Below are 51,438 nucleotides of genomic sequence, written 5' to 3'. Positions count from 1 at the left end.
CTCTGTTCGGCGGGTAGCGTGTGTGGGAGGTGGGGGGGGTCCCCCCCCCCACCCCCCCCCCCCCCCTCCCCCCCCCCCCCCCCCCCCCCCCCCCCCCCCCCCCCCCACCACTCGTCGTACCGCCGTGGATCAGGCGGACCGCAGGGCGCGGTCGATCGCCAGACACTCGGCGTAGTCGGGCAGCAGCCCGTCCGAGGCCGCCTTCTCCAGGGTGGGTGCCGCGAGATCGCGCTCGGACAGGATCGGCTCGATGTCACCGGGAATGGGCAGGGCCAGTTCCGGGTCGAGAATCGACAGCGCCAGCTCGTTCTCCGGAACGTACTCCCCGGAGAGCAGATAGGAGACGACGGTGTCGTCCTCCAGCGCTACGAATCCATGGGCGACGCCGACCGGGAAGTACACGGCGCGGAATGTCACGGTGTCCAGCAGCACGGCATCCCAGCGGCCGAAGGTCGGTGACCCGACCCGGATGTCCACCGCGATGTCGAGCGTCTTTCCCCGCGCGCAGTACACGTACTTCCCGCATCCCGGCGGCGTCGTGGTGTAGTGCAGTCCGCGCACCACTCCCCGGCGCGACCTGCTGTGGTTCGTCTGTGCCACGCGGAACAGCGAATTCCCGGTGGCGGCCGAGAACGCCGACTCCTGATAAGGCGACAGAAAGATGCCGCGCTCGTCGTCGAACACCCGTGGCGTGAATTCGATTGCGCCCTCGACGGAGAGTTCCCGCGACTGCATGGTGGAAACCATAACCGACTCCGATTCAAAGCCTTGTTGCTCGGTCTGCGTTCCATGTGCGCCTGGGTCCCGTGTCCGGCGTGCCAGGATGGGGGGGTCCGCCACTGGGCCCGCGAGCTGCTGCCGATGATGGCCCCGGCATCTCGCACGTGCCTCAACGACGGCTGGACGCCGGACACCCCAAGGGGGCGTCCGGTGGATCAGGGGCGGACAGCCCGGGTCGTCCGGTGCCGTGGATTGCAGGGCGGAGCATCGGCGACCGACGACAACGCCGCAAGCCGCGGTGCCAGACGGGCCGGGCCCGGCCATGATCCACCGGACACCCCCTACGGGGCGTCGGGCGTGGCGACGTACTCGCGCAGGTGCCGGGCGGTGAGGGTGTCGCCGTGGCCGACGAGATCTACCGGGGTGCCCGTGAACACGACCCGGCCGCCTTCGTGGCCTGCGCCGGGTCCGAGGTCGATGATCCAGTCGGCATGGGCCATCACGGCCTGGTGGTGCTCGATGGCGATGACGGTGTTGCCGGCGCCCACGAGCCGGTCGAGAAGGTTCAGCAGCTGGTCCACATCGGCGAGGTGCAGTCCGCTCGTCGGCTCGTCCAGGACGTAGACGGCGGCCTTCTCCGCCATGTGGATGGCCAGCTTCAGGCGCTGGCGCTCGCCGCCGGACAGCGTGGTGAGAGGCTGGCCCAGGCCGACGTATCCGAGGCCGACGTCGGCGAGACGGTCCAGGACGGCCCGCGCCTGGCCGGTGGTGAAGAAGTCCCGGGCCTCGTTCACCGTCAGGGCGAGCACCTCGCTGATGTCCTTGCCCCGCAGCGTGTAGGTGAGCACCTTCGGGATGAACCGCTTGCCCTCGCACTCCTCGCAGAGCGTCGCCACGCCCGCCATCATCGCGAGGTCGGTGTAGACCAGCCCGATGCCCCGGCAGTTCGGGCAGGCGCCTTCGGAGTTCGGGCTGAACAGGGCGGGCTTGACACCGTTGGCCTTGGCGAAGGCGGTGCGGATCGGGTCGAGGAGACCGGTGTACGTGGCCGTGTTGCTGCGCCGGGAACCGCGGATCGCGGACTGGTCGACGATGACGACTCCGTCCCGGCCGGACAGTGATCCGTGGATCAGCGAGCTCTTGCCCGAGCCGGCGACGCCGGTGACGACGGTCAGCACGCCGAGGGGCACGTCGACGCTGACTGCCTTCAGGTTGTGCAGCGTCGCGCCGGTGATCGGCAGGTGTCCCGTGGGCCGCCGCACCTGTTCCTTCAGCCGTACGCGGTGGTCCAGATATCGTCCGGTCAGTGTCTCCGAGCGGCGCAGTCCGGCGACGTCGCCGGTGAAGCAGATCCGGCCACCGGACGGCCCGGCGCCCGGGCCCAGGTCGACGACGTGGTCGGCGATCCGGATCGTCTCCGGCTTGTGCTCCACGACGAGGACGGTGTTCCCCTTGTCGCGCAGCCGGAGCAGGACGGAGTTCATGCGCTGGATGTCGTGCGGGTGCAGTCCGACGGTGGGTTCGTCGAAGACGTAGGTGACGTCGGTGAGGCTCGACCCCAGGTGCCGCACCATCTTGACCCGCTGGGCCTCGCCGCCGGACAGCGTGCCCGACTCGCGGTCCAGGGTCAGGTAGCCGAGGCCGATCTCGACCAGGGAGTCGAGCAGTTCGCCCAGACTGGCCAGCAGCGGCGCCACCGGGGGTCCGTCGATGCCGCGGACGAACCGGGCCAGTTCGCTGATCTGCAGGGCGCAGCACTCGGCGATGTTGAGCCCGTTGATCCGGCAGGACAGCGCGGCGGGGTTGAGCTTGCTGCCGCCGCACGCTCCGCAGCGGGCGAAGGTCACCGCACGGTCGACGAAGGCCCGGATGTGCGGCTGCATCGCCTCCCGGTCCTTGGCCAGGTAGAGGCGGCGCACCTTGACCATGAGGCCTTCGTAGGTGGTGCCGGTGCCGCCGTGGAGCAGCTTGATCTTGGTGGCGGTCCGGTGCATCAGGTCGTCCCACTCGGTGGGGCTGAAGTCCTTCACCTTGACGTCGGGGTCGAAGTAGCCGGAGTGCGCGATCGACTTCCAGTACCAGGAGCCGACGGTGAAGTTGGGCACGGTGATCGCACCCTCGCTGAGGGAGCGTTCGACGTCCACCAGTTCGTCCACGGCGAGCGTGGAGACCCGGCCGACGCCCTGGCACTCGGGGCACATGCCCTCGGGCACGTTGAAGCTGAACGCTCCCGAGGTGCCGATGTGCGGGGTCCCTAACCGGCTGAAAATGATCCGCAGCATGGTGTGCGCGTCGGTGGCGGTACCGACGGTGGAACGGGAGTTGACGCCCATCCGTTCCTGGTCGAGGACGATCGCCGCGCTCAGGTTGCGCAGAGCGTCGACATCGGGACGGCCGAAACTCGGCATGAAGGACTGGATGAATGCGGTGTAGGTCTCGTTGATGAGGCGCCGGGATTCGGCGGCGACGGTGCCGAAGACCAGCGACGTCTTCCCCGAGCCGGAAACTCCGGTGAAGACGGTGAGGCGGCGCTTGGGAATGTCGAGGGATATATCGGCCAGGTTGTTCTCCCTGGCACCCCGGACCTCGATCACATCATGGCTGTCGGCCTCATGTGGCTGAATACCGACCTGCTCTGCGGAAGTCATCGGATCACCTTATTTTACCCCTCAGGACGTGTAAACACGGTTGTTCCCTGCGCGCACACTCCTGCGCCGGGCGGGGTTTTCATCCAGTCGCACTCCACCTGGCTTCGAGCGCTTTCGAAGGGGGCGGCCGGACGATGGTGGGCCGGACAGCTTGTTCCGTTCGCCTGTGGCGTCGGGCACCCGACCGTCTCGTCATCCTTTCGCAGTCCGTGGGAAATTCCTGGGAGCGCACGTGGACAAGAAAACGTACAAGGCCCGTGTAACGGCGGCCTTCGACCGGGCCGCGGGGTCCTACGACCGCCTGGGGGTCACCTTCTTCACCCCCATGGGGCGACGCCTCGTCGAACGAGCGGAGCCGAAACCGGGGGAACGAGTGCTCGACGTGGGCTGCGGCCGGGGGGCGTGCCTGTTCCACGCCGCGTCCCTCGTCGGCGACTCGGGCCACGCCCTCGGCATCGACATCGCTCCCGCCATGATCGAGGAAGCGCGCAAGGAAGCGGCGCAGACCGGCGCCGGCAATGTCGAACTCCGGGTGATGGACGGTGAGTCCCCCGATCTGCCGGCGCGCTCCTTCGACGTCGTCACCGGCAGCTACAGCCTCATCTTCTTCCCGGACGCCCGGGCCGCCCTGCCACGCTACGCCGAACTGCTCGCCGACGGCGGGCGCATCGCCTTCACCAGCCCGGTGTTCACCGACGACACCTTCCCCTTCCTCCCGCCGGTCTTCACCGAACTCATCCCGAGGTCACTGCTGGAGAACCTGCCGCCGCAGTGGCAGCCGGACGAGCTCCGGCGGCGCTTCAACAGCTGGCTGGCGAAGGAGGCGGACCTGCGCCGGGCCCTGGAGTCCGCAGGGTTCCACGAGGTCGAGATCGCCGACGAACCGGTCGACCTCGTGGCCCCGTCGGGCGAGGCATGGGTCACGTGGTCCCATACCCAGGGCATGCGGCTGCTCTGGGAGAACCTGCCCGACGACGACCGGCTACGGCTGCAGGTACGGCTCACCGAGGCGCTGGACGCCATGCGTACGGACGGCGGTCCCCTGTCGATCGAGACGCCGGTGCGCTACGTCACGGCGCACGTGGCCCGTTGACCCCCCGTACGACGCCCGCGTACGCCGCGGGCCCGAAACCGTCCGCAGCGGGATGCCGCGCAGCCGGCCTCCCCTGCCCGCATCCGAAGGGCCGTCCGTCATGAGGTTGCTGGTCACCGGTGGCGCCGGTTTCATCGGCTCCCACTACGTGCGGAGCCTGCTCGCCGGCCGCTATCGCGGATACGAGGACGCGCGGGTGACCGTCCTGGACAAACTCACCTACGCGGGCACGCTCAGCAACCTGCCGCGCGACCATTCCCGGCTGACGTTCGTCCACGGCGACATCTGCGATCGCGAGCTGCTGACGGACCTGCTGCCGGGGCACGACGCCGTCGTCCACTTCGCTGCGGAGTCCCATGTGGACCGCTCCATCGCCGGCTCGGCCCCGTTCGTCACCACCAACGTCACGGGGACCCACACCCTGCTGGACTGCTGCGCCCGCACCGGGGTGAGCCGGTTCGTACACATCTCGACGGACGAGGTGTACGGGTCGGTGGACGCGGGACGGTCCTCGGAGGAGTCCCCGCTGGCGCCCAACTCCCCGTACGCGGCCTCCAAGGCCGCGAGCGATCTGATCGTCCGGGCCTTCCACCGCACCCATGGGCTGTGGACCTCCATCACCCGCTGCGCCAACAACTACGGACCCCACCAGTTCCCCGAGAAGCTCATCCCGCGCTTCGTCACGAACCTGCTGGAGGGCAGGAACGTCCCGTTGTACGGCGACGGACTGCACGTCCGGGAGTGGCTGCACGTCGACGACCACTGCCGGGCGGTCCAGCTCGTGCTGGAGTCCGGCCGGGCGGGGGCCACGTACAACATCGCCGGCGGGACGGAGCTGACCAACCGGGACCTGACCCGGCTGGTGCTGCGGGAGCTCGGCGCCGACTGGGACCGGGTGGACCACGTCGCCGACCGCAAGGGCCACGACCGCCGGTACGCCCTGGACGCAGAGAAGATCAGGAAGGAACTCGGCTTCGAGCCGGGAATCCCGTTCGAGCACGGATTCACCGAGACGGTCCGGTGGTACCGCGACAACCGTGCCTGGTGGCAGCCGCTCACCGGGCGTACGGCCGAAACGGCGACGGCGCTGCCCGCGTCGCGGCGCGGCTGAGCCGATACGGAGAGCCCGCCCGTCCTCGGAACGGAGCCTCGGGACGGGCGGGGCTCGGTCCGGAGGACGGGCGGCGGGCCGGCATCACGGCCGTACGGGGGTCTCCGGCGTACTGCGCAGCTCCTCGTGCCGGTCGCCGGACCGTCTCCCGCCACCACGGGTCGCCCTGTGCAGCAGGGCCTCGGCGGGCCCGCTCCTGCCTCTTCGGCGCAGCAGTTCGGCGAGCAGCACACCGGCGCACCAGGTGCCGACGGCGACGGCGGCCGAGCCGAGGACACCGACACGGTCACCGAGCCCGAAGGCGTACGGGGCGAACAGCACCAGCCAGACGACCGACTGCCACACGTAGCAGCTCATCGACCGCCGGCCGCACGCGGCGACCGCGGTCACGGCCGCACTCCGCCGGTTCTCCAGGCGCAGTGCGAGCAGCGCGACCGCGGCGGCCAGTGCGCCGCCGCCCGCGTACCCGGTGAGGACGTGCAGCACGCTGAGACCCAGGGTCACGTCCGAGGGGGTGGTGGTCCACGTCCCGGAGGTGATCATCGCCAGGGGGAGACCGCCGGCGACGCTGAGGGCGGTGCCCGTCACCGCCAACCGCCGCAGCAGGGACCGGTGACGGCCCGGATCCTCCAGGATGCGCAGCCGGGCCGCGTACGCGCCGATCAGGAACGGGCCGAGCGACACGAGGGCGAACAGCGGTGTGGTGAACACCCAGGTGCCCACGCGGTACGCGGCGTCGGACACCGGATCGGCGGCCAGGAACAGCGCCGCCGACGGGTCGGCGGGGTCGCCGGAGGCGTTCGCGGACAGCACGCTCCCGTACAGCACCGAACCCGCGACGACACCGGCGCCCGCGACCGCGCAGAGAGTGCGGCCACGGGCAGCGGTCAGGCCGACGGCCACCAGCCCGAGCAGCCCGTAGGCGCCCAGCACGTCCCCGGCGAACAGCAGCAGCGCATGGACGGCACCGAACAGCAGCAGCCATCGGGCGCGCCGTCGCAGCACCTTGCGGGCCCCGGGGCCGTCCCGCCCCCGCTCCCTCTCACGGGCGAGGATCCGGCCCGTCCCGTACCCGAACAGCAGGGCGAACATGGGGAAGCTGCGGCTGTCGGCGAACACGGTGAGCAGCCCCGCTGTCAGAGCGTCCGCCGGTGAGCCCGCGACCGGCGGATACCCCCGGATCACCGCGGCGCTCCCGCTCACGAACATGTGGGCGTGAACCAGGGCGACGATCAGCAGCATGAGGCCCCGGGCGAGATCCGGGGCGAGCGCACGGTGCCCCGGAGACCCGGAGCCGGACGTACGCGACGCGCCGTCGCTCATCGTCCTTCCTCCTCGGCGAGTCAGTCCCGCTCCGCGAGCACCAGGTGGACGCTGCCCCCGACGTAGACCCCCCACTGGGAGACCGTGGCCTGGAAGCCGAGGCCGGCCAGTCTCGACACGACCTGGCCGAGCCTGCCGTCGATGTCGTGGACTTCGAGGAGGACCCGGCGGATGCGGGGCCAGCAGGCGGGATCGATACCGTCGAGGACGTCGAGTTCACCGCGCTCGACATCGATCTTGAGCAGGCCCACCCGGTCCACGTCGTGCTCCGCCAGGACGTCGGTCAGCGTGGTGACCTCGACGTGTACCCGCTGGGTCACGTTGAAGGTCCGCCGTACGACCTCTCTGGTCCGTTCGTCCGCGTCGATGTTGTCGAGGTGCGCCTCGAGGTTGCGGGCGTCGTCCTCGGCGTCGTCGTACAGCGTCGAGGCCGAGGACACATAGGGACGGTAGATCAGCTCGGACTTCCCGGGCTCGGCACCGAGCGCCTGCCGGGACGCCGTCGCACCCGGAAGGTGGCGGGCGAGGTTCTCGGCGAGGCAGGAGTACGCCTTGGGGGCGGGTTCGAAGGCGAGGATGCGGCTGTCGGGCGCCAACTGCGCGAAGAGCAGGGACGCCAGCCCGATGTGGGCGCCGACGTCGATGACGGTCTCGTCGGGGCGGAGGCCCTCGGCCGCCCTGCGGTAGGGGGTGGCGCTGCTGATCTCCTCCCAGAGGGTGTGTGCTTCCGCTTCCTGCACCGCCGACACCACGCGGCCGTCGGCCAGTTCGCAGTGCGTGACAGGAAGGTCGGTGGGCAGTTCGTCGGGGAGATCCCACGGATTCGGCATGCCGACGACGCTGCCGGACCCGTCTCGAGGAGCGCACGAGGAGCACTGGTCCACCGTGACCGGGCCGGCGGGCCCGGTCACGCACCGTGCCGGTGCTCCCTGGTCATCCTCTCGAGGACCGGCACGGCCTCGTTCGGGGTCGGCATGGCACGGATCTCCTTGGCGAGGTCCCGGGCCCGCTCGGCGTACGAGGGGTCGTCGAGCAGCCGGAGGATCCTCTCCCGCAGCACCTCGGCGGTCAGGTCACGTGCGGAGACGGCCAGGGTGGCACCCGATTTCTCGTACTCCTCCCCCATGTCCTCGCTCACCCATTCGTAGCCGACGATGACGACCTGGGGCACGCCGTGCAGGTCCGCCGTCGCCTTCGTCTGGTAGCCGGCGTGGTGCACGATCACCGAGCACGACGGGGCCAGTTCGTTGAGCGGCACGAAGTCCGTGGTCCGGATGTTCTCCGGCAGCTCGGGCAGGGCGTCGCGCTGTGCCGGGTCGAGGGCGGCGATGATCTCGACGTCCAGTCCGGCGAGGCTCCGGAACAGGGCGGCGAGGGTGTCGTCGAGCCGGAACCGCTCGGACTCCTCGCTGGTGATGGACGTGCCGAGGGTGACGCACACCCGTCGGCGCTCCGCCGGTTCGTAGAGCCACCTCGGCACCACGCAGCGCCCGTTGTACGGGACGTAACGCATCGGCACGGTGGGCAGCCCGAGTCCCTGGCGCAGACTGCCGGGCCGGGTGTCGACGACCCACTGGCCCGTCAGCATCGTCTCGTCGAACCGCCGGTCGCTGCCGAGGCGTTCGAGCGTCCAGTCGATCCACTCCGCCGTGGGGTCCTCGCGCAGCGGCTCGGGCTGCAGGTCGCGGTGACGTACGAAGTGTCCACGGGTGACCATCTGGAGGGCCAGCTCGGGGCCGGACACCAGACGCGCGTGGGCCGCCCCGCTCGCGACGGCCACGATCGCCCCGGCGATGGAGAAGCTCTCCCAGATCACCAGATCCGGCTGCCAGCTGCGGGCCACCTCCATCAGCTGGTCGATCTGCGCGTCGTTGTTGAGCGGCTGGTAGAGCGCGGGAACGACCATGTTCTCGTAGGAGAGATGGTCCTCCCAGGTCACCTTCGACGGGTCCTGCTTGCTGGTGCCGATCTCGTTGAAGAGGGAGATCGCCTCCTTCTGGAAGCCGTCGAGCTGCTCCCACAGGGTCGGCGATTCGATGGGCACGGCGGTCAGGCCCGTCTGGGTGACGGTGTCGACGAGCCGTTCGTTGCAGGCCGCCTGCACCTCGTGGCCCGCGGTGCGCAGAGCCCAGGCCAGCGGCACCATCTGGTGGAAGTGATTGCCCTCGATCGAGGTGAACAGGACTCGCATCGCCGGATTCCTCTCGTCGTCCTCTCCGTCGGCTCCGTCAGCCGGTGGCCAGCGGGCAGCTGAGCAGCCGCCTGGTCACCGGCGAGCGGCGGCTGCGCAGCTGCGGGCCCGACCGGCGGGGCCGGAGGCCCGCGGCCACCAGTGCGCGCACGGCGGCTTCGGCCTGGGCGCGGGCGAACGGCAGCGTCACCCGGTGGTACACGGCGGGGACGAGCGCTTCCGCCGGGCGGCCGGTGACGAACCGGCCGGGCTCGGCGAAGACCGCGGGATCCCGGTTCGCGGCCCCGACGAGCACCACCACCCGCTCGCCCGCCGGCACGCGCTGCCCGGCGAACCCGGTGTCGGCGCCGACGGTCGTCGCATGGCACTGCACCGGGGAGTCGTACCGCAGTGCCTCGGCCACGACCCGGTGTGCGTGCTCGGGGTCCTCGGCCACGCGCGACCACTCCTGCGGATGGTCCGCCAGCGCCAGCACGGCGCTCGCGACGAGGTCCGCCGCGGTGCGCACCCCCGCGGTGGCCAGCAGCACCGCCGCCGGCGCGGCGGCGGTGCGATCGCGGTCCGGTGCCGTGAGGAGCGCCCGCAGCCGGCCGACGGCGGTCACCGCGCGCCGGGTGGCGTCCAGCCGCTGCGGGCACAGCAGGCCGTCGAGGACGACCCCGGCGGCGGCGCAGGCTTCGGAGAGTTCCCGGTGGTGTGCCGGGGGCACCGCGAAGGTCTCGGCGAGCAGGGCCACCGGGACCCGCTCCGCGAGGTCGGTGACGAGGTCGAAGTCCCCCGCCAGGCCGTCGACCACCCGCTCGCACACGGCTGTGACGGCGGAAGGCGTGACGGCGGCCGCCACGAGCTCGTGCAGCCGCTCGTAGTGCGCGTCGTCGCCGCCCAGCCCCGCGCCGTCCACCGGTACGAGGGTGTCCTCGCCCGTCGCCGGGCGGTGCGGCACCGCCTCGTCCAGCAGTGTGCGGGCGAGGCCGTGGTCCGCCGTCACCCAGGCACCCGTGGCACTGCGCCACAGCGGGCCGAGCGCGCGGATCCGCTCATAGTTCGGATGGGGGTCCTCGGCGTGGCCGCGGAGCACGTCGGCGTACGGGTCGCCCTTGACCCGGTGCAGCCACACCTCCCCGTTCGCCCGCTGCAGCCGCCGGCCCAGCTCGCCGATCTCCATGCGATTCCGTGTCCCTTGAACGACGCTCACCTGAATGACGCACACCCCTTGGCGGTCCCCTCTAGACGAGGGGGAACTTCTCGTTGTCCAGCGGATCACCGGGCGTCATGTGGGCGATGTGGGCGTCCTCGGTCCCGGGCCGGTAGGTGGTGTCGGCGTCCATGTAGACGATGCCGTGGCCCATCCGGGGGTTGTCGGTCAGGTTCGGCCCGGCCATGTGCACGGTGCGGCAGTGGTGGAAGGCGACGTCACCGGCCTTCAGCGGGACGGTCGTCCGGGGCTGCCAGGCATAGTCCGGCCAGATGTCGGCAATGGCCCGGTGCTCCGCGAAGCTGGTCATATGGGTCTGCCGGTAGGCGGCGTCACGCAGATGGGAACCGGGCACGTAGCTGAGGCAGCCGCTCTCGACCGGCACGTCGACCAGCGCGACCCATGCGGTGAGCGTCCGTTCGAGGCCGTCGAGCGGCAGGCCCGTCTCGTCGTCGTGCACGAGGGTGGGCAGGGTGCTCAGGGTCTTGCGGCCCGTCTTGAGGAGGATGTCGGTGCTGTACAGGCGCAGCGGGGCGCCGGCGAGACGCTTGGCGATACCGGTGATCGACGGGTGCAGCGCGAGATCGCGCAGCGCCTCGTGCTTCAGCCATGCCTGGGCGATGAAGTGCACCTGCACCGCGTCCTCGCCCGCACCCCAGATCTCCGGGCCGTACTGGGCCATCAGTTGCTCGGAGGCCGTCCGGAACCGCTGCACCTCGGCGGCGGAGAGGACCTGCGGGACACGGACGAAGCCGTTCTCCTGGTAGTACCGGTGGGCCTCGTCGGTGAGGACGCCGGCGGTGCCCGGGTCGGTTCGGACCGTCATCGCGGATCCACTCCTTCGTCTTCGTCTTCGTCGCGTGATACGGACGTCTGCGGTTCGGGCCGGGACCGGACGGGGCCCGGCGGGGGCGCGTTCAGCGGGACAGCACCTGGGCCAGTACGTCGCGCAGGGTCGCGGCGGGGTCGTCGGGCCGGACGGCGGTGCGCCAGGCGACGACGCCGTCGGGCCGGATCAGGCTGGCGCCTCCGGTGCCGGTGCCGAACCGTTCGGCGAGTTCGCCGTCGGGGTCGCTCAGATCGGTGGCCGGGCCGTGGACCTCGACGGGAACGCCGAGTTCCTTGCTCACGTGCCGGGCCCAGTCCGTCCAGCCGGCGCCGTCCTCGCCGGTCATCAGGAGCCAGCCTGGGCCGAAGAGGTCCACGGTGGAGATCCGCTCACCCGCCCGGACCACCCACACGTGCGGCATCCGGAATCCGGGCCGTCCGGTGGGCCGGGCCGGGGACTCGACCCGGCAGGTGTCGTCGTCGTCGATGACGACGGCGTCCGAGCGGTACCGGAAGCCGAGGATCACCTCGGCGTAGCCGACGGGGCCGGGCATCCGGTCCCGGAGGTGCGGGGCGAGCCTGGAGGCGTAGAGGTGCATGGCCTCGTCCGTCACCAGCTGGGCCACCCGCCTGCGCTCGGGCTCGTAGCTGTCCAGCAGCCCGGGCCCGGCCTGGCCGGTCAGTACGGCGGACAGCTTCCAGGCCAGGTCGTATCCGTCGCCGATGGCCGTGTTGCCGCCGAGCCCGCCGGTGGGCGGTACGACCTTGGCCGCGTCCCCGACCAGGAACACCCGCCCGTCGCGCCACCGTTCGGCGATACGGGCCGCCATCTCCCAGCGCTGGACGTCCAGCACCTCTGGTTCCAGCTCGGGTGCGTCCAGGCCGATACGGATCAGCTCGACGCAGCGCTCCGTGGTGAAGTCGTCGGCGGATTCGCCGCGTCCGGGGTCGTACTCGACCAGGAAGGTGTGCCGCTCGGGCCGGACGCTGCCGATGAAGACGCCGCTGAAGTGAGGATTGCGCAGGTAGTACAGCCCGGAGGCGTCCGGCGGGAGCACGTCCGACAGATCGGCTTCGAAGATCGTGCCGACCACGTGGGAGAGCGACCCGTGGCCGTGGCGGGCGATACCGAGCCCTTCCCTGATGGAGCTGCGGTCGCCGTCGGCGGCCACGAGATAGCGTGCCCGTACGGTGGTCTCCTCGCCGCTCCCACGGTCGCGCAGCGTCGCGGTCACCCCGTGCTCGTCCTGCTCGTAGGAGACCAGCGCGGTGCCGAACCTGAGCAGCGCTCCGTCCCGGAGCGCCCGTTCCCGCATCAAGGGCTCCAGCTGGTCCTGCCAGGCCAGCGCCCAGGGCATCGGTGAACAGGGCGCCGTGGTGGCGACCAGGTGGTCGAAGCCCTCCTCGAAGGTGTCGAGCACCTCCCCGCGTACGGTCTCGGCGACCCGGGTCGTGAAGTCCCCCTTCGCGCCTCGGTGGCCGGTGACCTGCTGCACCTGCCCGGCGATCCCGCCGAGCCGCAGCAGTTCCATGGTGCGCGGGTTCTGGCCGATCGCCCTGGGGTGGATCGACGTCGTCGGATGCTTCTCGGCCATGAGCACCCGTACGCCCAGCCGGGCGAGGAACATCGTCGTGGACAACCCGCCCAGGCCCGCGCCCACGACCAGGACATCGACTTCCGTGCCGGCTCCGGCCATTGTCGTTCTCCCCCTTCGGTGCGGCGCCCGGTCGGACCACCGGTGCTCGGGGCCGAGACTCGCCGGTGTGCTTCGAAGTCCGCTCGAAGCCGGCCGACCGGTTCTCGTGCGTCGCTGCGGGATTCCTCGAGCGCCGTGCGAAGAGGCACCTGCAGGGTGAGGGCCCATGCGAGTGCTGTTCACGCCGTTCCCCGCAGGCACCCACGTCCACACCCAGGTACCGCTGGCGTGGGCGATGCGGGCCGCAGGACACGAGGTCCGTGTCGCCACCCGGCCGGATGTGGTCGAGGACATCAACAACGCCGGCCTGACCGCGGTCCCGGTCGGCGGGATCCTCGACGTTCCGGCCACGATGAACCCGGAGTACACGGACGAGCCTGAGGAGATCCGCGACGAAGCCTGGCTGGACGTCCTGGACATCAGCGAGACCCGGCCGGAGAAGCTGACCTATCCGTATGTGCACGGGGTACTCACCGCGTGGACGTCGTTCGTCTACCAGAACACCCTGCCCGACGACACGACCGAGGAACTGATCGGCTTCGCCTGTGACTGGCGGCCCGATCTGGTCGTGTGGGACACCATGTACTACCCGGGAGCGCTCGCGGCGCGGATCAGCGGCGCGGCCCACGCCCGGCTGATGTTCGGGCTGGACCTGGTGGGGCTGATGCGCCGGCACTACCTGAGAGGGCTGGCCGCACTGCCGCCGGCGCTGCGGGAGGATCCGCTGGAGGAGTGGATGAGCCGGATCCTGCGGCGCCACGGCCAGGAGTTCACCGAGGACCTGGTGGTGGGCCAGTGGACCATCGATCCCGTTCCGCAGTCACTCCGGCTGCCCGTCGGTCTGCCGACCGTGCCGGTGCGTTACGTGCCGTACAACGGCGAGGCCACGGTCCCCGGATGGCTGCGGGAGCCGCCCCGGCGGCCCCGCGTCTGTCTCACCCTCGGCCGATCGTTCCGCGAGGTGGTCGGTGCGGACCGGACGTCCGCCGCCGACCTGCTGGCCGCGGTGGCGGAGCTGGACGTGGAGGTGGTCGCCACCTTCACCGCGGACCAGCTCGATCCCGGCCGGCCCGTGCCGGACAATGTGCGGGTCGTCGACTTCGCCCCGCTGGACGCCCTGCTGCCCACCTGCGCGGCGATCGTCCACCACGGCGGTTCGGGGACGCTCCAGACGGCACTGGCGCACGGTGTCCCCCAGGTGATGGTGCCCGCGAAGATGTGGTGCAACGTCCCCAAGGCGCACCGGGTACGGGACGCGGGCGCCGGGCTGTGCATCGATCCGGAGGAGCTGACTGCGGACGGGCTGCGCGCCGCACTGGTCCGGCTGCTGGAGGAGCCGTCGTTCCGCACGAGCGCGGACCTGCTGCGCCGTGAGGTCCTCGGCACACCGGCTCCTGCCGACATCGTCCCGGTCCTGGAGAGGCTGACTGCCGGACACCGGGCGCTCTAGATCGCCCGGTGTCCGGCCTACCGCGGCCGTGGGGGGCTTGCTCGACGCCCCCTACGGCTGCGGGGTCTTCATGCGGAGTCGGGCGAGGTGCTCCCGATCCGGGGGAACGGGGCGGTCGAGAAGACCACCTCGACGGGGACCTCGAAGTACTCCGCGATCCGCAGGGCCAGGTAGAGGCTGGGGCTGTACTCACCGCGTTCCAGGTAGCCCACCGTCTGGTAGTGCACCCCGAGGGCGTCGGCGAGCTGCCTGCGGGTGATGGCACGCTCCACCCGCAGCACGGCTATGCGGTTGTACACCGTCTCGTTCCCGGCGCCGCCCCGGGAACGCCCCTGCTCGCCGGCCGCCCGCCGGCCCGCGGCGGGTTTGCCGTTGCCGGGCCGGGGGTCCGATGCCTCGGCCCCCGGTTCCGTCGCCGGCGTGCCACGGCGCGTCAAGCCGCCCCTGCTGCCGGATGCCCTGTCACCCAACGCGCTTCAATGCCTCCTGCTGTCGTGCCTCGACCTTCGACCCCGTCTCGCCGCGCGCCGTACGGGCCAGGACCCTCGGCGCGATCAGCAGCGCGACGACGGCCCAGGCCAGCAGCACGACCGCGGTCATGGGCCTGCGCCAGGAATCGCCCAGCTCGACGGCGACCGCCGCGTCGGGCAGCAGCGCAGCGCGGGTGCCCAGTCCGACCCAGTACACGGGGAAGATCTGCGCGATGCCCTGGAGCCAGCCGGCCAGCGAGGTGATCGGATAGAAAATACCCGAGATCGCCATCAGTCCCATCGTCGGGAAGATGCCCCACGTGTTGGCGCCGCGCGGGTTCTTCACCATCGCCCCGACGATCAGGCCGATCGGCAGGGTGGCGAGCAGCCCGAGGGCCAGCACCCACAGCAGGTTCAGCCATTTGGCGGGGTCCCCGGTCACCAGGTCGTCGAAGAGGAACACGCTGGGCACCAGGATGATCGTCAGCGTGAGCAGAGTGCTCAGCGCGATGCCCAGCACCCGGCCGGCGATGTAGCCGACGAGACCCTGCGGCACGGTCCTGGCCCGCAGCAGTGTGCCGTCCTCCCGCTCGGCCGCCAGCGCGAACGCCGCACCGCCCAGCGCCTGGAAGGCCAGCAGTCCGCCGATCATGCTGGGCATGGACAGCGTCGCCAGCGAGAGATCGGTGCCCTCCACGGTCGAGTTCCGCATGAAGAACAGCACACCGAGGAAGATGCCCCCGAGCAGGAGGTAGTAGATGATGTCGCCGGGCGTGGTCAGGCTCTGCCGGAACTCGGTCCAGCCGCGGCGCAGACCGAGCCGTACGGCGTAGACGGTGGGGTTCACTGGCCTGCCTCCCGGAACGCTGCGATCGCCTCTTCGGACCGGCCGGCCTCGAACTGCCGGACCATGGTCATGTACGTGTCCTCAAGGCTGGCCCGACGCACCTCGAGGTCGCGGACCCGGTCGCCGTGCTGCTTGAACAGCTCGTGTACGAACGTGCTGGCGTCGGGCGTGGCGTGGACGAAGTGCTCGCCGCCGACGCTCCAGCGGACCTCGGCCTTGCCCGACGCCTGCCGGGCGAGCTGGTCGGCGCTGCCGTCGGCGACGATCTGACCGCCGGCCAGGATCAGAATGCGGTCCGACAGCTTCTCGGCCTCGTCGAGGTCGTGCGTGGTGAGCAGGATCGTGGTGTCCTCGAGGTCGGAGAGCCGGTGCACCACGTCGTGGAAGTCCCGGCGGGCCTTGGGGTCGAACCCGACCGTCGGCTCGTCCAGGAACAGCACCTCCGGCCGGCCGACGATGCCGATGGCGACGTCGAGCCGCCGGCGCTGCCCGCCGGACAGGGACCCGACCTTCTGGTCCGCCTGCTCCTCCAGGCTGACCATGGCGATCAGCTCGTCCACGTCCCGCGGACGGGGGCGCTCGGCGGTGGAGTAGGGCCGGTAGAAGTCGCCCAGCTGGGCCAGCAGTTCCCGGACCTTCCACTTTCCGTGGTCCCGCCACGACTGGAGCACGATGCCCAGCCTGGCCCGCCACTGTTCGTCACCCTTGGCCGGATCGACTCCGAGCACACGGACCTCGCCGGCCGAACGGGTGCGGAATCCCTCCATGATCTCGATGGTCGTGGTCTTCCCGGCGCCGTTCGGCCCCAGCAGCGCGAGGACCTCGCCCCGGCGGACGCTGAAGTCCACCCCGTTCAACACGTCCTTGGATCCGTATCGCATACGGAGTCCGCGAATGTCGATCACCCGTTCGCCTAACGAGCCCTCAGGCACCCCCGCGGCCTCACTCAGCTCCTGCAGATCGCTTGCCCCTGCCATAGGCCCTCTACCTTTCGATCAGACCTGTTAGATCAACGATAGTATCTCTACTACGAGTTGCACAAGTCACATGGTCGAGGGCCCGTGACACGCCGTGAGGAAGGCGAGGTCGGAGGGTCAAAGGGCCAGGGGCAGCTCCAGGACGGCTCCGGTCACCGCGGACCGAAGCCGCCGCAGTACGGGCCCGGTGCGCCGCGCGCCCGGCGCCTCGGCCGCCAGGACACGCAGCCCGGACTCGGCCTGGAGCCGCACCAGCGGTGCGAGCAGCGACGTGGGGAGACCCTCGGGGAACGCCAGGTGATCCCCCGTCCGCTCCACCGCCGGGTCGAAGACGGACGGCTCCGTATGGACCGCGGAGTCCCGGCCGGCAGCCTCGACCGCCACCACGACCTGACTCCCGGCCGTGACGGCCGTCCCGGCCAGTTCGAGGTCCTCGAGCGCATACAGGGGCACCAGCCGGACGGGCGGGGCGTACCGCAGTGTCTCCTCGATCACGGACGACACGGAACCGGGGTTCTCGCACAGGGACCGCCAGGCCGCTGGGTGGTCGAGCAGGGCCGCCAGCGCGTCGCAGAACAGGGTCGCGGACAGTTCGGACCCGACGAGGGCCAGCAGCATGCACAACGACCGCACCTCGTCGTCGTGGGTCGCCGTCAGCAAGGCGCTGACGAGATCGTCGCCGGGACTCCCACGCCGCTGCGCGATCAGATCGGTGATCAGGGACCGCATGCCCTCGACGGAGGTGACCAGCGCCTCTGCCGTACGCAGGTGCGGCGAGCACACCATGGCGTCCAGGGCACCCGCCGCACCCCGGCACAACGCGGCGAAGCGGTCGCGGTCGTCCTCCGGAACGCCGAGGAGTTCCCGTACCACGTCGGCCGCGAACGGGTCCGCCACGTCGGCACGCAGGTCGAACTCGGTGCCCGCGGCGGCGAGGGCACGGCGCTGGGCGCGCTCGACCGCGGGCCGCCACCGCTCCAGGGCCTTCGCGCCGAGCAGCGGTTCGAGCAGCTCGCGCACGCGCTCGCAGTCGGCCCGGCCGGCGGTCAGGAACATCTCGCCGAAGGGAAGGATCTCGCGCAGCGCGGGGACTTCCCACGGCATGGGCTCCCGCTGCTCGCCTTCGTCGTCCGCCGTGGACGCGTCCGCCTCGGGGTGCCGGACGCTCAGCCGCGCATCGCCGAGCGCGGCCGCGGCGACCTCGTGACGGGCCGTCACCCATGCCTCGGCGCTGCTCCAGTAGAGCGGGCCCCGCTCCCGGATCCGTTCGCCGAGCAAGTGCGGGTCGTCGTCCGCGTCCCGTACCAGCAGGGCGTAGGGGTCGTCCTTGGTGCCGATGATCCACTGGACGCCCCGGTGCGTGAGCAGCACCCGGCCCAGGTCGCTCTCGGTCATGCTCACCATGCCGTCAACTCCGCTTCTCCGGGTTCCTGTTGTGGTCCGTCCCGATGCCGGCCCGGGCCGGCTCGTGTCATGTCAGGGAGAGGCCGCCGTCGACCGGCAGCACGGCGCCGGTCAGGTGGCGGGCGTCCGGCCGCGTCAGCTGCGTGATCCACCAGGCGATCTCCTCGGGGGTGCCGACCCGGCCCTGCGGTGTCAGGGCGCCGACGTGGTGGAGCATGCCGTCGTACTGCTCGGGCGACATGCCCGCCCGCTCCGCGAACCCGGAGTCGACGAGCCCGGGGGCGACGCCGACGACCCGGATGCCGCGCGGGGCGAGCTCGACCGCCCAGGTGCGGGTGAGGAAGTCCAGCGCCGCCTTCGCGGCGCCGTACACGCCGTTGCCCGGCCAGGCCCGCAGCCCGCGCGCGCCGGACGAGCTCACGTTCACCACGGTGCCGCCGCCATCGGCCGCGAGAGTGTCGAGCGCGCACCGGGTGAGCAGCACGGGCGCCGCGAGGTTCGTGCCGAGCTGGGCGGCCACCTGCTGCGGGTCGACATCGGCGAGGGCTCGGTGGCCGAGCACCGCCGCGTTGTTCACCAGGACGTCGATCCCGCCGAGCTCGCGCCGCGCGGTGTCCACGACCCTCCGGGGCGCCTCGGCCTCGGTGAGATCGACGGCGAGCGTCCTGATGGTGTCGTACCCCTGCGCGGTGCCGGCGAGGTCCTCGGCCGTGCGGCCGACGACGAGGACGGCCGCGCCCTCGTCGGCGAAGGCACGCGCGGTGGCCCTGCCGATACCGGAGCCGCCACCGGTCACCACCACCGACCGGCGGGCCGCGGGCGGAGAAGTCGTGTCAGACATCGTTCCTCACAGGGTCGTCTCGTCCCGTGGCGCCGTGTCCCGTGGCGCCGGGACGCCGGTGCTCGGCGGTGAGCGACTCCAGGACCGGGACGATGTCCCGGGGGGAAGGGGTGGCCAGCGTCTCCCGGCGCAGCCGGTCGGCTCCGGCGGCGAACGACGGCTCCGTCAGCACCCGGGTGAGCGCGTCGCGCAGGGCCTCGGCGGTCAGGGTCTCCGCGTCCAGGCGCAGGCCTGCGCCGGAGCGTTCCACGAGAGCGGCGCGTACGCCGTTGTCCCACATCGTGCCGGTCACCAGGACCTGCGGGACGCCGTAGAGGAACGCCGTGTGGACCGTGCCGGATCCGCCGTGGCTGATGACGGCGGCGCAGCTCGGCAGCAGCACGTCCATCGGGACGAAGTCGACTGCGCGGACATTGGCGGGAAGGCCGTCCACCTCGCCCAGCTGGCGGGCGTCGAGGGTGGCGACCACCTCGACGTCCAGTCCGGCGACCGCTTCGATCAGCTCGCCGATCGAGGCCTGGTCGCCGCCCATCACCTCGCGGTGCGACACTCCGAGCGTCAGGCACACCCGGGGTCGCCCGGGCGGCTCGCGCAGCCAGGGCGGGACGCTGCCCCTGCCGTTGTAGGCGACGCAGCGGACGGGGACGTACGGCAGGTCGACCGGGAGCCGCAGGGAGGCAGGTACCGGGTCGATCGTCCACTGGCCGGTCACCAGGTCCTCGGTGAACTCGCCGCCGTAACGCTCCATCACCCAGCCGAGCCACTCCTGCACGGGGTCCTCGCGCAGCGCGGCGGGCCGTCTGCGCACCTCGGCCAGATAGCTCTCGCGCATGCGTCCGACCAGGTCCAGGCCGAACATCAGCCGGGCGTGCGCCGCGCCGGTGACCCGGGCGGCGACGGCCCCGGCGAAGGTCAGCGGGTCCCAGACCACCAGGTCCGGGCGCCAGCCGCGGGCGAAGTCCACCAGGTCGTCGATCATCTCGGCCGACGAGTAGTTCTGGAAGACCGCCGAGGTCATCGCCGTGAACACGCCGTGCATATGGTCGTACGTCAACTTCTCCGGGCGCAGCTCGTCCATGGCCAGCAGGAGCTGGGCGTCCGGCACATCGTCGGCGTAGGTGTCGCGGGAGGCGTCCTCGCGCTCCCGCAGCTCCTCCATCACCTGGTCCTCGTTGAGCTCCCGGCCGACCGGGACCGCGGTCAGACCGGTACGGGCGATCACCTCCCCGAGGTCGGGGTGGCTGGCCATCCGGACCTCGTGACCGGCCACCCGCAGGGCCCAGGCCAGTGCCACCTGGGCGTGGACGTGGTTGCGGGCGCCGAAGGTCGTGAACAGGACGCGCATCAGCGCTCCCGCGCCGCTCGCTCGGCGTACTCCTTGGCGAGCAGCATCGTCGCGGTGCTGTTGCGGCCGAGCGCGTCACGGACGAAGGTGCGGGCGTCCTCGACCGTGGCGCCCTCGCCGAGGACCGGAACGACCGCGTCGGGGTTGAGCACGACGGTGTGCGTCGAGGTGACGGTGCACCCGGACGGGCTCTTCTCGATCCGCCAGCGACCGTTGTGGACCGTCATCAGCGCGGGTGTCCGCAGCTGCTTGTAGACGATGGCGCCGGCCGGGAAGCAGACCCGCACCGACTTCGTGGTGTGCACGGCGCCGTTCGGGGTGAGCGTGTCCATCTCCAGCAGCTGGAGGTTCGGGGTGTCCTCCTCGAGCTCGACCCGGCTGACGTGCGGCAGCCGGGCGTCCCACTGCCGCGCGTCGTAGAGGAAGTCGTAGACGTCGGCGGGGTCGCCGTCCACCTCCACCACGTCGTCGAACTGCAACGACAGATCACCGGCACCGGGCCCGGGCGCCTGTTCCGCGGCCCGCTTGAGCGCGGCCAGTTCCGCGTCGCTGTTGCGGTCGACGGCCCGGGTGATCCACTCCACCCCCTCCGGGTCGTCGTCGACGGCCCGGAAGTCGTGGGTGAGGCGGACCAGGGTCCGGGACTCCGACAGCGGCTCGACGATCCATTCGCCGCCCATGGAGGCGACGGGCCGCTGGGACACCTCCTGGCGGAAGCCCACCCGCAGGCCCTCCGGGTCCAGGACGCGGCGCGAGGTCCACGTCTTGACGGCGTCGTTGGCGGTCGCCCAGATCCGGATGCGCTCCTCGCCCGCGGTCCGCTCCAGGACGTCCACGTGCACGGTCGGGGGGAACACCCGCGGCCACGCCTCGACGTCCGCGATCAGGCCGAAGACGGTGCGCGTGGGTGCCTCCACGGTGATCCGGTGCTCGGCTCGGTGGTTGTTCGACATGCTGCGGGCCTCCTGGTCCTCGCGCCGGCCTCAGTAGTTGCCCAGTCCGCCGCAGACGTTGATCGCCTGCGCGGTGACGGGGGCGGCCTGTTCGGTGACGAGGTAGCCGACCAGCCCGGCGACCTCCTCCGGGGTGGTGTACCTGCCGAGCGGGATCTTCGCCTCGAACCGCTCCAGCACGGCCTCTTCCGTGGTGTCCCAGACCTCCGCGTAGCCCTTCCGTACCCGCTGTGCCATAGGCGTCTCCACATAGCCGGGGCAGACGGCGTTCACGGTGACGCCGCTCTTGGCGAGTTCCAGGCCCAGCGCCTTGGTGAAGCCGACGACCCCGTGCTTGGACGCGGAGTACGGGGCGCCCAGCACCACGCCCTGCTTGCCGCCGGTCGACGCGATGTTGATGATCCGGCCGGTGCCCCGCTCGAGCATGCCGCCCGTGGTGAGCGCCTCGCGGGTGACCCTGAGGACGCTGTTGAGGTTGGTGTCGACGACGTCGAGCCACAGCTCGTCGGTGATCTGCGCGGTGGGGCCTCCCCCGCTGCGGCCGGCATTGTTCACCAGTACGTCGACCGGGCCGTACCGGTCGACGGCGGCCCGGACGAAGGCGCCGACCTGCTCCGTGGAGCGTACGTCGCACGCCTGCCCCGCGGCGTCGTACCCCTTGCCGCGCAGCCGTTCGACGGTGAGCGCGACGTTCTCGGGGTCACGGGCGCAGATGGACACGCGCTGCCCGAGCTCGCACAGCAGCGTGGTGACGGCGAGCCCGATACCACTGGTGGCGCCGGTGACCACGGCGTGCCGGTCGTCTTGAACGGACATGTCTCTCCTCATCGTTGTCGGGTCACGACCGCGGCCGCGTTGAAGCCGCCGCGTCCCCTGGCCAGCACGAGCGCGGCGGACACCGGTACGTCGCGGGGGTCGCTCACGAGGTCGACGGCGTACTCCGCAACCGGCCTCCGTACGTTCGCCGTCGGTGGGATCACCCCGTCCCGGATGGACAGCACGGCCGTGGCGAGGTCCAGCGCCGCTCCGCCGGCGGCGAGCCGTCCGGTCATCGACTTGGGCGCGGTCACCGGTACGCCGTGCGCGCCGAAGACCTCGCGGACGGCCTCCGCCTCGGCGCGGTCGAGTTCGGGGATGCCCGCGGCGTCCGCGAACACGACGTCGATGTCCCCGGGCCCCAGCCCCGCGTCGGCGAGGGCGAGTTCGGCGGCGCGCCGCAGGTTGGAGGGCCGGCCCGTCCAGGGCGGCGGGTCGAAGGTGGACGCGTACCCGGCGAACTCCCCGGGCCAGGACCGTACGCCGCGGGCGCGGGCCGACTCCGGGGACTCCAGGACGAACAACGCGCCGCCCTCACCGGGTACGTAGCCGGAGGCGTCCGCGTCGAAGGGCAGATACGCCCTTTCGGGGTCGTCCACGGTGCTGATCCGGCCGCCCGCGAGCTGGGCGACCCATCCCCAGGGCGACGGCGAGCCGTCGACGCCCCCGGCGATCACCATCCCGACGTCCTCGCGCAGATGTCGCCGGGCCTTCGCCAGGGCGTCCAGCCCGCCGGCCTGCTCGGTCACCACCACGCCGCCCGGGCCGCGCAGTCCGTGCCGGATCGAGATCTGCCCGGTGTTGACCGCGTAGAACCAGGCGAAGGACTGGTAGGCACTGACGTGCTCCGGGCCCTTGCTCCAGAGGTTGTGCAGTTCCCGGTGGCCGAACGCGAATCCGCCGGCCGAGCCGGCGGTGACGACACCGACGCCGTACTCCGGAAGGCCGCCGGGCTCCACCCCGGCGTCCTTGACGGCCCAGTCGGCGGCCACCAGCGACAGCCGGGTCATGTGGTCGGTCTGCGGCAGCAGCCGGCTCGGGATGCCGTGCTCCTGCGGATCGAACGCCTCGATCTCCCCGGCGAGCCCGCTGGGGTAGCGCTCCGCGTCGAAGCGGCTGATCGGGCCGATCGCGGTCCGGCCCGCCAGCGTGCTGCTCCAGTGGGCGGCCGCACCCATGCCGGTCGGCGCGATCACCCCCATGCCGGTGATCACCGCGCCGGCCGTCATGACATCGCCCTCTCCGGGCTCCGCAGCACCATCGCGCTCTGGAAGCCCCCGAAGCCGCTGCCCACGGTGAGCACGGTGTCCACGCGCTGCTCCCGGGCGGTCAGCGGCACGTAGTCGAGGTCGCACTCGGGGTCGGGCTCGTGCAGATTGGCGGTGGGCGGCACGGTGTTGTGCTCGACGGCGAGCGCGCAGGCCGCGATCTCCAGGGAGCCGATCGCCCCCAGGGAGTGCCCGATCATCGACTTGATGCCGCTGACGGGCACCCGGTAGGCGTGCTCGCCGAGGCTCCGCTTGAAGGCCGCGGTCTCGTGCCGGTCGTTCTGGACGGTGCCCGACCCGTGCGCGTTGACGTAGTCGATGTCCTGCGGGGCAACCGCGGACCGCTGCATCGCCACCCGGATGGCCTCCGCCATCTCCCGGCCGTCCGGGCGCAGTCCGGTCATGTGGAAGGCGTTGGAGCGGGAGGCGAATCCGCTGATCTCCGCGTACACGTGCGCGTCACGGCGGCGGGCGTGCCCCAGCTCCTCGAGGACGAGGACCGCGGCGCCCTCTCCGAGGACGAACCCGTTCCTGGTGCGGTCGAAGGGCCGCGACGCCCGCCCCGGATCGTCGTTGCGCGGTGTGGTCGCCTTGATCGCGTCGAAGCAGGCAAGGGTGATCGGCGAGATCGGGGCGTCGGTGGCGCCGGCCACCATCACATCGGCCGCGCCCTCCCGTATCAGCTCCACCGCGTGCCCGACCGAGTCCAGCCCGGAGGTGCAGCCCGTGGAGATCAGCGATACGGGGCCCTCGGCACCGACGTCATGGGCGACTTCGGCGGCGATCGAGCTCGGGACGAAGTAGTCGAAGAGGTGCCGCCCGGCATAGGAGTCGTCCACGTGCCAGTGGCGCCCGCCGTCGCTGACGACGGAGTACTCGTCCTCGAGGCTCATGGTGCAGCCCACGGCGCTGCCGATGGTGACGCCGGTCCGCGCCGGGTCCAGTTCCGCGGGTTCCAGCCCGCTGTCGGCGATGCCCTCCCGGGCGCTCACCACGGCGAACTGCGCGGCCCGGTCCATCCGCCGGGCCTGCTGCGGGGTCAGTCCCTCGCGCAGCGGGTCGAAGTCGGCCTCGGCGGCGACCTGCGAGCGGTAGGGGGTGGGGTCGAAGAAGGTGATCCTCCTGGTGGCGGTGCGCCCGGCGGTCAGCACCTCCCAGAAGGGCTTGCGCCCCACGGCGCCGGGAGCGACGACGCCGATGCCGGTGATGACGACACGGCGGCCGGTGGGAGTGGCCATCAGCGGTCCTCCGCCGCCGCCCGCTCCGCCGAGACGTACTGGCGGGGGACGTACAGGCCGGGCTCACCGGTGCTCAGTTCCCGTACCGCTGCGGCGTGCCGGGGGAAGGCGGGGTCGCCGACCGCCGTGCGGAACGCCTCCGCGTCGCGCCAGTGCGCGATGTTGACCCAGCGGGTCGGGTCCTCGGCGTGCCGGTGCAGGGTGTACCGCAGGAATCCGTCCCGGTCCGCCAGGAATCGTCCGGTCTCGGCGAAGGCCTTCTCGAACTCCTCCGGCGAACTGTGCACGGTGAACCGGTTGATGAAGGTGACCACCCCGCTCCCGATGGGATCAAGGTCGTTCGACTGCATCTCAACGCCTCCTTTCGCGTGCGACGTCGGGCTGTGACGATGTGGCGTCGTCCAACGTGGGCGCCGGCTCTCGCAGCGCGCTCAACAGCGTCTGGACGCGTGCCGCCGCTGTCCGGGCGGGGATCGAGGAGCCACGGAGGAGCGCATCGAGCGAACGTCGATCCGCTGCCCATCACGGTGTTGCGATGCTCGTCGGCGACGGGAACACCGAGAACCGGAGGCACGCGATGAGTCCTAACGTCGAAGCCGTACGGCGGATGATCAAGGCGTACAACACGGGCAGGACCGACGACGTCCATGAGTTCATCCACCCCGAGTACCTGAATCCGGCCACGATCGAGCACGGGATCGGTCAGGGGCCCGAGGCGTTCGCGATGGCGGTAGCCTGGCTGCGGACGACCTTCTCCGAGGACGCGCACCTGGAGGAGGTCAAGATCGAGGAGCGGGGCGACTGGGTCCGTGCGTACCTGGTGCTCTACGGCCGGCACGTCGGCCCGATGGTGGGTTTCGCACCGACCGGACGCCGTTTCTCCGGGGAACAGATCCACTTGCTGCGCATCGTCGACGGCAGGATCAGGGACCACCGGGACTGGCCCGAGTACCAGAGCACGTACCGCCAGCTCGGTGAGCCGTGGCCCGAGCCGGACGGCTGGCGCCGCTAGGGGTGTCCGCCGGACACGCCCCTGGACGAGAAGAGCCCGAGGAGCCGATCAGATGACCGAGCAGCGGACCGTCGACTTCTGGTTCGACCCCGTGTGCCCGTACACGTGGATCACCTCGCGGTGGATGGTGGAGGTCGCCAAGGTGCGGCCGGTGACCATCCGCTGGCGGGTGATGAGTCTGTCGGTGCTCAACGAGCACCGGGACGACAACCCCGAGGGCGAGTGGGAGGAGTACATGTGGGCGCCCGTGCGGGTATGTGCCGCGGTGGAGGAGCGGTTCGGCCAGCGGGCGCTCGGTGACCTCTTCACGGCGATGGGCACCCGCTTCCACCTCCAGGGCGACTGGGGGAACCTCACTGCGGCCCTGGCGGACGCCGGACTGCCGGAGGAGATCGCGGAGGTCGCCGAATCCACCGCGTACGACGAGGCGATCCGGTCCTCGCACGCGCAGGCCGTCTCCCTGGCCGGCAGCGACATCGGCACCCCTGTGGTGTCGGTCGCCGGGCCCGGCGGCGACCGGCTCGGCTTCTTCGGCCCGGTCGTCTCCCCCGCTCCTACCGGGGAGACGGCCGGACAGTTGTGGGACGGCTTCCTGCTGATGGCCGCTGTTCCGGGCTTCTACGAGGTCAAGCGCGCGCGGACCGGGGAGCCCCGGTTCGACATGGCCGACTGACCCGGCGCCACCGGGCGGGAGCACCCGCGCCCATGACCCGTGCCGGTGCGCGTACCGACATGGCCCGGACCGACGCACGTACCGGCGTCACCCGGGCCGACGCGCGTGCCGGCATCCCCCATGCCGGTGCACGGCGTCACCCATGCCGACGCACGTGCCCGAGCACGGCCTCGGCGAGGCGCCGGTGCACGGAGCCCGGCAACGCGTGTCCCATGCCCTCGATCTCCACCAGTGCGGCGCCCGGGATCAGACCGGCGAGATGGCGGCCGTGCGGCGGGGGCGCGATCGGGTCCTCCATGGCCTGGATCACCTGGGTGGGGACGCGGACGTCGCGCAGTTCGGGGGCGCGCTCACGCGGCGGCGGCTGGACGGCGTAGTGCACCTGCGGCTCGGTGAGCGAGCCCGAGTGGTCGATGGCCTGCTGCTCCCACCGCCGGAACTCTGCCTCGTCGAAGGCGACCTCGTCACCGGAGAACAGTTTCCACCGGCGCACCCGCCGGTCCAGTTCCGCCTCCGGGCCGTCCGGTTCCTCGTTCATGACGGCGAGCGCCTTCAGGAACCGTTCCCGGGGCAGCGGAAGGCCGTCGGCGGAGGGCTCCCCGGCCATGGCGCGGCGGATGTTGCCGGGGAAGTCCACGTCGAGCGCTCCGCCGAGCATCATCGACATGCTCAGCATCCGGTCCGCGTGGTCCAGCGCGACCAGCTGGCACAGGACGGTCCCCATCGACATGCCGACGAAATGGGCCCGTTCGACGTCCCAGCCGTCGAGCACCGCGACGGCGTCCGCGGCCAGCCGGAGATAGCCGTACGGCCGCTCGGACAGGTCCCAGACGGTGGAGCGGCCCACCCCCCAGTGGTCGTAGCGGATCACGTGCAGCCCGCCGGCGACGAGCAGGTCGACGAACTCGACGGGCCAGCTCATCGCGGTGAGGTTCCCGCCCGCCACCAGGAGCAGGGCGGGGTCGGCCGGGTCGCCGAAGTCCTCGGTCCACAGCTCGACGTCCTTCGACATGACGATGCGTTGTGCCACTGCGACATCCCTCTCGGCTCTGGAATCCGGGGTTTCCGTGGATCGGCGGTCGTGGCGGGACGGGCTCACCGCGGGGCGAGCTCCCAGAGGCAGGAGTCCAGCGGCACACTGGGCGACACCAGGGGCCCGGTCCGGGAGACGACGCGGAGGCCGGCCGCATCGGCCAGAGCGGCCCACTCACGGTCGGTGCGGACCCGGCCGCCGAGGAACACCAGCATGCGCATGTCGAGCACGCTGAAGTACAGGTCCGACGTCCTCGTCCCGCCGGGGGCCGCCTCGGCCCTCTCGAGCAGGACGATCCTGCCCCCGGGCCGCAGGGCGTCACGGCAGCGCCCCAGGATCCGCAGCGCGTCCCCGTCCGGCCAGTTGAGCAGGACGAACGACAGCACGACGACATCGGCGGACACGGGCAGTTCGTCGAAGAAGTCGCCGCCGACGACGTCGATGCGGCCGTCCAGCCCGGCCGCCGCGATGCGCTCGCGTGCCCGCTCGGCCGCTCCCGGCAGGTCCAGCAGCGTGCCGCGTGCCTCGGGCGCGGCCCGCAGAATCGCGCCGAGCAGTCCACCGGGCGCACCGCCGACGTCGAGCACATGCCGCGCCCGGCTCCAGTCGTACGCGGCGACCGGCGCGGTGAAGGCCGCGTCCTCCCTCGTCGTCATCAAGGCGTCGAACGAGGCGCCCAGTCGGCGCTCCTCGGACATGTCCGCCCAGAACGGCCTGCCGTAGCGGGCCTCGTACTGCGGCCGTCCGGTGCGGACCGCCTCGAGCAGACCCAGGAACGTCAGGTCCGCGCGCCCGACGGCCTGGTCCAGGTCGAGCCATGAACGCTGCCGTGACGGGTCGTCGTCGGCGAGCAGCTCGCCGATGCGGGTCGGCGCGTAGCGGCCGGGTCCGCCCTCCTGCAGGACGCCGGCGGCGGCCAGGTGCCGCATCAGCCTCGACAGCGCGTCCGCGTCCGCACCGGTGGCCTCGGCGAGGGCCTCCGGACTGGTGGCGCCCGCGCGCAGGTGGTCGACCAGTCGCAGGGTGGCCGCGACCCGCAGCGCCATCGGGGTCACCAGGTTCGACATCCGCACCAGGGCGTCGACGGGCCGCTCCTCCCCGTCGGCGCCGCCGTCGGTTCCGCTGCTCGTATCGCTCACGCCGCGCTGCCTTCCCGGTCGGTGCCGAGCGCGTACGCGCTCAGGTGGTCGACGGCGTCGGCGTAGGTGAACGGCTGCATGAACCAGCCGGCCCGGACGTCGCGGTAGTGGCGGGACAGGGGGTGGTCCGCGGTGAACGACGCACCGCCCGCGAGGGTCATGCAGTCCTCGACGATGCTCGCCGCGGTGCGGTTGACGACGAGCTTCGCGTACTGGAAAGGAGCCATCATCCGGCGGCCGCGCTCGCCGGGGTCGTCCGCCGTACGGTGTGCGTGGTGGTCGGCGTTGGTCAGGGCCGCCGCGAGCGCCGTGCGCAGCGTGTACAGCTTCACGTCGAGCTCGGCGACCAGGGTGCGGACCGCTGCCGCCGGCTGCCCGGGACGCCGGGCGATGCCCGTGACGGCGAGGTCGCGTGCCGCCTGTGCGATCCCCGCGTAGACGCCGAGCAGTCCGATCGAGCTGACGGTCTGGCCGGCCATCGCGGCGTCGTTGCGGACGCCGACCGGGCCGCGCAGGAAGACGTCGGCCGGGGGCACGGGACAGTCCTCGAAGACGACCTCCGTGCTGGCGGACGCCCGCATTCCCATACCGTTCCAGGTGTCCGGCGCCTTGAGACCGGGAGCGTCGGCGGGGAGGAACGCGGAGGCGAGCAGCGGGGGCCCGGAGGAGGGGCGGGCCTGTGCCGCGACGACGAAGTGCGTGGCGAACGGAGCCATGCTGACCAGGATCTTCCGGCCCGTCAGCCGCCACCCGCCGTCATCGGCGGGCACCAGCTCGGTGGTGGCGCCGGCGTCCTTGAGGGCGCCGCTGATCAGTGCCCCTCCCGTGCCCATGAGCCGCAGCAGCCGCTCGGCCAGGGCGCGACCGGTGTCGGTACCGTGCTCACGCTCGTACGACATGGTGATCCCGCGGCTGAACTGCATGTGCAGCGACAGCGCGACGGACGCGTCGGCCTCGGCGATCCGCTTCACGGCGAGGCAGACGTCGTGGACGCTGCTCACGCCCAGTCCGCCGAACTCACGCGGCACGGTCGCTCCGAGTACGCCGTCGGCGCCCAGGTGCCGGAAGGTGTCCAGCGGGAAGGTGCCGCTGCGGTCGCAGTCGGTCGCGCCGGACGCCATGCCCGGCAGATGCCTGCCGAGTACGTCCAGCAGTGCCTGGCCCTCGGGAGTGAGCGGTTCGGTGAGGTCCCCCGCTTTCCCCGGGGCCGAGCTGCCGGCCTGATCCGTCATGGCCTTTCCGTCCTTTCCGTCCGGATGACGTCCGTGGGGCGTGTCGCCGCCAGATACCGGTCGATGGCGGTCCTGTGGTAGCCGGGCCCCAGCCCCAGCCGGTCGGCCTCGGGTACCAGCCGCCGCAGTTTCCTCGTGGAGGGGCAGTGCTCGATGCTGTCGTCGGTCACCTGCCACTGGGCCGTGACCCCCAGCCGGTGTTCGAGGTACCGCACGACGCTGGCGACCTCCACGCAGTCCCCGGAGGCTACGTTCACGGTCTCGTCGCACACCCCGGTGCGCAGCAGGGCGTCCACGACGGTGGTGAAGTCCGCCACGTGGAGCATGTCCCGGCGCGCTCCGTTCTGGACGCGGACCCGGCCGGCCAGCACCTGGGTGACGAGCGCGGTCAGGAGGCGGAAGCGGGGTTCGTCCGGGCCGAGCACATAGCCGAGGCGCAGGATGAGGTGACGCACCCCGGAGTCCTTGATCAGCCGTTCCAGGTCCAGCTTGTGCTGGCCGTAGCGGGTGGATGCGGTCTGCGGGCCGTCCTCGTCGCCGGGGCCCCCGGGTCCGCCGTACATGCTGGCGGTGGAGAAGAACACGAGCATCCGGCCGTGCCGCAGGCAGTGCCGGATCGTGTCGCCGACGAGCCCGGTCTCACGCCGGTGTTCCGTGTCGGGCAACGGGTGCGTGGGCACTCCCGCGGCCAGCACCGTCGTTCCGGGGTGCCCGGCCGAGAGCGGCGCGAGGTGTCGGGCGAGGAACCCGTTCCCGATGATCTCCATCTGACAAGGCAGTCCTTCGGCTCGCTGGGGACACCGACCCTCGCAGCCGGGTGTCGAAGGACACTCGAAAGGTCTCGGACGGCGGGCCGAGGCACGGCGGGACGCCCGTTCAACAAGGCTCCGTGCGCCTTCAAGGACACGCATGGACAGTGACACCGTCACCCCCGTCCCTCTCGCGAGGCGAGGAGCTCCCATGCGTGTACTGTTCGTCAACTCCCCAGGGCTGGGGCACATCTTCCCCTCCGTCCCCCTGGCGCACGCGCTGACCGCAGCGGGTCACGACGTGCTGTACGCGCAGGGGGGTGATGCCGGGGCGGTGGCCGCCGCGGGCGTCAACGTCGTCGATGTGACCCCCGGGCTCGACTACGCGACGGTGTTCCGGCCCGAGGAGATCGACTTCAGCGTCGACGGCGGGGACGAGTTCGTCGCCTCCCTCTTCGCCAGGGTCTCGGGGGTCACCGTCGACAGGGTGGTCGACGTCGCCCGTGCCTGGTCCCCGGATCTGATCGTCCACTCGCCGCTCCAGGGCGCCGGCCCGCTCGCGGCGGGGGCGCTCGGCGTGCCCGCGGTGTCGGTGATCACCGGGCCGGCCGACAGCGCACCGGGCATCGCCGGACTGCTGCGCGACCACATGGCGGAGCACTATCTGCGGCACGGCGTCACGCCGGCGGCCGCGCCCGGCTTCCGGCTCAACTCCATGCCGCCGAGCCTGCTGAAGCTCCTGCCGGAGCAGGTGCGCGCGGACGACGACGTCCCGGTCCGCTATGTGCCCTTCAACGGCAACGGCGAGCTGCCGGGCTGGCTGCTGGAGCCTCCGCGGCGGCCGAGGATCGCCGTCACGCTCGGGTCGATCGCCGGTCTGTGGGGCGGCCTGGCCGTGCTGGCGCCGCTCGTCGCCGCGGCCGCGGATGCCGACGCGGAGTTCGTCGTCACCCTCGGCGGCGGCGACCCGTCGCTGCTGGGTGAACTGCCGCCCAATGTACGGACGGTGGACTGGCTCTCCCTCGGGCCGCTGCTGAGCACCTGTCGCGGTCTGGTGCACCACGGCGGGTCTGGCACGTCGGCGGTCGCGATGGTGGCGGGCGTGCCCCAGTGCGTGATGCCGCTCAGCCCGGACCAGAAGGACAACGAGCGAGCGGTCGTCGAGCGGGGCATCGCCATCGGGGCGTCGGCCGAAACGGTCGGTGCGACCGAGTTCCGTGCTCTGCTGGAGGACGAGGGGCTGCGGGCGGCCGCGGCCGAGGTGCGCGACGAGACGGCGACGATGCCGTCTCCCGCCGCGCTCGTCGGACGGCTGGAGTCCCTGGTACGAGGGACGTGACCGGGCGGGGGCCCGGACGCCGGCAGGACGTGACCGGGCGGGGCCGCGTACGCCGGCAGCGCGTCAGCGGCCGGCCGGACGGACGGACATCGCGTGGCGGAAGACGTCCGCGGGGTCCCATCGCGCCTTGACCTGCTGGAGCCTGGGGTAGTTGTCCCGGTAGTAGAGGGTGTGCCACGGCACCCCGGAGGTGTTCCACCGGGGGTCGGTCAGGTCGGCGTCCGGGTAGTTGATGTAGGAGCCGCCGTTGGCGGCGTTCGGTACGGGAACGCCGCCGGTGTCCGCGTACACGTCCCGGTACAGCTCGCGCACCCAGGCCAGTTGCGCGTCGCCGGAGATGCCGGGCCACCACGAGGTCTCGTACGTGGCGCTGAAGAGGGAGTCACGGTGCGGGACCGCCGTGGCGGACGCCGGGACGGCGTTGATCCTGCCGCCGAGGGTGGAGAGGTACACGGCCGATGCCTGGTGCTCGTCCCCGCCCTGCGTCAGACAGCGGTGGAGGGTCCGGATCTGGCCCTCCGTCCATGGCTTGCGCAGGAGTGCGGCCTTGGACTTGAACGGGTACCGGCCGCCGGCGTAGGGGTCGGCGGTCAGCGTGGACTTCATCCACAGCGCGGTCGATTCCTCGGTCTCGTGGCGCACACCGGTGCCCGTGGTGACCGCCTCGACGTACTCGTCGAGCAGTGCCTTGCCGTGCGGCAGGGAGCCGTCCACGTTGGCCACGAGGGTGAACTGTCCGGACGCCCGGTGGTTGAGGATGAGCCAGCTGCTGAGCGGGGCGTAACGGGAGCCGGCGCCCGACTCCTTCTCGTGCCATGTGCCGTGGTTGCGGAGGATCCGCACGAACGCGGACTCGGTCATGGACGCCCACGACCAGCGGACGGTGACGGAACGTATCGTCGCCGGCGGGCGCGGCAGCAGGGTCGTGGGGTCGTTGCCGCGCGCGCCGGGCGAGCGCATCAGATAGCGGGTGACGATCCCGAAGTTTCCGCCGCCCCCGCCGGTGTGGGCCCACCACAGGTCGTGGTGGGGGTCCGCGGGGTCCCGGGTGGCGAGCACCAGACGGGCGCGGCCGCCACGGTCGGCGACGACCACCTCGACGCCGTAGAGGTGGTCGGCGACGAAACCGTGGTGCCGGGACAGCCCGCCGTACCCGCCGCCCGCGATGTGGCCGCCCGCACCGACGGAGGGGCACGCTCCCGCCGGTACGGTCACGCCCCAGCCGAGGTAGAGGGTGCGGTAGACCTCGCCGAGCGTCGCGCCGGACTCGATGGCGAAGGCACGGTGCCGGGAGTCGTAGTACACGGACTTCATCTCGGAGACGTCCACGACGACCTGGACGTCGGGGTCGTCGACGAAGTTCTCGAAGCAGTGTCCACCGCTGCGGACGGCGATGCGGCGGCCGGTCCGCAGGGCGTCGTCCACCGCGTCGACCACGTGGCGGGCGCGATGGACGAGGCGTACGGACTCCGGCCGGCCGGAGAAGCGCCCGTTGTAGCCTCTGGCGACCAGCTCCGCGTACCGCGGATCGCCGGGGCGGATGTCCTTGGCCGGGGGCGGCGGGAAGCAGCCACCGGCCCCGGTGTCCGCTGCCGCTGCCGCCGTCCCCGTGCCGGGCCCGGCCAGTACCGCGGCACCGCCGGCTGCGACGCCGCCCGCCAGAAAGCCGCGGCGCGAGAAGTTCTTCACTGCCACTCCCCCGTTCCGTTGTGGGTCGTTCGGTGTCATTCGGTCTGCGCGGCCGCCGGAGCCGGACCGTGATGGCCTCCGGTGCCGCGCCTGTTCGCCTCGACGAGTTCCTCCAGGACCGGCACGACGGCGCTGGGCGCGGGCATGTCCCTCGACTCCTGGCGCAGCCGGCCGGCGGCTTCGGCGAAGGAGCGTTCCGTCAGCAGGCGGGTGAGCATGCCGCGCAGCATCCCGGCGTCCGCGCGCTCCGGTGCGGCGACCCGGAGCCCGGCTCCGCGCTCCTCCAGCAGTCGTGCCTTGTGGTCGGTGTCCCACACCCCGTCGGGCAGGATCAGCTGGGGCACCCCACAGCCCAGGGCGGTGTTGAAGGTGCCCGCACCACCGTGGTGGATCACCGCGGAGCAGCTGGGCAGCAGGGCCTCCAGCGGGACGAAGTCCACGACGCGGACGTTGTCCGGTACCTCGGTGACCGACGCGAGCTGGGCCTCGTTCAGGGTGGCGACCACCTCGACGTCCTCTCCGGCGACGGCCGCGAGCACCTCCCCGAGCGGCACCCGGTCGGCGCCGAGCAGCTCGCGGTGGGAGACGCCGAGCGTCAGGCAGACCCTCCTGCGCTTCGGCGGTTCGCGCAGCCACTCGGGAAGGACGGAGCCGCCGTTGTGGGTCACCACGCGCATCGGTACGCGGTCGAGCCCGACCGGGAAGCGCAGGGAGGGCGGCAGCGGGTCGATGGTGCGCTGCCCGACGACGAGGTCCTCGCCGAACCGCCCTCCGTACCGCCGCATGGTCCAGCCCAGCCACTCCTCCATCGGGTCCTCCCGCTGCCTCGGGGGCAGCCGGCGAACCGCGTCGAGGTACGACTCGCGCATCCGGCCGATGAGGTCCAGGCCGAACAGCAGCCGGACGTGTGCCGCGCCGCCGGCCCGTGCGGCGATGGGGCCCGCGAAGGTGAGCGGGTCCCAGACGACCAGGTCCGGCCGCCACCAGCGGGCGTGGCGCACCAGGTCGTCGACCATCGCCGGCGCGGAGTACTGCTGGAAGACATGGGTGGTCATGGCCGTGAAGACGCCGTGCATGTACGCGTACGACAGCTTCTCCGGACGGATCTCGGTCATGTCCGTCCAGTACGCGAACCGCTCGGCCATCGCGCGGTAGTCGTCCGCGCCCCCGGCTGCCGGGTCCTGTGCCGCGTGGTCAGCGGGCCCTTCATGCGCACCGCCCTCGCCGGGCCCGCCCGTCCTGCCCGTCCCGTCCGTCCCGTCATGCTGTTCGTACGACTCCATCTGCGCCGCCAGGTCGAGCGCGGCGCCGGCCGTGACGGCGGTCAGGCCGGTGCCCGTGATGTCGCGGGCGAGATCGGGCTGGCCGGCCATATGGACCTCGTGGCCTGCCGCCCGGAGCGCCCATGCCAGCGTGACCTGCGCATACAGATGGGACTTCGCGGTGTGTGTGGTGAACAGGACCCGCATCGGGCACCCTTCTTCGGCCGGCGTGGTCGGGCGGGAGCTTGAGGCGTTCACACCACCCGGACGTCCGGGACATAGAGGATCCACTTGCCGCCCGATGCCCGGAACTGCTGTTCCTTCGCGATGATCTCCTCGGCGTGGTTCCAGGCGAACAGCACGGCGTAGTCGGGGAAGGGGTTCTCGAACTCCTCACGCGACCGCACCGGGATGTGCGAGCCGGGGGTCAGCCGCCCCTGCTTGTTCGGGGTGGTGTCGGAGATGAACGAGACGAGGTCGGGTCCGATGCCGCAGTAGTTGGCGACGGTGGCGCTCTTGGCCGTCGCCCCGTACCCGACGACCGTACGGCCCTCGTCCCGCAGCCTGCGGAGCAGCGAGACCAGCTCGTCCCTCGCCCGCTCCACACGGCCGACGAAGCCCTTGAGCGTCTCGAGGTCCGACAGCCCGCGCCGCCGCTCCTGCTGCAGCAGTTCGGCGACCGCGGGCGAGGGGGTGCGCCGTCCCGCGCGGGCGATCGTGTAGCGGACCTCCCCGCCGTGCACGGGCAGCCGTTCCACGTCGACCAGTTCGAAGCCGAACCGCTCGACCATGGAGCTCACGGAGGAGACGGAGAAGAAGTAGTAGTGCTCGTCGTAGATCTGGTCGAAGGAGGCGAGGTCGACGATGTCGGCGAGGTACGGGTCCTCGAAGACGAACACCCCGTCCGGTGCGAGCAGGGCGTCCACTCCCTGGAAGATCGAGTCCAGGTAGGGGATGTGGCAGATCGTGTTCGCCGCGTAGATGACCTGCGCGTGCCCCTCGGCCTTGCGGATGTCGGCCGCCGTCGACTCCTGGAAGAACTCGGTGGCGACCCGGATGCCCTGGCGCCGTGCGAGGTCGGCCACACTCTGCGACGGTTCGACGCCCAGGTGCCGGACCCCGGCCTCGGAAACGGTGCGGAGCATCACGCCGTCGTTGCAGCCCACCTCGACCAGGAACGCGTCCTTCCCGGTGAGTTCGGTCTCCAGGAAGTGCCGCGCGGTCTCCTCGAAGTGCCTGCGCATGACGGAGGAGCCGGACGACAGGTACGGATAGTGGCTGTTGAACATCAGGTGGCGCGGCACTTCCTCGGTGAGCTGGACCATGGTGCAGTCACCGCAGACGCCGACGGCCAGCCGGAAGAAGAACTCGTCACCGCGGTACTCGGGTTCGAGGAGCCCGCTGGAGAGCGGCTGCTGCCCGAAGTCCATGAACTCGTGCAGCCGACCGCCGCAGATCCGACAACTGAGCATGGTGGAAGCCCTCTTCCTTGAGTAGCGGAGATAGCGATCGTCATGACGTGCGGCGGCGGTGCGCCGGGGCCGCGGCGGCCTCAGAGCTCTCCCGGCCAGTCGCCGTCGCCGCGGAGCAGGGCCCTGGCCAGGTTCTGGTAGAAGGCCACGACGCCGGGTTCCTTGGGGCTCAGATGGCCGCGTGCGGCGAAGCGCGATCCCACCGCGCGCTGGACGGCCTCCAGCCCGTTCCGGTCCTCGGTGTTGATCATGCCCGCGTACGACTCGGCCTGCTTGCGCATCTCGTCGAGGTCCGCGCCGTCGAGCGCGGTGCGCGGCACGAGGATGCCGCCGCGGACGAGCGTCCGGTCGATCGTCTGCGGGATGAGGCTGAGCCAGACGACCATCTCGCCGGCCGCGGCCAGGCTCGCCGAGGGGAAGACGAAGAAGCCGTACAGATGGGCCTTCTCGTCGTCGGTCAGTGGCAGGGTATGGGTCTCCTGCGGCGTGGTGAACGGGATGAGCAGGCGCAGCGCCCACGGGGAGTCGACCCGTACGTCCGTGGGGGACCCGCCGGGCGTCGACTGCTGGAGGGTCTCCTGGTGGAAGCCCATCACGTGGTAGTTCTCGTGGGCGTTCTCGGCGGCGACCTTCCAGTTGCAGGCCCACTCCTCGCTCCAGGAACCGAGCTGCACCATGTCGTCGAGCCGGTAGTTGGCCAGGTCGTCGGAGATCCGGCTCAGTTCGGGGGCGAGCGGGGCCGCGGCCGGGTCGAGGTTCACGTACACGAGGCCGTGCCACTCCTCCACCGCGAAGGCGGGCAGCCGGCAGCCCGTGGGGTCGAACTCCGGGTTCCGGCGCATATGGGTCGCGCCGATGAGCCGGCCGTCGAGTCCGTACTTCCAGAGGTGGTACGGACAGGTGAAGGAGTCGGCGCGGCCGGCCGCTCCGGCCTCGACCAGCGGCATCATCCGGTGCCGGCAGATCGGTGACATGCCGTGCAGCACCCCGTCCGCGTCACGGGTGACCACCACCTGCTCGCCCGCGACGACGGCTGAGACGTAGCTGTTCGGCTCGGCGAGTTCGTCGCGGTGGGCGATGAGCACCCAGGACCGGCCGAAGACACGGGTGCGTTCCAGCTCGTACAGCTCGGGGGAGGTGAACGCCCGGGGCGGCAGGCTGAGCTGGGGCGCCGCGTCCAGGTACCGGCGCAGCTCCTCCAGCAGTGCTGCGACCTCACCGGAGGGCGACCCGATGTCCTCACCGCACGGCGCCCCGATGTCCTCACCGCGGCCGTGGCCCCGGACCGCGCCGTGGTGGCCGTGGGGCGCCGTGCGTGGATGGTTCTCGTCGGCCGTCCGGCCTGTGCTCACGCCTGTGCTCACGGTGGGACTCCCAACCTATGCCGCGGGGTACGTGGTCCTGCGACCCTGGCAGCACGGGTTCGAACCCCGCTCGACGACGCGGGCGGCCGTCACGGCGGGCTCCGCCGTCCCCCACGTCCAGCCGGTCTCCGGCGTTCCTCTAGCAGCCCGGCCGACGATCGGGTGTTTCCGGATTCCCGTCCCTTCGGGCGCGCAACGAATGAGGTCGCTGTGTACGGAGCCGAACTCGCCGAGATCTACGAGCTGATCCATCGCGGCCGTGGCAAGGACTACCTCCGGGAAGCGGCGGAGGTGGCGCGGCAGGTGCGTGAGCGCAGGCCGGACGCCGCCGCCCTGCTCGACGTGGCCTGCGGCACCGGGGCCCATCTGCGGTGCTTCGACGAGCTGTTCGACGAGGTGGCCGGCCTGGAGCAGTCCGAACCCATGGCGCGGTTCGCGCGGCAGGCGCTGCCGCACGTCCCCGTGCACATCGGTGACATGCGGAACTTCGACCTCGGACGCACCTACGACGTCATCACCTGCATGTTCGGCTCGATCGGCTATCTGCTGACGGAGTCCGAGCTGGTCGGCGCGGTGCGCCGGTTCGCACGGCACCTGTCGCCCGGCGGGGTGCTGGCCGTCGACCCGTGGTGGTTCCCCGAGACGTACCGGCACGGCCATGTCGCGGGCAGCACCGTGGCCGTCGAGGGGCTGACCGTGTCCCGGGTCTCCCACTCCGCGCGGGAGGGGACGGCATCCCGGATGAATGTGCACTACCTGGTCGCCGACGGTGCGTCAGGGGTACGGCACTTCCATGAGACCCACCTGATCGGTCTGTTCTCCCGGGATCAGTACGAGGCGGCGTTCACGGCCGCCGGTTTCGGCGTCGACTACATCCCCGTCGAGCCCGCCGGCCGTGGCCTCTTCGTCGGCGTCCGGTCCGCCGGCTGACCCGGCGGACGGGGCGCGGCGGGTTCAGGGCTGCCGGGCCAGCTGCTCGTTGGCCTCGACGAGGAACTGGTTCAGCGTCCGGATCCGGGTCTCCGCCTCCGGCATGCCGATCGCGTACCTCCGCTCGACCTGACTGATCGCCTCCAGCAGGGCGAGCGAGTCGTACCCGAGGTGGGACAGCTCGACGTCGCCCACCTCCCCGTCGTCGAGATCGACTCCCTCGGCCTCACCGGCGCACTCGCGGAAGATGCCGACCAGGACCGGCAGGGTGAGTTCACTCATCACACGTACCTCTCTGTTCATGGGGAAGAAGTCCGCCGTCGGACGGCGGAGGAGGCCGGGGGCTCAGCCCGCCGCCTCCCACATGTCGCGCAGGGAGTCACGCAGACCGATGGCCGGGCGCCAGCCGAGCACCTGCTGCGCGTGCCGGATGTCGGCCCTGGTCCAGCCGCCGCCCTTGCTCTCCACCGATCCGCCGGTCTCCTCGATCGTCCCCGGCGGAAATCCGGCCACGTCGACGAGCGTCGTCACCAGCTCGCGCATCGTCGGCGCCTCGCCGCGCCCGATGTTGAACACCGAGCCGGGGGCCGCCGCCTCGGCGGCCCGCAGCGCCGCCGAGGCGACATCGCGTACGTCGATGTAGTCGCGGGCGGCGTCCGCGATCACCAGTTCCAGCCGCTCCCCCGGCAGCAGTCCGCGCAGCCGGCGCAGCACCGAGCCCAGGAAGCTCGCCTCCGACGGGTGGGGCCCGCACACATTGACCGCGCGCAGCACGACCCCGTCGACGTCCCCGGCGCGGGCCGCTTCCAGCACGGCCCGCGAGCCGGCCAGTTTCGTACGGGCGTACGCGGTGCCCGGATCCGGTACCACCGACTCGTCGATGCCGGTGCCGGGCGGTACGGAGCCGTACTCGTGGATGCTGCCGATGTGGACGACGCGGGGGCGTGCGGGCAGCGCGGCCACCGCGGCGAGCAGCCGGTCCACCAGCCGCACATGGGCGTGGTGCATGGCCTCCTCGGTCACCGCCCAGCCGCCCGTGGCGTTGACCACGACCTCCACGTTCCGCGAGGCGAGCAGTTCGGCGGTCCTCATCGGGTCCGCCGATGCCACGTCCAGTGCGACGAAGGCATACCGGTCGCCGGCGGCATGCGGCGCGGGACGTCTTGCCACGCCGAGCACCTCGTGTCCCGCGCCCGAGAACACCGCGCTCACCTGTCGTCCGATGCCACCGGTCGCGCCCAGCACCGCGACCGTGCCGGGCCGGGGCGCATCACGCGGGGTCACCACGCCGCTCCCCCTTCGTCGCTGCCGTCGACCGCCCTGGCCCTTCCCGGCACCGCGGTCACGGGCGCCGGTCGTCACGCGTGACCCGGCGTTCACGCACCTTCAGTTCGCCGTCCACCCGGACCAGCACGTCCTCGCACACGCACATCAGATGGAGCCGGGGGTCGCCGCCCCGCGGGGTGGCGATGATCTGCGCGTACGAGCGGACGTCCAGCCCGCCGTCCTCACGCGGCCGGACCGACACCATGCTCAGCAGATGCCGGTGCACCTCGCCGGCCTCGGCGAGCGCCGCGGCGGCCTTGTTGACCCCCGCGGCCAGGGCGTCCCGGCCGACCACGGGTTCCGGCAGGGAGGGCGGCGCGAACGAGCCGTCCTCGGTGAAGGTCGACGCCCAGCCTTCGCCGTCCCCCTCGTCCAGGAGGTGCATGTGGTGGGCGTAGAACTGTTGTACTTCGGCATAGAGGGACTCGACCGACGACGAGGTTCCCATCGGCACTGCCACCGCGTCCTCCTCACGCTAGTCCCGTTCGGGGTCCGAACGGGCGGGCACCTGCGAACGATCCCCGACACCCATCGACATCGGCTCGAACCCGGCGCGCGCGAGCCGAGTGAGCCTTGAGCGCTTCTCCGTTCGCGCCGAGCACGATCTGGCTCGTCGGTACCAGCGGCAGGAACGGGGACGTGGAGGTCCGTGTGCGGTTGATCGACCTGTCATCGGCGGTGGACGCCACAGTCCACGAGCCGGATCCCGTGGTGCACGAGGTATTGACGCCCCGTCAGGGAGCGGAGCACATGAGCGCGGAGATGCGGACGCACTTCGGGCTCGAGTTCGACCCGGACGAGCTGCCCGACGGGGAGTTCCTGTCGCTCGACCGGATCACCCTGACCTCGCACACCGGCACGCACGTCGACGCACCGTCGCACTACGGCTCCCGGGCGGGGTACGGCGACGGTGTACCGAAGCACATCGACCGGATGCCGTTGGAGTGGTTCTGCAACCCGGGGATGGTGCTCGACCTCACGGACGCGCCGACCGGTGTGGTCGGCGCGGAGCGCCTGGAGAAGGAGTTCCAGCGGATCGGCCGCACCCCCGCGCCGCTGGACATCGTGCTGCTGCACACCGGCGCCTCGGCACGGGCGGGCACCCCGGAGTACTTCACCGAGTTCGCCGGGCTGGACGGGCCGGCCGTCCATCTGCTGCTGGACCTGGGGGTGCGGGTGATCGGGACGGACGCGTTCAGCCTGGACGCCCCGTTCACCCACATCATCGACAACTACCGGCGCACGGGTGACCGCTCGGTTCTGTGGCCGGCCCACTTCGCCGGCCGCGACCGGGAGTACTGCCAGATCGAGCGGCTGGCGAACCTCGACGCACTGCCCGCACCGTTCGGGTTCACCGTCGTGTGCTTCCCGGTGAAGATCGCGGGCGCGGGCGCGGGCTGGACCAGGGCGGTCGCCATGGCCGACGAGTGACCGGGCGCGCTTCGCCCCACAGTGACAGGAGAGCGGATGTACGGACGGGAGCTGGCGGAGGTCTACGAGATCTTCTACCGCAGCCGGGGCAAGGACTGGCCGGCGGAAGCCGCCTACGTCACGGAACTGGTGCGGACGCGGTGTCCGGAGGCGGACTCCCTGCTCGACGTGGCATGCGGCACCGGGGCACACCTGGAGACCTTCGGGACGCTGTTCGGGCACACCGAGGGCCTGGAGATCGCGGAGCCCATGCGGGAGCTGGCGCACCGACGGCTGCCGGAGGTGACCGTCCACCCCGGCGACATGCGCGCCTTCGACCTCGGCCGCGCCTTCGACGCGGTCGTCTGCATGTTCTGCGCCATCGGCTATCTGGGCACGGTGTCCGACATGCGCGACGCCGTACGGTCGATGGCCCGGCACGTGCGCCCCGGAGGCGTGCTCGTCATCGAGCCGTGGTGGTTCCCCGAGAACCACGTCGAGGGCTATGTCGCGGGCGATCTCGGCCGGGAGAACGGCCGTACCGTGGCCCGGATCTCGCACTCGACCCTCCAGGGCCGCGCAACCAGGATGGAGGTGCGGTTCCTGGTCGGCGACCGGGACGGCATCAGGGAGTTCACCGAGATCGACGTGCTCACCCTCTTCACCAGGGACGAGTACCTCGCGGCGTTCACCGACGCGGGGTGCACCGTCGAGTTCCTCCCCGGCGACCCGACCGGCCGCGGTCTGTTCGTCGGCGTACGGCAGTGACACCCACCCCGGGCCGACGCCCGAGACGAGCGGAGAGAGTGACTCGCCCATGACCACTTACGTATGGGACTACCTGCGCGAGTACGAGAACGAGCGGGACGACGTCCACGACGCGATCGAGACCGTGCTGCGGTCCGGACAGCTGGTGCTCGGCGCCAGTGGACGGGGCTTCGAGGAGGAGTTCGCCGCCTACCACGGGGTGGGCCATGCGGTCGGGGTCGACAACGGCACCAACGCGATCAAGCTGGGGCTCCAGGCGATCGGCGTGGGTCCGGGCGACGAGGTGATCACCGTCTCGAACACCGCGGCGCCTACGGTGGTGGCCATCGACTCCGTGGGAGCGACGCCCGTCTTCGTCGACGTCCACCCCGACACGTACCTCATGGACGTCGAGCAGGTGGCCGCCGCCGTCACTCCGCGCACCGCATGTCTGCTCCCCGTGCATCTGTACGGCCAGTGCGTCGACATGACGGCGCTGCAGGCCGTGGCGGACGAGCACGGGCTGCAAGTCTTCGAGGACTGCGCCCAGGCCCACGGCGCCCGCCGCGACGGACGGCTCGCCGGCACATGGGGAGCCGCCGCCGGGTTCTCCTTCTACCCCACCAAGGTGCTCGGGGCCTACGGCGACGCCGGCGCCGTCATCACCTCCGACCCGGAGGTGGACGCCGCCCTTCGGCGGCTGCGGTACTACGGGATGGAGGAGCGCTACTACGTCGTCCGGACGCCCGGGCACAACAGCCGCCTGGACGAGCTGCACGCGGAGATCCTGCGCCGCAAGCTGCGCAGGCTCGACGCGTACGTCGAGGGCCGGCGTGCGGTGGCGCAGCGCTACGCCGAGGGGCTCGCCGACACCGGTCTGGTGCTGCCGTCGATCGCGCCGGGCAACGACCACGTCTACTACGTCTACGTGGTCCGCCATCCACGGCGCGACGCCATCATCGAGGCGCTGAAGGGCTACGACATCTCGCTGAACATCAGCTATCCGTGGCCGGTGCACACCATGACGGGCTTCGCCCACCTCGGGTACGCCAAGGGGTCCCTGCCGGTCACCGAAGCGGTGGCCGACGAGATCTTCTCGCTGCCCATGTACCCCTCGTTGGACCCGGCGGTGCAGGACAAGGTGATCGGCGCACTCCGCGACGTCCTGGCGACGCTGTGAGTCCTGTCCCCGACCGAGGGCACGGCGCCACCGGCGGCAGGGTGCGTATGGGCGTGCTCGGCTGCGCGGACATCGCGCTGCGCCGCATGCTCCCGGCCATCACTGCCGCCGACTCGGCCGAGCTCGTCGCCGTGGCCAGCCGCGACGCCACGAAGGCCGAGCGGGTAGCGGCCCGGTTCGGCTGCTTCGGGGTCAAGGGCTACCGGACGCTGCTGGAGCGGGACGACATCGACGCGGTGTACGTCCCCCTCCCGCCCGCGCTCCACTTCGAGCTGGTGGCCGAGGCCCTTCGGGCGGGCAAGCACGTACTGTGCGAGAAGCCGCTGTGCACGACCCACGCGGAAGCCGCCGAGCTGATGGAGCTGGCGCGGCGGCACCACCGGATCCTCGCCGAGAACTTCATGTTCCTGCACCACTCCCAGCACGCCGGGGTCCGGTCGCTCGTCGACGCCGGCGCCATCGGCGAACTGGAGGTGCTGTCCGGTTCGTTCGGCGTGCCGCCGCTGGACACCACGGGATTCCGGTACGCCCCCTCGCTCGGCGGCGGCGCGCTGCTGGACGTCGGTGTCTACCCGCTCCGGACGGCCCAGATGTATCTGTCCGGCGAGCCGGAAGTGCTGGCGGCCACCCTCCGGGTGGACGAGGCGACCGGGGTCGACGTGGCGGGTACGGCCCTGCTGTGCGCGCCCGACGGCGTGGCGGCGCAGCTCGAGTTCGGCTTCCGTCACTCGTACCGGTCGCGCTACGCGCTGTGGGGCGGCGAGGGGCGGATCTCGGTGGAGCGTGCGTACACCCCGCCGGAACAGCTGAAGCCGGTGGTCCGGCTCCAGCAGCAGGACCGGATGACCGAACTGGCCATGCCCGCCGACCATCAGGTGCGCAATGCGCTGGCCGCCTTCACCGCGGCCGTGCTCACCGGTGGGGACGGCCCGGTCGGCGAGGCCGAGTCGCTGCTCCAGGCACGACTGGTCGAGGACGTCAGGAAGGTCGCGAGGATCGTCACCGGCTGACGTCACCCGGCTGTGCCGCCACCTTCGTGCCGTCACCGCACCATCGCCCGGCCGCCCCCTCGCCCCGCCCCTCAGGCCTTCAGCTCCTCGGCGATCGACATCACGTACTGCCCGTAGCTCGAACCCGCCATCTCCTCGCCCAGCCGGTGGCACGCCTCGGCGTCGATGAACCCCATGCGGAGCGCGACCTCCTCGATGCACCCGATACGGCAGCCCTGGCGTTCCTCCAGCGTGCCCACGTACTGGCTGGCCTGGAGCAGCGACTCCGGTGTGCCCGTGTCGAGCCAGGCGAAACCGCGGCCCAGGTCGACGAGCCTCGCCTCGCCCTGTTGGACGTAGAACCGGTTCACATCGGTGATCTCCAGTTCTCCCCGAGCCGACGGCGTGATGTTCTTGGCGACGTTGACCACTCGGTTGTCGTAGAAATAGAGGCCTGTGATGGCGCGGTTGGAGCGCGGCCGCACGGGCTTCTCCTCTATGGAGACGAGCCTGCCGTCGGCGTCGACCTCGCCGACCCCGTAGCGCTGCGGATCGTGCACCGGATAGCCGAACAGCACACAGCCCCGTACCTCCTGCGACTCCCGGGCCAGCACGTCCGAGAAGCGGGGGCCGTGGAAGATGTTGTCGCCCAGGACCAGGGCGACCGGGTCCGTGCCGATGTGATCGGCACCGATGAGCAGGGCCTCGGCGATCCCGGCCGGCTGGAACTGCTCCGCGTAACCGATGTTCATCCCCAGCCGGGAACCGTCGCCGAGCAGGATACGAAATCGCGGCAGGTCATGGGGCGTCGCGATGACGAGGACGTCCCGGATGCCCGCGAGCATGAGGATCGACAGCGGATAGTAGACCATCGGCTTCCCGCCGACGGGCAGTAATTGCTTGGACACCGCGCGGGTTATCGGATAGAGCCTGGCTCCGGCGCCACCGGCCAGAACGATGCCTTTCACGAGGACACACCCCCAGAACGCAACGGCCTTGGAAACCCCCGGGGTCTTTCGCTCGGGAATGAGCTCCGTTCCCTGCAAACCCTGGGACAGCAGTGTCACCGGCGCGCCTCGCAGCCACCTCAAGCACCGCTCGCGCTCCTGGCGGGGCGGGGTGCTTTTCTTCCGCGGTTCCGGCCGATGCCGCGTCCAGGGCGGCGGTACCGGAACAGGGCCTGGGCTCCGCTCCCTACCGCGTACCGGCCGGCAGGGCTTCGTCGCGTTCGGTGCCCGCTTCCGCGTACGAGGGCCCGATTTCCTCAACCGAGGTACGCGGTGGGGCGCTGCTCCAGGAAGTGCTGGATTCTCAGGCGTTGGGTGTGGTGCATGGGCAGTGTGTGCGGAGTTCCGCCGGAGCCACGAAGCGGAGTTCCGTGCTCGCGGCCGAGGCTGCTACCACCCCGGCGGTGCCCCGCCAGCTCCCCTTGCCCCCGACCCGGACGAGGGCCGCCGTCGCGTCCGCGTCGGGCAGTCCGGCGAGCGCGGCGCGCAGCGCCTTCCGGTCCGGCCCGGTGGTGGTGGCGACGGCTGCCACGGGCTCGTCGGCGAAGGCGGGGGCGGTCAGCGGTCCGGCGGCGATCCCCAGGACGAGGGCGGCGGCGAGGGCGGTGCGCATGCGTGCGTTCATCGACTCTGCTCCGATGGGTCGGAAGGACGAGTGGTGCGGTACGCGTCCCATCCTGGCGATCATGCAGGGCCGGGGAATCGTCACCACGGAGGTCCCTGGCCCTGACCCCGCCTTCAGGGTAACTGCCTTACGCATCAGGGGAGTTGTCGGGGATGCTCCCTAGTCCGTTTCGAACCGGAACGACCGAGGGGCGGGCCGATCGGCAGCCCTCGACGGCCCGATGCCCGGCAGCCGCCCCCGCGTCGAGGCGGCAGCCGCACGGCCCCGGCGGACCGGCGCGAGGGAGCCCGTTGCCGCAGGCCACGACGCCCCCTGGTGCCCCGGGGCGGAATTCTGACATGCCATCAGAGTCCTGTCGGACGATCGGCGTGTCCGGCAGGGACGGGCTGTCGGTGCGAGGCATCCTCGACGCGTATGAGAGGCCCGGTGCCGTACGGCGGCGACCGCGGCCTTCGAAGACGACACCGAAGGGTGGTCGATGAAACCGACTCGGATCCGCGCGGCAGTCGTCTCTGCCGTGCTGGCGACAGTTCTGGCGGCCGCGAGCGGCGGCGCCCAGGCGCAGGCTCGGGCCGAGGCCAGGGGGGAGGGCGTCGGGCGGTCTCCGGTGCCCGATGGTCCTCCCGCTCCGAACGCATGCATCTCCCCGGACGGGACCGATCTCAACGCGCTCCTCTCCATCAAGGAACCCATCGTCGGTCCCCCCGAGTGCCGCGTGGCGTTCGCCGGCAAGCCGTGGGTCCGGGCCTTCCCGAGCTGGGGCACGGCGCCCACCGCGGAAGGCAGTGTGTACCCGGCGGGCTACACCCCCTCCCTGCCCAAGCCGATCGACGACTTCATCCTCAAGTTCCTCGGGGGCCGGGTCGTCCAGGACATCGGCACTCCGCACGAGCAGAGCGTGTCGTTCGGCCCGGAGGCCCTGCGTCTCGTCACCGAGCTGGACGGGATTCCGTTCGCCACCTTCGCCACGAACGCGCTGCCTCCCCTGAAGGCCGGGACGCACACCAGCACGGTGTTCCTGCGGCTGAGCGCCCAGCACTGCGACGGCCTGGGGACCGACCCCGCGGCGAACTGCCTGCCCGGAGGCGAGTTCCAGTACACCGGCGCCACCCCGTTCGAGGTCGTCAAGCGGAAGGAACCGTAAGGAGGGGGCAGTAGGGGCCGAGAGCCCGAGGCCGCTGGAAGGGGCCGCCGACGCGCTCGGCGGCCCCTTCGCATGCGGGCTCCTATGGAGCAGGAACCATCCTCGTCGCCGGGCTCACGTCCGGGGCATGCGCCGCCGCGGTGATCGCCCTGGCGGTCATCGGACTCGCCGGGCTCGTAGCCGCGGTGCTGCTCCCTCGCGGCCCGGATCCCGGCGTCCCGGTCCCCGAGGGCGCGGAATCGGCGGAAGGTACGTGACCGCAGGGCCCGGGCAGGACGCCGGGTGCGACACGACCCGCCGGGTGCACGCGACCGCCGGCCAGTGACCGCCGGACGTGATCGGCCCGGGCGACGGCGAAAGCAGGAAGCAGGCGGAAACCGGCCTGATCAAGCGCGCTCACCGGTGCCGGGCCGTCAGCCCGGGCCGTCAGCCCGCGGCCGCCGGGAGCGCCTGCTCCGTCCAGATGGTCTTGCCGTCCGGCGTGTACCGGACACCCCACATCTGGGCGAGCTCGGCGGCGATGAAGAGTCCCCGGCCGCCCTCGTCCACCGTCCGGGCGTGCCGCAGGCGCGGCGCGGCGAGGCCCGAGTCGTGGACCTCGCAGGTGAGCGCACGGTCGTTGATGAGGCGCACCCCGACCGGGGGGCTCCCGTACCGGATGGCGTTCGTCACCAGCTCGCTCACGATGAGCTCGGTGTTGAAGGCGATCTCCTCCTCCGTCTTCCACGACTCGAGCTTGTCGCGGACCTTGCGCCGGGCGGTCGCGACCGATGCGGGGTCGTCGTCCAGCCACCAGACGGCGACCCGGTCGGCCGGGAAGGGATGCGTACGCGCGATGAGGAGCACGGCGCCGTCGCCCTCGTCCGGGAGCGAGTACACGATGTCGTCGCACAGCTCCTGCAGCGGCTGGTCGGCATGCGTCGGCAGCCGCCGCAGCGGGCCGGCGGGATCGGTCAGTCGCGGGATCAGGGAGAGGCTGCTGGGCAGCGCCAGGACGCTGCCGTCGGGCACCTCGAACGAGGAGGCGGCGAAGGGCGTCCCGCCGGTGCCGCCCAGCCACGGCCCGGCGGGGATGTCGGGGATCTCGGTGGAGCCGTCCGGGTGCACCACGAAGAGTTCCAGGGGGCCGGCGCTCGCAGCCGTGCATCTGCGGGTGAGCGGGTCGTGGACGACGTACAGGCAGCCGGCGGCGAGCATGTCCCTGCGGACGGCGTCCCCGGGCGGCAGGGAGGCGCGTTCCGCGGCCAGATGCGCCGTCGTGTCGTGCAGGCGGGCGAGCAGTTCGTCGGGCTCCAGGTCGAAGGCGGCCAGGGAGCGGATGACGGTGCGCAGCTGGCCCATGGTCGCGGCGACGTGGACGCCGTGCCCGGCGACTTCGCCGACGACGAGGGCCGTTCGGGCACCGGAGAGGGCGACGGTGTCGTACCAGGCGCCGCCCGCCCGTTCACCGAGGGTGAGGTAGGCGGTCTCCAGGGAGCTGTGCGAGGCGGGGCGACGCGGGAGCAGCTGGCGCTGGACCGTCGCGGCGATCGTGTGCTCCCGGGTGTAGCGCCGGGCGTTGTCGACGCACAGCGCGGTGTGGTCGGCGACCTGCAGCGCGAGCTCGACGTCGTCCTCGTCGAAGGGGTCCGGTCGCCGGGAGCGGTAGAGGCTGACCAGTCCCAGCACGGTACCGCGCACCGCCAGCGGGACGGCGAGGAGCGAGTGGGAACCGGAGGAGCGGATCACCTCGGCGCGCGCGGGGTCGGCCGCCAGCCAGGGCGGCCCCGGGTGCAGGGCGACCACCCGGGGGCGCAGATCGGCCAGGACCTGTGTGTACGGCGTGGGCGGGGGAAGGCTGCGCACCTCCCCCACCCGGTTGGCCTGGAGCCCGTCCTCGCCGCCGACGCCGCGGAACGCGGCACGGAGCAGGGGGGTGCCCCGGGGAAGCGGATGGACCGGGGGGTCGTCGCCCCGTACCACGGACACCAGGACCTCCACGACCGCCGTGTCGGCGAACGCGGGCACCAGGGTGTCCACCAGCTCGTCGCAGCTCACCACCGCGTCGAGGGTACGGCCGACGTCCCGGCGGACCGCGTCGAGGAGCCGGAGGCGGGCGTGCGCCTTCTCCCGGTCGGTGACGTCGACCGCCGACACGGCGACGCCGAGCACCTTGCCGCGCTCGTCCTCCAGGCGGAACGCGGAGACGACGTAGCTGTGCTCGGTCCCCGGATCGGAGGCGGGCCGGGCTCTCACCAGGTGTTCCACGACGGGGACTCCGGTGTCCAGCACCTCGCGCAGGACCGCTTCGCCCCCTTCGGGGTCGATGAGGTGGTAGCCGTCGGGGAAACGACGGCCCACGAGCTCGTCCAGGTCCATGCCCTTCATGGCGGGCGTGGCGGTGTTGACCCGTACGATCCGCAGGTCGGGGTCCAGCAGATGGAGGCCCACGGGCGACTGGGTGAACAGGGCTTCGAGCATCGCCGTCTCGACGTCGCCCACGGGCCTGTCCGCATCGCCGTGCGCCACAGAAACCACCTCCGTCGGCGAGTCTGCACAGGGGAGCTCCGCGGGGCCCGTCTCGGCCTTCCTGATCCAGGTGTAATACGAATGGGCGGTCGCGGCTAGCCGAGCAGCTCAGGGCGGGTGCGTGGGCCGCACGAAAGGGGGGCGGCGCGACTCAGGGCCGGTGCCGTGGACCGATTGCCGGTTCAGCTGCGTCGCGGGCGGGACGGGGCCGCGGCCCCGGGGATGGGTACGTGGCCGCTACGGCGGGCGTGTCGACCGGGCGGGCGCGCCCACCTCACGGCCAGGGCCGTGACCGGGGCCCACGGCGTCCGTATCGGCATCACCACCCGGCCGACGTCGCCGCGACCGACGCCACGGCGTATCCATCGACGTCACGAGCACAACGGCCGGCGCGACCGCGCGCGCCGCATGCAGGCCGCCGGCCTCCACCTATCGCCGCGTACTGCCGAGCCGCCGCGTACGGCCGTCGCGGAGCCGTCCCCCGGCCGGCCGGCGGGGTGCGACCGGCCGGCCGGGAGACCTTGCGAACGCGTCAGTGCTGCTGGACGAACGCCTTGTTGCGGCGGGAGTCCGCCATGCAGGACTTCTTCTCCGCCTTGGTCATCTTGCGGGTCTTGACGACCACCGCGTTGCTGCGGCCGTCGGTGCCGTTCTTGGCCGGGCCGGTGACGGTGTCCTGGAAGAACCAGTAGTAGTGGCCCCACTTGGGGTTGTCGTAGTGGGTCTGCCAGGTGCCGGAGACCTTCTGCATGACCTGGGCGCGGGAGATCCAGCCGACCTCGCCGGGCTTGACCGTCATGCCGAGCGAGCTGCTCTCGGAGTGGTTGCTCGACCAGCTGTGGCTGTACTCCGCCGTCACGCTGACGTCGATGATGCCCGCGATGTTGCCGCCCGCGGTGACCGAGACGCCGGCGGAGTCCGTGGATCCGACCGAGTCCTCCCACGTCATGGTCTGGGTGGCGGGTGAGGAACTGCAGTTGAACAGCGAGTCGGAGACCTGGTGGAACTCACCCAGGTACGCCTCACCGAGCTTCGGGGAGTTGAAGGTGCACTTGCCCAGCCCCGAGGCGCAGTCCGCCGTCAGCAGCTGCCGCGTCGGCCGGTCGTCGGCCGCGGCGGGGAGCGTCGTCGCCGCGGCGATTCCGCATGCCGCCAGCGTGGTGGCCAGTGCCCGGCCGCCGTACCGCATCGCGCGGTTCATCGTCATCCTGGTGCCTCTCACGTCGTGCTTCGGGGGGTGCGGTGAACTCCGTTGCGTGGCATGCCATTTGGCGGTGCGCACCGTCTGTACCTGTGAGATGTGGGTTGCCCCGGCGAGGTTGCCTCAGGTGGACGCGATGAATGCGCGGAGGACCGCGACCAATGTGCCGCCGGACCGTCCCGCAACAAGAGGGACACGGCCCCTGTTCCCGCCCTGTGACATGTGAAATATTACCTGCGCTCACAGGCCCAACCATCCGAAAGGACCTGTACGTTGCGCAGACTCGTCGCGGCAGGAGCGGCGCTCGCCCTCGCCCTCCTCGCCGCTCCCACAGCTGTCGCCGGCCCCATACCCGGCGGCGCCCCTCCTGAGGCGGCCGTCACGGGCAGCGAGCACACAGCCGAGAGCCCGCCACCGAGCCCCCAGGAGCTGCGGCGCCAGGCGCTGCGCCGGCAGGCGCTGGAGAAGGTCGCCTCGGGCGCCGTCAAGGAGGACCCCGGCGGCGGGCTGCCGCACACGGTGCGGATCGGCAAGCAGTACGTCGAACTGGCGCAGGAACGCAAGGACAAGGTCTTCGTCATCCTCGCTGAGTTCGGCGACCAGGTGGACAACACCACTCTGTTCGAGGGCAAGCCGCGCTTCGGCGGCGAGCCCGGCCCCCGGCACAACACCATCGAGAAGCCGTCGCGGAACGACAACCACACGGTGTGGCGCAAGGACTTCGGACGCGCCTACTACCAGCAGCAGTTCTTCGGTGACGAGCCGGGCACGGTGAGCCTGCGCAACTACTACCGGCTCCAGTCCTCGGGCCGCTACGACATGGAAGGCCATGTCACCGACTGGGTCACGCTGCCCTGGAACGAGGCCCGTTACGGCACGGACAACTGCTCCGAGGCGGGCCAGTGCCGCACCAACTGGGACATGATCCGGGACGCCACCAACGCGTGGTACCACTCGGAGCGCGCCAAGGGCCGCACCCCGGCCGAGATCAG

46 protein-coding genes and 2 pseudogenes (1 of these 48 only partly in view) are annotated in these 51,438 nt (G+C 71.5%); 13 read left to right on the top strand and 35 right to left on the bottom strand.

Features of this window, described 5'->3' with window-relative positions; all coding sequences use genetic code 11:
- Nucleotides 1-129 precede the first annotated feature (129 nt).
- Nucleotides 130-735 (bottom strand): dTDP-4-dehydrorhamnose 3,5-epimerase family protein, encoded by a 606-nt coding sequence (locus ACZ4Z5_RS10335; protein WP_468259464.1) that lies wholly within the window; start codon nt 733-735, stop codon nt 130-132.
- A 326-nt stretch (nt 736-1,061) separates the two neighbouring features.
- Nucleotides 1,062-3,368 (bottom strand): ATP-binding cassette domain-containing protein, encoded by a 2,307-nt coding sequence (locus ACZ4Z5_RS10330; protein ID WP_468259461.1) that lies wholly within the window; start codon nt 3,366-3,368, stop codon nt 1,062-1,064.
- A gap of 232 nt (nt 3,369-3,600) precedes the next feature.
- Between ACZ4Z5_RS10330 and ACZ4Z5_RS10325 the strand changes: the two genes are divergently transcribed.
- Together ACZ4Z5_RS10325 and rfbB are read left to right on the top strand one after the other, a co-directional pair.
- Nucleotides 3,601-4,461, top strand: coding sequence for a class I SAM-dependent methyltransferase (locus ACZ4Z5_RS10325; protein ID WP_468259458.1), 861 nt, complete (start codon nt 3,601-3,603; stop codon nt 4,459-4,461).
- 100 nt (nt 4,462-4,561) lie between these two features.
- A complete protein-coding gene (rfbB, locus tag ACZ4Z5_RS10320; protein ID WP_468259455.1) occupies nt 4,562-5,572 on the top strand; it encodes a dTDP-glucose 4,6-dehydratase in 1,011 nt (336 codons plus the stop codon).
- Between the two features lie 84 nt (nt 5,573-5,656).
- On the opposite strand, the gene ACZ4Z5_RS10315 is transcribed toward rfbB, so the two are convergent.
- The 6 genes from ACZ4Z5_RS10315 to rdmE all read right to left on the bottom strand — a co-directional run bounded on the left by ACZ4Z5_RS10315 (nt 5,657) and on the right by rdmE (nt 12,806).
- Nucleotides 5,657-6,895, bottom strand: coding sequence for a DUF418 domain-containing protein (locus ACZ4Z5_RS10315; RefSeq protein WP_468259453.1), 1,239 nt, complete (start codon nt 6,893-6,895; stop codon nt 5,657-5,659).
- Nucleotides 6,896-6,915: 20 nt separating this feature from the next.
- Nucleotides 6,916-7,725, bottom strand: a complete 810-nt coding sequence (locus tag ACZ4Z5_RS10310) for an FkbM family methyltransferase (protein WP_468259450.1) — start codon at nt 7,723-7,725, stop codon at nt 6,916-6,918.
- A gap of 77 nt (nt 7,726-7,802) precedes the next feature.
- Nucleotides 7,803-9,086, bottom strand: coding sequence for an activator-dependent family glycosyltransferase (locus tag ACZ4Z5_RS10305; RefSeq protein WP_468259447.1), 1,284 nt, complete (start codon nt 9,084-9,086; stop codon nt 7,803-7,805).
- Between the two features lie 37 nt (nt 9,087-9,123).
- A complete protein-coding gene (locus tag ACZ4Z5_RS10300; protein ID WP_468259444.1) occupies nt 9,124-10,251 on the bottom strand; it encodes a cytochrome P450 family protein in 1,128 nt (375 codons plus the stop codon).
- Nucleotides 10,252-10,312: 61 nt separating this feature from the next.
- Nucleotides 10,313-11,107 carry a phytanoyl-CoA dioxygenase family protein gene (locus ACZ4Z5_RS10295; protein WP_468259439.1) on the bottom strand — a complete coding sequence of 265 codons (795 nt, stop codon included), beginning with the start codon at nt 11,105-11,107 and terminating at the stop codon, nt 10,313-10,315.
- Between the two features lie 91 nt (nt 11,108-11,198).
- Nucleotides 11,199-12,806: an aklavinone 12-hydroxylase RdmE gene (gene rdmE, locus ACZ4Z5_RS10290; RefSeq protein ID WP_468259436.1), complete on the bottom strand. Its 1,608-nt coding sequence runs from the start codon at nt 12,804-12,806 to the stop codon at nt 11,199-11,201.
- Nucleotides 12,807-12,972: 166 nt separating this feature from the next.
- Here rdmE and ACZ4Z5_RS10285 point away from each other — a divergent pair, with 166 nt between their 5' ends.
- Nucleotides 12,973-14,256 carry an activator-dependent family glycosyltransferase gene (locus ACZ4Z5_RS10285; RefSeq protein WP_468259433.1) on the top strand — a complete coding sequence of 428 codons (1,284 nt, stop codon included), beginning with the start codon at nt 12,973-12,975 and terminating at the stop codon, nt 14,254-14,256.
- Nucleotides 14,257-14,324: 68 nt separating this feature from the next.
- Here ACZ4Z5_RS10285 and ACZ4Z5_RS10280 read toward each other — a convergent pair whose 3' ends face one another.
- The 11 genes from ACZ4Z5_RS10280 to ACZ4Z5_RS10230 all read right to left on the bottom strand — a co-directional run bounded on the left by ACZ4Z5_RS10280 (nt 14,325) and on the right by ACZ4Z5_RS10230 (nt 24,765).
- Nucleotides 14,325-14,693 carry a helix-turn-helix transcriptional regulator gene (locus tag ACZ4Z5_RS10280; RefSeq protein WP_468259430.1) on the bottom strand — a complete coding sequence of 123 codons (369 nt, stop codon included), beginning with the start codon at nt 14,691-14,693 and terminating at the stop codon, nt 14,325-14,327.
- A gap of 25 nt (nt 14,694-14,718) precedes the next feature.
- Nucleotides 14,719-15,573, bottom strand: a complete 855-nt coding sequence (locus ACZ4Z5_RS10275; RefSeq protein ID WP_468259428.1) for an ABC transporter permease — start codon at nt 15,571-15,573, stop codon at nt 14,719-14,721.
- Nucleotides 15,570-16,454, bottom strand: coding sequence for an ABC transporter ATP-binding protein (locus ACZ4Z5_RS10270; RefSeq protein ID WP_468259425.1), 885 nt, complete (start codon nt 16,452-16,454; stop codon nt 15,570-15,572). The genes ACZ4Z5_RS10275 and ACZ4Z5_RS10270 overlap by 4 nt, the downstream gene beginning before the upstream one ends.
- Nucleotides 16,455-16,667: 213 nt before the next feature.
- Complete coding sequence (locus ACZ4Z5_RS10265) at nt 16,668-17,954, bottom strand: cytochrome P450 family protein (protein ID WP_468259422.1); 1,287 nt, start codon at nt 17,952-17,954, stop codon at nt 16,668-16,670.
- 67 nt (nt 17,955-18,021) lie between these two features.
- Nucleotides 18,022-18,795 (bottom strand): SDR family NAD(P)-dependent oxidoreductase, encoded by a 774-nt coding sequence (locus ACZ4Z5_RS10260; protein ID WP_468259418.1) that lies wholly within the window; start codon nt 18,793-18,795, stop codon nt 18,022-18,024.
- A complete protein-coding gene (locus ACZ4Z5_RS10255) occupies nt 18,788-20,140 on the bottom strand; it encodes an activator-dependent family glycosyltransferase (RefSeq protein ID WP_468259416.1) in 1,353 nt (450 codons plus the stop codon). The genes ACZ4Z5_RS10260 and ACZ4Z5_RS10255 overlap by 8 nt, the downstream gene beginning before the upstream one ends.
- The gene (locus ACZ4Z5_RS10250) at nt 20,140-21,093 is read right to left on the bottom strand and encodes an aromatase/cyclase (protein WP_468259414.1); all 954 of its coding nucleotides are present in this window, start codon (nt 21,091-21,093) and stop codon (nt 20,140-20,142) included. The genes ACZ4Z5_RS10255 and ACZ4Z5_RS10250 overlap by 1 nt, the downstream gene beginning before the upstream one ends.
- A gap of 30 nt (nt 21,094-21,123) precedes the next feature.
- Nucleotides 21,124-21,909: an SDR family NAD(P)-dependent oxidoreductase gene (locus ACZ4Z5_RS10245; RefSeq protein WP_468259412.1), complete on the bottom strand. Its 786-nt coding sequence runs from the start codon at nt 21,907-21,909 to the stop codon at nt 21,124-21,126.
- An 8-nt stretch (nt 21,910-21,917) separates the two neighbouring features.
- Nucleotides 21,918-23,138 (bottom strand): ketosynthase chain-length factor, encoded by a 1,221-nt coding sequence (locus ACZ4Z5_RS10240; RefSeq protein WP_468259409.1) that lies wholly within the window; start codon nt 23,136-23,138, stop codon nt 21,918-21,920.
- The gene (locus ACZ4Z5_RS10235) at nt 23,135-24,415 is read right to left on the bottom strand and encodes a beta-ketoacyl-[acyl-carrier-protein] synthase family protein (RefSeq protein WP_468259406.1); all 1,281 of its coding nucleotides are present in this window, start codon (nt 24,413-24,415) and stop codon (nt 23,135-23,137) included. The genes ACZ4Z5_RS10240 and ACZ4Z5_RS10235 overlap by 4 nt, the downstream gene beginning before the upstream one ends.
- Nucleotides 24,415-24,765 carry an antibiotic biosynthesis monooxygenase family protein gene (locus ACZ4Z5_RS10230; RefSeq protein WP_468259404.1) on the bottom strand — a complete coding sequence of 117 codons (351 nt, stop codon included), beginning with the start codon at nt 24,763-24,765 and terminating at the stop codon, nt 24,415-24,417. The genes ACZ4Z5_RS10235 and ACZ4Z5_RS10230 overlap by 1 nt, the downstream gene beginning before the upstream one ends.
- Before the next feature lie 227 nt (nt 24,766-24,992).
- On the opposite strand from ACZ4Z5_RS10230, the gene ACZ4Z5_RS10225 reads away from it, so the two are divergent.
- Together ACZ4Z5_RS10225 and ACZ4Z5_RS10220 are read left to right on the top strand one after the other, a co-directional pair.
- Nucleotides 24,993-25,427: a SnoaL/DnrD family polyketide biosynthesis methyl ester cyclase gene (locus ACZ4Z5_RS10225; RefSeq protein ID WP_468259401.1), complete on the top strand. Its 435-nt coding sequence runs from the start codon at nt 24,993-24,995 to the stop codon at nt 25,425-25,427.
- A gap of 52 nt (nt 25,428-25,479) precedes the next feature.
- A complete protein-coding gene (locus ACZ4Z5_RS10220) occupies nt 25,480-26,100 on the top strand; it encodes a mycothiol-dependent nitroreductase Rv2466c family protein (RefSeq protein ID WP_468259399.1) in 621 nt (206 codons plus the stop codon).
- A gap of 136 nt (nt 26,101-26,236) precedes the next feature.
- Here ACZ4Z5_RS10220 and ACZ4Z5_RS10215 read toward each other — a convergent pair whose 3' ends face one another.
- From ACZ4Z5_RS10215 to ACZ4Z5_RS10200, 4 genes are all read right to left on the bottom strand, one after another.
- The gene (locus ACZ4Z5_RS10215; RefSeq protein ID WP_468259396.1) at nt 26,237-27,130 is read right to left on the bottom strand and encodes an alpha/beta fold hydrolase; all 894 of its coding nucleotides are present in this window, start codon (nt 27,128-27,130) and stop codon (nt 26,237-26,239) included.
- Between the two features lie 65 nt (nt 27,131-27,195).
- Nucleotides 27,196-28,272 carry a methyltransferase gene (locus ACZ4Z5_RS10210; RefSeq protein WP_468259393.1) on the bottom strand — a complete coding sequence of 359 codons (1,077 nt, stop codon included), beginning with the start codon at nt 28,270-28,272 and terminating at the stop codon, nt 27,196-27,198.
- Nucleotides 28,269-29,504, bottom strand: coding sequence for an acyl-CoA dehydrogenase family protein (locus ACZ4Z5_RS10205; protein WP_468259390.1), 1,236 nt, complete (start codon nt 29,502-29,504; stop codon nt 28,269-28,271). Before ACZ4Z5_RS10205 ends, ACZ4Z5_RS10210 begins: the two co-directional genes overlap by 4 nt.
- Nucleotides 29,501-30,271, bottom strand: coding sequence for an NAD-dependent epimerase/dehydratase family protein (locus tag ACZ4Z5_RS10200; RefSeq protein ID WP_468259388.1), 771 nt, complete (start codon nt 30,269-30,271; stop codon nt 29,501-29,503). The genes ACZ4Z5_RS10205 and ACZ4Z5_RS10200 overlap by 4 nt, the downstream gene beginning before the upstream one ends.
- Nucleotides 30,272-30,464: 193 nt before the next feature.
- Here ACZ4Z5_RS10200 and ACZ4Z5_RS10195 point away from each other — a divergent pair, with 193 nt between their 5' ends.
- A complete protein-coding gene (locus tag ACZ4Z5_RS10195) occupies nt 30,465-31,592 on the top strand; it encodes a nucleotide disphospho-sugar-binding domain-containing protein (protein ID WP_468259385.1) in 1,128 nt (375 codons plus the stop codon).
- 63 nt (nt 31,593-31,655) lie between these two features.
- Here ACZ4Z5_RS10195 and ACZ4Z5_RS10190 read toward each other — a convergent pair whose 3' ends face one another.
- The 4 genes from ACZ4Z5_RS10190 to ACZ4Z5_RS10175 all read right to left on the bottom strand — a co-directional run bounded on the left by ACZ4Z5_RS10190 (nt 31,656) and on the right by ACZ4Z5_RS10175 (nt 37,379).
- A complete protein-coding gene (locus ACZ4Z5_RS10190; RefSeq protein WP_468259382.1) occupies nt 31,656-33,281 on the bottom strand; it encodes an FAD-binding oxidoreductase in 1,626 nt (541 codons plus the stop codon).
- A 35-nt stretch (nt 33,282-33,316) separates the two neighbouring features.
- Nucleotides 33,317-34,750 (bottom strand): activator-dependent family glycosyltransferase, encoded by a 1,434-nt coding sequence (locus ACZ4Z5_RS10185; RefSeq protein ID WP_468259379.1) that lies wholly within the window; start codon nt 34,748-34,750, stop codon nt 33,317-33,319.
- 47 nt (nt 34,751-34,797) lie between these two features.
- On the bottom strand, nt 34,798-36,015 hold the full coding sequence (locus ACZ4Z5_RS10180; protein WP_468259377.1) for a methyltransferase domain-containing protein: 1,218 nt from the start codon (nt 36,013-36,015) through the stop codon (nt 34,798-34,800).
- Nucleotides 36,016-36,095: 80 nt separating this feature from the next.
- On the bottom strand, nt 36,096-37,379 hold the full coding sequence (locus tag ACZ4Z5_RS10175) for an aromatic ring-hydroxylating oxygenase subunit alpha (RefSeq protein ID WP_468259374.1): 1,284 nt from the start codon (nt 37,377-37,379) through the stop codon (nt 36,096-36,098).
- 210 nt (nt 37,380-37,589) lie between these two features.
- On the opposite strand from ACZ4Z5_RS10175, the gene ACZ4Z5_RS10170 reads away from it, so the two are divergent.
- On the top strand, nt 37,590-38,309 hold the full coding sequence (locus ACZ4Z5_RS10170; RefSeq protein ID WP_468259372.1) for a class I SAM-dependent methyltransferase: 720 nt from the start codon (nt 37,590-37,592) through the stop codon (nt 38,307-38,309).
- Nucleotides 38,310-38,333: 24 nt separating this feature from the next.
- On the opposite strand, the gene ACZ4Z5_RS10165 is transcribed toward ACZ4Z5_RS10170, so the two are convergent.
- The 3 genes from ACZ4Z5_RS10165 to ACZ4Z5_RS10155 all read right to left on the bottom strand — a co-directional run bounded on the left by ACZ4Z5_RS10165 (nt 38,334) and on the right by ACZ4Z5_RS10155 (nt 40,089).
- The gene (locus tag ACZ4Z5_RS10165; RefSeq protein ID WP_468259369.1) at nt 38,334-38,591 is read right to left on the bottom strand and encodes an acyl carrier protein; all 258 of its coding nucleotides are present in this window, start codon (nt 38,589-38,591) and stop codon (nt 38,334-38,336) included.
- Between the two features lie 63 nt (nt 38,592-38,654).
- Nucleotides 38,655-39,593, bottom strand: a complete 939-nt coding sequence (locus ACZ4Z5_RS10160; RefSeq protein ID WP_468259367.1) for an NAD-dependent epimerase/dehydratase family protein — start codon at nt 39,591-39,593, stop codon at nt 38,655-38,657.
- Between the two features lie 58 nt (nt 39,594-39,651).
- Complete coding sequence (locus ACZ4Z5_RS10155; RefSeq protein ID WP_468259628.1) at nt 39,652-40,089, bottom strand: nuclear transport factor 2 family protein; 438 nt, start codon at nt 40,087-40,089, stop codon at nt 39,652-39,654.
- A gap of 197 nt (nt 40,090-40,286) precedes the next feature.
- On the opposite strand from ACZ4Z5_RS10155, the gene ACZ4Z5_RS10150 reads away from it, so the two are divergent.
- Genes ACZ4Z5_RS10150 through ACZ4Z5_RS10135 form a run of 4 tightly spaced genes read left to right on the top strand, consistent with a single transcriptional unit; the run spans nt 40,287 to nt 43,982 of the window.
- Nucleotides 40,287-41,066, top strand: coding sequence for a cyclase family protein (locus ACZ4Z5_RS10150; RefSeq protein ID WP_468259625.1), 780 nt, complete (start codon nt 40,287-40,289; stop codon nt 41,064-41,066).
- A 36-nt stretch (nt 41,067-41,102) separates the two neighbouring features.
- Nucleotides 41,103-41,813: a class I SAM-dependent methyltransferase gene (locus ACZ4Z5_RS10145; RefSeq protein WP_468259365.1), complete on the top strand. Its 711-nt coding sequence runs from the start codon at nt 41,103-41,105 to the stop codon at nt 41,811-41,813.
- Nucleotides 41,814-41,862: 49 nt separating this feature from the next.
- Nucleotides 41,863-42,972 (top strand): DegT/DnrJ/EryC1/StrS family aminotransferase, encoded by a 1,110-nt coding sequence (locus ACZ4Z5_RS10140; RefSeq protein ID WP_468259362.1) that lies wholly within the window; start codon nt 41,863-41,865, stop codon nt 42,970-42,972.
- Nucleotides 42,973-43,019: 47 nt separating this feature from the next.
- Entirely contained in the window at nt 43,020-43,982 is a 963-nt protein-coding gene (locus tag ACZ4Z5_RS10135; protein ID WP_468259623.1) for a Gfo/Idh/MocA family protein, read from the top strand.
- Between the two features lie 71 nt (nt 43,983-44,053).
- On the opposite strand, the gene rfbA is transcribed toward ACZ4Z5_RS10135, so the two are convergent.
- From rfbA to ACZ4Z5_RS10120, 3 genes and pseudogenes are all read right to left on the bottom strand, one after another.
- Nucleotides 44,054-44,929: a glucose-1-phosphate thymidylyltransferase RfbA gene (gene rfbA / locus ACZ4Z5_RS10130; protein WP_468259360.1), complete on the bottom strand. Its 876-nt coding sequence runs from the start codon at nt 44,927-44,929 to the stop codon at nt 44,054-44,056.
- Nucleotides 44,930-45,225: 296 nt separating this feature from the next.
- Nucleotides 45,226-45,353 (bottom strand): annotated as a pseudogene (locus ACZ4Z5_RS10125) (DNA mismatch repair protein MutT); the annotation flags it as partial.
- Between the two features lie 9 nt (nt 45,354-45,362).
- Nucleotides 45,363-45,593 (bottom strand): annotated as a pseudogene (locus tag ACZ4Z5_RS10120) (peptidase); the annotation flags it as partial.
- Between the two features lie 478 nt (nt 45,594-46,071).
- On the opposite strand from ACZ4Z5_RS10120, the gene ACZ4Z5_RS10115 reads away from it, so the two are divergent.
- Nucleotides 46,072-46,737 carry a hypothetical protein gene (locus ACZ4Z5_RS10115; protein WP_468259357.1) on the top strand — a complete coding sequence of 222 codons (666 nt, stop codon included), beginning with the start codon at nt 46,072-46,074 and terminating at the stop codon, nt 46,735-46,737.
- Between the two features lie 426 nt (nt 46,738-47,163).
- On the opposite strand, the gene ACZ4Z5_RS10110 is transcribed toward ACZ4Z5_RS10115, so the two are convergent.
- Both ACZ4Z5_RS10110 and ACZ4Z5_RS10105 read right to left on the bottom strand, forming a co-directional pair.
- Nucleotides 47,164-49,245 carry a SpoIIE family protein phosphatase gene (locus ACZ4Z5_RS10110; RefSeq protein WP_468259354.1) on the bottom strand — a complete coding sequence of 694 codons (2,082 nt, stop codon included), beginning with the start codon at nt 49,243-49,245 and terminating at the stop codon, nt 47,164-47,166.
- Between the two features lie 532 nt (nt 49,246-49,777).
- Complete coding sequence (locus ACZ4Z5_RS10105) at nt 49,778-50,452, bottom strand: hypothetical protein (RefSeq protein ID WP_468259351.1); 675 nt, start codon at nt 50,450-50,452, stop codon at nt 49,778-49,780.
- Between the two features lie 267 nt (nt 50,453-50,719).
- On the opposite strand from ACZ4Z5_RS10105, the gene ACZ4Z5_RS10100 reads away from it, so the two are divergent.
- Nucleotides 50,720-51,438 carry the beginning of an immune inhibitor A domain-containing protein gene (locus ACZ4Z5_RS10100; protein ID WP_468259348.1) on the top strand. The gene runs 1,624 nt beyond the window's last position, so the window shows 719 of its 2,343 coding nt (coding positions 1-719); the start codon lies at nt 50,720-50,722; the stop codon falls past the right edge of the window.

The sequence above is a fragment of the Streptomyces sp. NPDC030222 genome (genome assembly GCF_055573115.1).
Note: the sequence above shows the minus strand (reverse complement) of the source record. Positions and strands in the feature narration are given on the sequence as shown.

Coding starts and splice junctions, on each gene's coding strand:
- ACZ4Z5_RS10335 (WP_468259464.1), bottom strand. CDS start 735: ATGCAGTCGCGGGAACTCTCCGTCGAGGGCGCAATCGAATTCACGCCA.
- ACZ4Z5_RS10330 (WP_468259461.1), bottom strand. CDS start 3,368: ATGACTTCCGCAGAGCAGGTCGGTATTCAGCCACATGAGGCCGACAGC.
- rfbB (WP_468259455.1), top strand. CDS start 4,562: ATGAGGTTGCTGGTCACCGGTGGCGCCGGTTTCATCGGCTCCCACTAC.
- ACZ4Z5_RS10315 (WP_468259453.1), bottom strand. CDS start 6,895: ATGAGCGACGGCGCGTCGCGTACGTCCGGCTCCGGGTCTCCGGGGCAC.
- ACZ4Z5_RS10310 (WP_468259450.1), bottom strand. CDS start 7,725: ATGCCGAATCCGTGGGATCTCCCCGACGAACTGCCCACCGACCTTCCT.
- ACZ4Z5_RS10305 (WP_468259447.1), bottom strand. CDS start 9,086: ATGCGAGTCCTGTTCACCTCGATCGAGGGCAATCACTTCCACCAGATG.
- ACZ4Z5_RS10300 (WP_468259444.1), bottom strand. CDS start 10,251: ATGGAGATCGGCGAGCTGGGCCGGCGGCTGCAGCGGGCGAACGGGGAG.
- ACZ4Z5_RS10295 (WP_468259439.1), bottom strand. CDS start 11,107: ATGACGGTCCGAACCGACCCGGGCACCGCCGGCGTCCTCACCGACGAG.
- rdmE (WP_468259436.1), bottom strand. CDS start 12,806: ATGGCCGGAGCCGGCACGGAAGTCGATGTCCTGGTCGTGGGCGCGGGC.
- ACZ4Z5_RS10285 (WP_468259433.1), top strand. CDS start 12,973: ATGCGAGTGCTGTTCACGCCGTTCCCCGCAGGCACCCACGTCCACACC.
- ACZ4Z5_RS10270 (WP_468259425.1), bottom strand. CDS start 16,454: ATGCGATACGGATCCAAGGACGTGTTGAACGGGGTGGACTTCAGCGTC.
- ACZ4Z5_RS10265 (WP_468259422.1), bottom strand. CDS start 17,954: ATGGTGAGCATGACCGAGAGCGACCTGGGCCGGGTGCTGCTCACGCAC.
- ACZ4Z5_RS10260 (WP_468259418.1), bottom strand. CDS start 18,795: ATGTCTGACACGACTTCTCCGCCCGCGGCCCGCCGGTCGGTGGTGGTG.
- ACZ4Z5_RS10255 (WP_468259416.1), bottom strand. CDS start 20,140: ATGCGCGTCCTGTTCACGACCTTCGGCGCCCGCAACCACGTCCACGCC.
- ACZ4Z5_RS10250 (WP_468259414.1), bottom strand. CDS start 21,093: ATGTCGAACAACCACCGAGCCGAGCACCGGATCACCGTGGAGGCACCC.
- ACZ4Z5_RS10245 (WP_468259412.1), bottom strand. CDS start 21,909: ATGTCCGTTCAAGACGACCGGCACGCCGTGGTCACCGGCGCCACCAGT.
- ACZ4Z5_RS10240 (WP_468259409.1), bottom strand. CDS start 23,138: ATGACGGCCGGCGCGGTGATCACCGGCATGGGGGTGATCGCGCCGACC.
- ACZ4Z5_RS10235 (WP_468259406.1), bottom strand. CDS start 24,415: ATGGCCACTCCCACCGGCCGCCGTGTCGTCATCACCGGCATCGGCGTC.
- ACZ4Z5_RS10230 (WP_468259404.1), bottom strand. CDS start 24,765: ATGCAGTCGAACGACCTTGATCCCATCGGGAGCGGGGTGGTCACCTTC.
- ACZ4Z5_RS10225 (WP_468259401.1), top strand. CDS start 24,993: ATGAGTCCTAACGTCGAAGCCGTACGGCGGATGATCAAGGCGTACAAC.
- ACZ4Z5_RS10220 (WP_468259399.1), top strand. CDS start 25,480: ATGACCGAGCAGCGGACCGTCGACTTCTGGTTCGACCCCGTGTGCCCG.
- ACZ4Z5_RS10205 (WP_468259390.1), bottom strand. CDS start 29,504: ATGACGGATCAGGCCGGCAGCTCGGCCCCGGGGAAAGCGGGGGACCTC.
- ACZ4Z5_RS10200 (WP_468259388.1), bottom strand. CDS start 30,271: ATGGAGATCATCGGGAACGGGTTCCTCGCCCGACACCTCGCGCCGCTC.
- ACZ4Z5_RS10195 (WP_468259385.1), top strand. CDS start 30,465: ATGCGTGTACTGTTCGTCAACTCCCCAGGGCTGGGGCACATCTTCCCC.
- ACZ4Z5_RS10185 (WP_468259379.1), bottom strand. CDS start 34,750: ATGCGGGTCCTGTTCACCACACACACCGCGAAGTCCCATCTGTATGCG.
- ACZ4Z5_RS10180 (WP_468259377.1), bottom strand. CDS start 36,015: ATGCTCAGTTGTCGGATCTGCGGCGGTCGGCTGCACGAGTTCATGGAC.
- ACZ4Z5_RS10165 (WP_468259369.1), bottom strand. CDS start 38,591: ATGAGTGAACTCACCCTGCCGGTCCTGGTCGGCATCTTCCGCGAGTGC.
- ACZ4Z5_RS10145 (WP_468259365.1), top strand. CDS start 41,103: ATGTACGGACGGGAGCTGGCGGAGGTCTACGAGATCTTCTACCGCAGC.
- ACZ4Z5_RS10140 (WP_468259362.1), top strand. CDS start 41,863: ATGACCACTTACGTATGGGACTACCTGCGCGAGTACGAGAACGAGCGG.
- ACZ4Z5_RS10135 (WP_468259623.1), top strand. CDS start 43,020: ATGGGCGTGCTCGGCTGCGCGGACATCGCGCTGCGCCGCATGCTCCCG.
- ACZ4Z5_RS10115 (WP_468259357.1), top strand. CDS start 46,072: ATGAAACCGACTCGGATCCGCGCGGCAGTCGTCTCTGCCGTGCTGGCG.
- ACZ4Z5_RS10105 (WP_468259351.1), bottom strand. CDS start 50,452: ATGACGATGAACCGCGCGATGCGGTACGGCGGCCGGGCACTGGCCACC.